This is a genomic window from Rhizobium sp. 01N424 (assembly GCF_056399485.1).
In genome coordinates, this window is record NZ_JBFTRK010000005.1 from 278,461 (window position 1) to 333,685 (window position 55,225).

The 55,225-nt window shown below is 61.0% G+C and carries 56 protein-coding genes and 3 tRNA genes (2 of these 59 running past the window's edge); 31 read left to right on the plus strand and 28 right to left on the minus strand.

Annotated features, from left to right (window positions below; all coding sequences use genetic code 11):
• The 3 genes from AC1DNK_RS16125 to AC1DNK_RS16135 form a co-directional block, all read right to left on the minus strand.
• Positions 1–297: the 5' portion of a DNA polymerase IV gene (locus tag AC1DNK_RS16125; RefSeq protein WP_477942123.1), read on the minus strand. The gene continues 999 nt to the left of window position 1, outside the view; the window shows 297 of its 1,296 coding nt (coding positions 1–297); its start codon is at positions 295–297; its stop codon lies off the left edge, out of view.
• A gap of 125 nt (positions 298–422) precedes the next feature.
• Positions 423–1,088: a hypothetical protein gene (locus AC1DNK_RS16130; RefSeq protein WP_477942125.1), complete on the minus strand. Its 666-nt coding sequence runs from the start codon at positions 1,086–1,088 to the stop codon at positions 423–425.
• Between the two features lie 2 nt (positions 1,089–1,090).
• Positions 1,091–1,399, minus strand: a complete 309-nt coding sequence (locus AC1DNK_RS16135) for a DUF3572 domain-containing protein (protein ID WP_477942127.1) — start codon at positions 1,397–1,399, stop codon at positions 1,091–1,093.
• Between the two features lie 135 nt (positions 1,400–1,534).
• Here AC1DNK_RS16135 and AC1DNK_RS16140 point away from each other — a divergent pair, with 135 nt between their 5' ends.
• A complete protein-coding gene (locus tag AC1DNK_RS16140; protein ID WP_003547430.1) occupies positions 1,535–1,906 on the plus strand; it encodes a response regulator in 372 nt (123 codons plus the stop codon).
• 18 nt (positions 1,907–1,924) lie between these two features.
• Positions 1,925–3,298, plus strand: coding sequence for a PleD family two-component system response regulator (locus AC1DNK_RS16145; RefSeq protein ID WP_112516946.1), 1,374 nt, complete (start codon positions 1,925–1,927; stop codon positions 3,296–3,298).
• 761 nt (positions 3,299–4,059) lie between these two features.
• Here the strand turns inward: AC1DNK_RS16145 and rpmG are convergent.
• The 5 genes from rpmG to topA form a co-directional block, all read right to left on the minus strand.
• Positions 4,060–4,227 carry a 50S ribosomal protein L33 gene (gene rpmG, locus AC1DNK_RS16150; RefSeq protein WP_003587245.1) on the minus strand — a complete coding sequence of 56 codons (168 nt, stop codon included), beginning with the start codon at positions 4,225–4,227 and terminating at the stop codon, positions 4,060–4,062.
• Positions 4,228–4,320: 93 nt separating this feature from the next.
• A complete protein-coding gene (locus AC1DNK_RS16155) occupies positions 4,321–5,505 on the minus strand; it encodes an MFS transporter (protein ID WP_112517328.1) in 1,185 nt (394 codons plus the stop codon).
• A 273-nt stretch (positions 5,506–5,778) separates the two neighbouring features.
• Positions 5,779–6,237 carry a DUF983 domain-containing protein gene (locus tag AC1DNK_RS16160; protein ID WP_112389698.1) on the minus strand — a complete coding sequence of 153 codons (459 nt, stop codon included), beginning with the start codon at positions 6,235–6,237 and terminating at the stop codon, positions 5,779–5,781.
• A gap of 18 nt (positions 6,238–6,255) precedes the next feature.
• Positions 6,256–8,625, minus strand: coding sequence for a ribonuclease R (rnr, locus tag AC1DNK_RS16165; protein ID WP_477942130.1), 2,370 nt, complete (start codon positions 8,623–8,625; stop codon positions 6,256–6,258).
• Positions 8,626–8,627: 2 nt separating this feature from the next.
• Positions 8,628–11,315, minus strand: coding sequence for a type I DNA topoisomerase (gene topA, locus AC1DNK_RS16170; protein ID WP_477942132.1), 2,688 nt, complete (start codon positions 11,313–11,315; stop codon positions 8,628–8,630).
• Positions 11,316–11,566: 251 nt separating this feature from the next.
• On the opposite strand from topA, the gene AC1DNK_RS16175 reads away from it, so the two are divergent.
• Complete coding sequence (locus AC1DNK_RS16175) at positions 11,567–11,746, plus strand: hypothetical protein (protein ID WP_112389701.1); 180 nt, start codon at positions 11,567–11,569, stop codon at positions 11,744–11,746.
• Positions 11,747–11,751: 5 nt separating this feature from the next.
• On the opposite strand, the gene dprA is transcribed toward AC1DNK_RS16175, so the two are convergent.
• The 5 genes from dprA to AC1DNK_RS16200 are packed head-to-tail and all read right to left on the minus strand — an operon-like array spanning position 11,752 to position 15,988.
• A complete protein-coding gene (dprA, locus tag AC1DNK_RS16180) occupies positions 11,752–12,897 on the minus strand; it encodes a DNA-processing protein DprA (RefSeq protein WP_477942134.1) in 1,146 nt (381 codons plus the stop codon).
• Position 12,898: 1 nt separating this feature from the next.
• Complete coding sequence (plsY, locus tag AC1DNK_RS16185) at positions 12,899–13,519, minus strand: glycerol-3-phosphate 1-O-acyltransferase PlsY (protein ID WP_477942135.1); 621 nt, start codon at positions 13,517–13,519, stop codon at positions 12,899–12,901.
• A gap of 46 nt (positions 13,520–13,565) precedes the next feature.
• Complete coding sequence (locus AC1DNK_RS16190; RefSeq protein WP_477942136.1) at positions 13,566–13,733, minus strand: hypothetical protein; 168 nt, start codon at positions 13,731–13,733, stop codon at positions 13,566–13,568.
• Positions 13,734–13,745: 12 nt separating this feature from the next.
• Positions 13,746–15,035, minus strand: coding sequence for a dihydroorotase (locus tag AC1DNK_RS16195; protein WP_477942138.1), 1,290 nt, complete (start codon positions 15,033–15,035; stop codon positions 13,746–13,748).
• Positions 15,032–15,988 (minus strand): aspartate carbamoyltransferase catalytic subunit, encoded by a 957-nt coding sequence (locus tag AC1DNK_RS16200; RefSeq protein WP_112389705.1) that lies wholly within the window; start codon positions 15,986–15,988, stop codon positions 15,032–15,034. Before AC1DNK_RS16200 ends, AC1DNK_RS16195 begins: the two co-directional genes overlap by 4 nt.
• Positions 15,989–16,165: 177 nt before the next feature.
• Between AC1DNK_RS16200 and AC1DNK_RS16205 the strand changes: the two genes are divergently transcribed.
• Both AC1DNK_RS16205 and AC1DNK_RS16210 read left to right on the plus strand, forming a co-directional pair.
• The gene (locus AC1DNK_RS16205; protein ID WP_112516938.1) at positions 16,166–17,815 is read left to right on the plus strand and encodes an acyl-CoA dehydrogenase family protein; all 1,650 of its coding nucleotides are present in this window, start codon (positions 16,166–16,168) and stop codon (positions 17,813–17,815) included.
• Between the two features lie 3 nt (positions 17,816–17,818).
• Complete coding sequence (locus AC1DNK_RS16210; RefSeq protein ID WP_477942141.1) at positions 17,819–18,436, plus strand: GNAT family N-acetyltransferase; 618 nt, start codon at positions 17,819–17,821, stop codon at positions 18,434–18,436.
• 25 nt (positions 18,437–18,461) lie between these two features.
• Here the strand turns inward: AC1DNK_RS16210 and AC1DNK_RS16215 are convergent, their stop codons facing one another.
• Positions 18,462–19,118, minus strand: a complete 657-nt coding sequence (locus AC1DNK_RS16215) for a TetR/AcrR family transcriptional regulator (RefSeq protein WP_477942142.1) — start codon at positions 19,116–19,118, stop codon at positions 18,462–18,464.
• A 111-nt stretch (positions 19,119–19,229) separates the two neighbouring features.
• On the opposite strand from AC1DNK_RS16215, the gene AC1DNK_RS16220 reads away from it, so the two are divergent.
• The 4 genes from AC1DNK_RS16220 to AC1DNK_RS16235 all read left to right on the plus strand — a co-directional run bounded on the left by AC1DNK_RS16220 (position 19,230) and on the right by AC1DNK_RS16235 (position 21,845).
• Entirely contained in the window at positions 19,230–20,423 is a 1,194-nt protein-coding gene (locus tag AC1DNK_RS16220) for a TCR/Tet family MFS transporter (RefSeq protein ID WP_477942145.1), read from the plus strand.
• 150 nt (positions 20,424–20,573) lie between these two features.
• The gene (locus tag AC1DNK_RS16225; protein ID WP_112537391.1) at positions 20,574–21,224 is read left to right on the plus strand and encodes a TetR/AcrR family transcriptional regulator; all 651 of its coding nucleotides are present in this window, start codon (positions 20,574–20,576) and stop codon (positions 21,222–21,224) included.
• A gap of 121 nt (positions 21,225–21,345) precedes the next feature.
• On the plus strand, positions 21,346–21,522 hold the full coding sequence (locus AC1DNK_RS16230) for a hypothetical protein (protein WP_477942201.1): 177 nt from the start codon (positions 21,346–21,348) through the stop codon (positions 21,520–21,522).
• On the plus strand, positions 21,519–21,845 hold the full coding sequence (locus AC1DNK_RS16235; protein ID WP_477942147.1) for a DUF6105 family protein: 327 nt from the start codon (positions 21,519–21,521) through the stop codon (positions 21,843–21,845). The genes AC1DNK_RS16230 and AC1DNK_RS16235 overlap by 4 nt, the downstream gene beginning before the upstream one ends.
• Here AC1DNK_RS16235 and ruvX read toward each other — a convergent pair.
• Positions 21,788–22,276 carry a Holliday junction resolvase RuvX gene (gene ruvX, locus AC1DNK_RS16240; RefSeq protein ID WP_477942149.1) on the minus strand — a complete coding sequence of 163 codons (489 nt, stop codon included), beginning with the start codon at positions 22,274–22,276 and terminating at the stop codon, positions 21,788–21,790. The genes AC1DNK_RS16235 and ruvX overlap by 58 nt on opposite strands.
• Before the next feature lie 120 nt (positions 22,277–22,396).
• Between ruvX and AC1DNK_RS16245 the strand changes: the two genes are divergently transcribed.
• From AC1DNK_RS16245 to AC1DNK_RS16275, 7 genes are all read left to right on the plus strand, one after another.
• Entirely contained in the window at positions 22,397–23,101 is a 705-nt protein-coding gene (locus AC1DNK_RS16245) for a metal-dependent hydrolase (protein ID WP_477942151.1), read from the plus strand.
• A 52-nt stretch (positions 23,102–23,153) separates the two neighbouring features.
• On the plus strand, positions 23,154–23,669 hold the full coding sequence (locus AC1DNK_RS16250) for a hypothetical protein (protein ID WP_477942153.1): 516 nt from the start codon (positions 23,154–23,156) through the stop codon (positions 23,667–23,669).
• Between the two features lie 64 nt (positions 23,670–23,733).
• Positions 23,734–24,021: an Asp-tRNA(Asn)/Glu-tRNA(Gln) amidotransferase subunit GatC gene (gene gatC, locus AC1DNK_RS16255; RefSeq protein ID WP_112389713.1), complete on the plus strand. Its 288-nt coding sequence runs from the start codon at positions 23,734–23,736 to the stop codon at positions 24,019–24,021.
• Positions 24,022–24,075: 54 nt separating this feature from the next.
• Positions 24,076–25,557, plus strand: coding sequence for an Asp-tRNA(Asn)/Glu-tRNA(Gln) amidotransferase subunit GatA (gatA, locus tag AC1DNK_RS16260; protein ID WP_477942154.1), 1,482 nt, complete (start codon positions 24,076–24,078; stop codon positions 25,555–25,557).
• Positions 25,558–25,658: 101 nt separating this feature from the next.
• Positions 25,659–26,354: a glycosyltransferase gene (locus tag AC1DNK_RS16265; protein WP_477942156.1), complete on the plus strand. Its 696-nt coding sequence runs from the start codon at positions 25,659–25,661 to the stop codon at positions 26,352–26,354.
• Positions 26,351–26,764: a GtrA family protein gene (locus tag AC1DNK_RS16270; protein WP_477942158.1), complete on the plus strand. Its 414-nt coding sequence runs from the start codon at positions 26,351–26,353 to the stop codon at positions 26,762–26,764. The genes AC1DNK_RS16265 and AC1DNK_RS16270 overlap by 4 nt, the downstream gene beginning before the upstream one ends.
• Positions 26,725–28,257: an ArnT family glycosyltransferase gene (locus tag AC1DNK_RS16275; protein WP_477942160.1), complete on the plus strand. Its 1,533-nt coding sequence runs from the start codon at positions 26,725–26,727 to the stop codon at positions 28,255–28,257. Before AC1DNK_RS16270 ends, AC1DNK_RS16275 begins: the two co-directional genes overlap by 40 nt.
• A gap of 78 nt (positions 28,258–28,335) precedes the next feature.
• On the opposite strand, the gene AC1DNK_RS16280 is transcribed toward AC1DNK_RS16275, so the two are convergent.
• Entirely contained in the window at positions 28,336–28,593 is a 258-nt protein-coding gene (locus AC1DNK_RS16280; protein WP_112389716.1) for a YjhX family toxin, read from the minus strand.
• 289 nt (positions 28,594–28,882) lie between these two features.
• Here AC1DNK_RS16280 and AC1DNK_RS16285 point away from each other — a divergent pair, with 289 nt between their 5' ends.
• A complete protein-coding gene (locus AC1DNK_RS16285; protein WP_477942162.1) occupies positions 28,883–29,392 on the plus strand; it encodes an N-acetyltransferase family protein in 510 nt (169 codons plus the stop codon).
• On the opposite strand, the gene AC1DNK_RS16290 is transcribed toward AC1DNK_RS16285, so the two are convergent.
• On the minus strand, positions 29,389–29,694 hold the full coding sequence (locus AC1DNK_RS16290) for a DUF1294 domain-containing protein (protein ID WP_477942164.1): 306 nt from the start codon (positions 29,692–29,694) through the stop codon (positions 29,389–29,391). The two genes, AC1DNK_RS16285 and AC1DNK_RS16290, sit on opposite strands and share 4 nt — an antisense overlap.
• Before the next feature lie 134 nt (positions 29,695–29,828).
• Between AC1DNK_RS16290 and gatB the strand changes: the two genes are divergently transcribed.
• The 5 genes from gatB (at position 29,829) to AC1DNK_RS16315 (ending at position 33,426) form a co-directional block, all read left to right on the plus strand.
• On the plus strand, positions 29,829–31,334 hold the full coding sequence (gatB, locus tag AC1DNK_RS16295) for an Asp-tRNA(Asn)/Glu-tRNA(Gln) amidotransferase subunit GatB (protein ID WP_112537382.1): 1,506 nt from the start codon (positions 29,829–29,831) through the stop codon (positions 31,332–31,334).
• Between the two features lie 60 nt (positions 31,335–31,394).
• Positions 31,395–31,898, plus strand: coding sequence for an N-acetyltransferase family protein (locus tag AC1DNK_RS16300; protein ID WP_477942199.1), 504 nt, complete (start codon positions 31,395–31,397; stop codon positions 31,896–31,898).
• Between the two features lie 7 nt (positions 31,899–31,905).
• On the plus strand, positions 31,906–32,370 hold the full coding sequence (locus AC1DNK_RS16305; RefSeq protein WP_477942166.1) for a GNAT family N-acetyltransferase: 465 nt from the start codon (positions 31,906–31,908) through the stop codon (positions 32,368–32,370).
• 104 nt (positions 32,371–32,474) lie between these two features.
• Complete coding sequence (locus tag AC1DNK_RS16310) at positions 32,475–32,870, plus strand: NADH:ubiquinone oxidoreductase subunit NDUFA12 (protein WP_112389721.1); 396 nt, start codon at positions 32,475–32,477, stop codon at positions 32,868–32,870.
• A gap of 118 nt (positions 32,871–32,988) precedes the next feature.
• Positions 32,989–33,426 carry a DUF2155 domain-containing protein gene (locus AC1DNK_RS16315; RefSeq protein WP_477942168.1) on the plus strand — a complete coding sequence of 146 codons (438 nt, stop codon included), beginning with the start codon at positions 32,989–32,991 and terminating at the stop codon, positions 33,424–33,426.
• Positions 33,427–33,717: 291 nt separating this feature from the next.
• Here the strand turns inward: AC1DNK_RS16315 and aat are convergent, their stop codons facing one another.
• The 5 genes from aat to AC1DNK_RS16340 all read right to left on the minus strand — a co-directional run bounded on the left by aat (position 33,718) and on the right by AC1DNK_RS16340 (position 37,539).
• On the minus strand, positions 33,718–34,332 hold the full coding sequence (gene aat / locus AC1DNK_RS16320) for a leucyl/phenylalanyl-tRNA--protein transferase (RefSeq protein WP_477942171.1): 615 nt from the start codon (positions 34,330–34,332) through the stop codon (positions 33,718–33,720).
• A 6-nt stretch (positions 34,333–34,338) separates the two neighbouring features.
• The gene (gene accC, locus AC1DNK_RS16325; RefSeq protein ID WP_112389724.1) at positions 34,339–35,688 is read right to left on the minus strand and encodes an acetyl-CoA carboxylase biotin carboxylase subunit; all 1,350 of its coding nucleotides are present in this window, start codon (positions 35,686–35,688) and stop codon (positions 34,339–34,341) included.
• A gap of 10 nt (positions 35,689–35,698) precedes the next feature.
• Complete coding sequence (accB, locus tag AC1DNK_RS16330; RefSeq protein WP_112516921.1) at positions 35,699–36,175, minus strand: acetyl-CoA carboxylase biotin carboxyl carrier protein; 477 nt, start codon at positions 36,173–36,175, stop codon at positions 35,699–35,701.
• 22 nt (positions 36,176–36,197) lie between these two features.
• Positions 36,198–36,635, minus strand: a complete 438-nt coding sequence (aroQ, locus tag AC1DNK_RS16335; protein WP_112389726.1) for a type II 3-dehydroquinate dehydratase — start codon at positions 36,633–36,635, stop codon at positions 36,198–36,200.
• A 145-nt stretch (positions 36,636–36,780) separates the two neighbouring features.
• A complete protein-coding gene (locus AC1DNK_RS16340; RefSeq protein WP_112389727.1) occupies positions 36,781–37,539 on the minus strand; it encodes a DsbA family protein in 759 nt (252 codons plus the stop codon).
• A 203-nt stretch (positions 37,540–37,742) separates the two neighbouring features.
• Between AC1DNK_RS16340 and AC1DNK_RS16345 the strand changes: the two genes are divergently transcribed.
• Positions 37,743–38,900, plus strand: a complete 1,158-nt coding sequence (locus tag AC1DNK_RS16345; protein ID WP_477942172.1) for a pyridoxal phosphate-dependent aminotransferase — start codon at positions 37,743–37,745, stop codon at positions 38,898–38,900.
• A 209-nt stretch (positions 38,901–39,109) separates the two neighbouring features.
• Here AC1DNK_RS16345 and AC1DNK_RS16350 read toward each other — a convergent pair whose 3' ends face one another.
• Positions 39,110–42,025, minus strand: coding sequence for an Rne/Rng family ribonuclease (locus tag AC1DNK_RS16350; RefSeq protein WP_477942174.1), 2,916 nt, complete (start codon positions 42,023–42,025; stop codon positions 39,110–39,112).
• 733 nt (positions 42,026–42,758) lie between these two features.
• Here AC1DNK_RS16350 and AC1DNK_RS16355 point away from each other — a divergent pair.
• The 3 genes from AC1DNK_RS16355 to prfB all read left to right on the plus strand — a co-directional run bounded on the left by AC1DNK_RS16355 (position 42,759) and on the right by prfB (position 47,855).
• A complete protein-coding gene (locus tag AC1DNK_RS16355; RefSeq protein WP_477831529.1) occupies positions 42,759–43,922 on the plus strand; it encodes an N-acetylmuramoyl-L-alanine amidase in 1,164 nt (387 codons plus the stop codon).
• A 241-nt stretch (positions 43,923–44,163) separates the two neighbouring features.
• Positions 44,164–46,623, plus strand: a complete 2,460-nt coding sequence (locus tag AC1DNK_RS16360; protein ID WP_112389731.1) for a penicillin-binding protein 1A — start codon at positions 44,164–44,166, stop codon at positions 46,621–46,623.
• Between the two features lie 100 nt (positions 46,624–46,723).
• A protein-coding gene (gene prfB, locus AC1DNK_RS16365) for a peptide chain release factor 2 (RefSeq protein ID WP_112389732.1) occupies positions 46,724–47,855 on the plus strand; the annotation gives its coding sequence in 2 pieces (ribosomal slippage) (positions 46,724–46,792 and positions 46,794–47,855; 1,131 coding nt in all).
• 54 nt (positions 47,856–47,909) lie between these two features.
• On the opposite strand, the gene AC1DNK_RS16370 is transcribed toward prfB, so the two are convergent.
• The gene (locus AC1DNK_RS16370) at positions 47,910–48,230 is read right to left on the minus strand and encodes a hypothetical protein (protein ID WP_310298653.1); all 321 of its coding nucleotides are present in this window, start codon (positions 48,228–48,230) and stop codon (positions 47,910–47,912) included.
• A 224-nt stretch (positions 48,231–48,454) separates the two neighbouring features.
• Here AC1DNK_RS16370 and AC1DNK_RS16375 point away from each other — a divergent pair, with 224 nt between their 5' ends.
• Entirely contained in the window at positions 48,455–49,291 is an 837-nt protein-coding gene (locus AC1DNK_RS16375; RefSeq protein WP_477942175.1) for a hypothetical protein, read from the plus strand.
• A gap of 118 nt (positions 49,292–49,409) precedes the next feature.
• Here AC1DNK_RS16375 and AC1DNK_RS16380 read toward each other — a convergent pair.
• Positions 49,410–49,485 (minus strand) — tRNA-Thr (locus tag AC1DNK_RS16380).
• 270 nt (positions 49,486–49,755) lie between these two features.
• On the opposite strand from AC1DNK_RS16380, the gene AC1DNK_RS16385 reads away from it, so the two are divergent.
• Together AC1DNK_RS16385 and AC1DNK_RS16390 are read left to right on the plus strand one after the other, a co-directional pair.
• On the plus strand, positions 49,756–50,529 hold the full coding sequence (locus AC1DNK_RS16385; RefSeq protein ID WP_112537373.1) for an NAD kinase: 774 nt from the start codon (positions 49,756–49,758) through the stop codon (positions 50,527–50,529).
• Positions 50,530–50,531: 2 nt separating this feature from the next.
• A complete protein-coding gene (locus tag AC1DNK_RS16390; protein ID WP_477942177.1) occupies positions 50,532–51,056 on the plus strand; it encodes a hypothetical protein in 525 nt (174 codons plus the stop codon).
• 54 nt (positions 51,057–51,110) lie between these two features.
• Here the strand turns inward: AC1DNK_RS16390 and AC1DNK_RS16395 are convergent, their stop codons facing one another.
• Positions 51,111–51,248, minus strand: a complete 138-nt coding sequence (locus tag AC1DNK_RS16395; protein ID WP_310298660.1) for a hypothetical protein — start codon at positions 51,246–51,248, stop codon at positions 51,111–51,113.
• A gap of 573 nt (positions 51,249–51,821) precedes the next feature.
• Entirely contained in the window at positions 51,822–52,712 is an 891-nt protein-coding gene (gene rlmB, locus AC1DNK_RS16400; RefSeq protein ID WP_112389737.1) for a 23S rRNA (guanosine(2251)-2'-O)-methyltransferase RlmB, read from the minus strand.
• Between the two features lie 203 nt (positions 52,713–52,915).
• Here rlmB and AC1DNK_RS16405 point away from each other — a divergent pair.
• Together AC1DNK_RS16405 and AC1DNK_RS16410 are read left to right on the plus strand one after the other, a co-directional pair.
• Positions 52,916–53,000 (plus strand) — tRNA-Tyr (locus AC1DNK_RS16405).
• A gap of 31 nt (positions 53,001–53,031) precedes the next feature.
• Positions 53,032–53,105: transfer RNA gene (locus AC1DNK_RS16410), tRNA-Gly, on the plus strand.
• 30 nt (positions 53,106–53,135) lie between these two features.
• Here AC1DNK_RS16410 and AC1DNK_RS16415 read toward each other — a convergent pair.
• Positions 53,136–55,225 carry the 3' portion of an AAA domain-containing protein gene (locus tag AC1DNK_RS16415; RefSeq protein ID WP_477942178.1) on the minus strand. 1,162 nt of this gene lie beyond the right edge of the window, so 2,090 of the gene's 3,252 nt are visible here — the last part of the coding sequence; its start codon lies off the right edge, out of view — the gene reads right to left on this strand; the stop codon is at positions 53,136–53,138.

The window sequence follows — 55,225 nt, forward strand, 5'->3', positions numbered from 1 at the left end:
CATCGGCATGGCGGAGCGCACGCCATGAATGCGGGCGATATAGCAGGCGGTGGAAACCACGCCGCGCTTGCCGCCGCCGATGATCACCGGCTTGTCGGCGAGTTCGGGATTGTCGCGCTTTTCGACTGCCGCATAGAAGGCGTCGCAGTCGATATGCGCCAGCGTCAGGCCATAGAGCTCCTTGTGCCGGACAAGCCGCGGGCTTCCGCAGCTGACGCAACGGCGCGTCTCCGCCTTCTGCTCGGCAAGGCAGTCGCGACAGAAGCCGGGTGTCTTGTCAGGTGCAGCCAAAGTCATCACGGGAACAAATATTGAACATCGCGACATTACGCTCTAAGTTCTTGAGTCTCAAGACAGAGGAGCGCCGTGGCGTTGGATAACAAACGGCATTTTGGGGCCGTTGGATCGATGAAGACAGCGGATCAGCCGCGGCCATTGCCGCCGGAGGCGCCGAAGTGTTCGCCGATATGAACAGATGCCTCCTCCCAGCCCTTCACCCGGGCAATGCCTTCCATGGCCGAAGGGGCAAAGCGATGAATGTCCGACTCCGGCATCAGGTGCAGCAGCAGGCAATCCTCGACATGGTCATGGACGGAATGAAGGTTGCGCACCATGTCGTCGATGAACACGACAGGCACATCGCGGGTGCCGTGCAGCGCCTTGACGATCGGCCCCTTGGGCTGCAGCGAGGCGAGCAGCGGGTAATGCAGCTCGAAGCGGTCGAGCAACCTGCGGCGCTGGTCGCGATAGACGGGCGGCATGGCCGTCAGGAGCACGATGTCGGCAGTGCCGGAAAGGCGCGCCAGAGTTTCCTCTGCAAGCAGAAGCGGCGCCTGCCACTCTTCCTGCCGCTCGAAAAAGGTTTCGATCAGCCGGCTGACCGTGCCTTCGTCAGCCGCTGTCCCGTCCGGCGTTTCGATGTTTCCGTGCAGCTTGAACGATCGCGGCACCAGCCGGTAGCCCTCGCTCTCAAGAAAGCGTTCGAACGGCACGATGAATTGCAGCACGACGTCATCAACGTCGCAGACGATCAGCGGCCGGTCGGCGAGCCGCACATGCGATGTGTCGAGGTGCTCGATCTCTGCCACGGTCAATACTGCCCCGAATCGAGACCGGGCGACGCGAAATGCTGCCAGGCAGCCGTGAGCGCCTCGGGCGGCGTGCCGCTCGCCTGGCAAAAAGCCAGGGCCGTCGGCTCATGCTGCATGACGAAGTCGAGCATGCCGGAAAGGAAGGCCGTATCGTTGATCGCGTTGCGCACCTGGGCCGGTTCAATGCCGGTCAGCGCAAGAAAACGCGAAAACATGTCGGGTTCATTTGCAAGCCAGCCGAGTACGGCGATCGCCGTTTCATGCGGATCCCTGGCCAGTTGTTTAGAGGTCTTGAAGTTGCTTTGCATTTCGCTGGGTAAGTTACCTTTTTTTCAACCAAATACCGGTAGCTTGCCGCTATCGGTTTCGTCGAGCCGCGCGTTCGCAGGTCGCTTCTTGTCAGGCGGACATTTGCAGGGACGGAACATAGGAACGAGCTTGCCATGCCCAAACAGGTGATGATTGTAGAAGATAATGAGCTCAACATGAAGCTCTTTCGCGACCTGATCGAGGCCTCGGGATATACGACCATCCAGACCCGGAACGGCATGGAAGCGCTTGATCTTGCTCGAAAACACCGTCCGGACCTGATCCTCATGGACATCCAGCTGCCGGAGGTTTCCGGTCTCGAGGTGACCAAGTGGCTGAAAGAGGACGACGAACTGCATGTCATTCCCGTGATCGCGGTCACCGCATTCGCGATGAAGGGCGATGAGGAGCGAATCCGTCAGGGCGGCTGTGAGGCTTATGTGTCCAAGCCGATCTCGGTTCCCAAATTTATCGAAACGATCAAGACGTATCTCGGCGATGCTTAGTGCATCGGAAAGAAGCTCATGACTGCGCGCATTCTGGTTGTTGACGATATTCCGGCGAACGTGAAGCTGCTCGAAGCGCGGCTCGTCGCCGAGTATTTCGACGTGCTGACCGCTGCCGATGGCTATGAGGCGCTGGCGATCTGCGATCGCAACCAGGTTGATATCATTCTTCTCGATGTCATGATGCCGGGTCTCAACGGCTTCGAGGTCTGTGAGCGCCTGAAAGCCAATCCGAAGACCTCGCATATCCCCGTCGTCATGGTCACCGCGCTCGATCAGCCGGCCGACCGCGTGCGCGGGCTGAAGGCTGGCGCCGACGACTTTCTGACCAAGCCGGTCAACGACCTGCAGCTGATCTCGCGGGTCAAGAGCTTGCTGCGCCTGAAGACGCTGAGCGACGAACTGCGTATCCGCGCCGAAACGGCGCAGACCATGGGCATGGACGATCTGCTGCGGGCAGGCGAGGGACGGGCCGAGGACGCAGGCCAGATCCTGCTTGTCGATGGCCGCGCCAATTCGCAGGAACGGATCATCAAGACGCTGAAGCCGATCGCCGATGTCACGGCGATCTCCGATCCGCAGGCGGCTCTCTTCGAAGCGGCGGAAAATGCGTTCGAGCTGGTGATTGTAAACACCAATTTCGACGATTACGATCCGCTTCGGCTCTGCTCGCAGTTCCGTTCGCTGGAGCGCACACGCTTCCTCCCGATCCTGATCATCACCGAGCAGGGCGCCGACGACATGGTCATCCGGGCGCTGGATCTCGGCGTCAACGACTACATCATCCGTCCGCTCGATCCGAACGAGCTTGTTGCCCGCAGCCTGACGCAGATCCGCCGCAAGCGCTTCAACGACCGCCTGCGCGCCAGCGTCAAGCACACGATCGAGCTCGCGGTTACCGACGCACTCACTGGGCTGAATAACCGCCGCTATCTCGACAATCACCTGAACGTGCTCTTCAACCGCTCGATGGCGCGGGGCAAGCCGCTCTCGGTGCTGATCACCGACATCGATCGATTCAAGCAGGTCAACGATACCTACGGCCATGATGCCGGTGACGAAGTCCTGAAGGAATTCGCCAACCGCATCCGCTCGACCGTGCGCGGCGCCGATCTTGCCTGCCGCTATGGCGGCGAGGAATTCGTCGTCGTCATGCCCGATACTTCCCCGGAGGTCGCGGCAGCCGTGGCGGAGCGCCTGCGGGCGTCGATCGAAGACAATGGCTTCACGTTGAAATCGGCAGGTGAGGAGCTGAAGGTCACGGCCTCGTTCGGCATCGCTTCGCGCCAATCGAGCGTGTTGACGCCTGACCAGCTGATGAAGCAGGCCGATCTCGCGCTTTACGAAGCCAAGAACACCGGCCGCAACCGAGTCGTCGCCGCGGCGGCCTGACGATACCGGGCCTGTTTAGCGGGTGGTTTTCCCAGTTTTCCACCGGCAGCGGTGAAAGATTAACAAATTTTAATGATGTCGCTGCCATATCGCATGCTGTTTTTCAACTAAGACCCCAAAAATGGAGAGCCGATACAATCGTCCAATTTGAGGKGGATTTGTGTTCGTTTTCACGAATAGAATCGTTCTCAAAAGTCAGCGTCAAGCATAAATGGTTTTGCGCCAAGAGTTGTGGTGATGTTACTATTCGCGTGAGCGTAAATCGGCTACCTAACGTAACGGAAGTGCGCGATAATTGTACTGATATATATTTCCGGTGTTCTTCGATCGCGTTTTTCTTCATCAAGTAAAGAAACGTGATTCGTTCATTTCGCACCTGCCCCAAAATTGGACTTTTAACCATAGGGACAAGCTCACAAATCTAATCATTAAGAATTTGTTGATTTTCTTTCATTTTCGGGCAAATTATCGAGCCATAAGAAAAGCGCTCCCGAACATGGGATGCCGAGATACCCCATGATGCTCAGGTCCGCCGCATCTCCTGGGTCGTGGGGTCGGTCGGCTAGTTCGCAACTTTAAGCGGTTCCTCGTGCCGCGTTGCTTGCTGGCCGACCCCCTTTCGTAAAAACACCGCCCTTGCCGATAAACCGGTAGGGCGGTGTTTTTGTTTGCGCTAACATTTATCGTGACGGTAGACCGGAAAACGAAAAAGGCGCGCAGCCGTTGGGCGCGCGCCTTTTTCAAAACCCAGGGATCAGGAATTACTTGATCTTGGTTTCCTTGAACTCGACATGCTTCTTAGCAATCGGGTCGTACTTGGTCTTGGTCATCTTGTCCGTCATCGTACGGCTGTTCTTCGTCGTGACGTAGAAGAAGCCGGTGTCGGCCGTCGACAGCAGCTTGATCTTGATTGTGGTAGCCTTAGCCATGGTCTTCCTGCCTTTAATAAAATGAATGCCGTGGCAAGCCGGATGGGCTCCACGGCAAATTCTGGCGCGAAAATACGAATCTCGCCCGAAATGTCAACCTCGCTTTCGAATGAAAAGCAGTCTTATGCCTGAAAGCAGGGCATAAATGCCGAAGAAGCCGGCGATTGCCCAGGCAAATCCGTTATTGCCGGCAACGTCGATCGCCGCGCCGATCACCTGCGGACCGGCAACGGTGCCAACGGCGTAACAGAAGACGAAGGCGGCGTTGGCGGCGGCGAGGTCGGAGCCCGTCAGCCGCGAGCCGAGATGGTTGAGCCCGACCGTGTACAGGCCGGCCACACAGCCGCCCCAGAAGAGAAGGACGCCTGCCATGAGTACCCAGCTATGCACGAGCAGCGGCAGCATCAGCGAGCCGATACAGCCCATGAAAGCCATAGCCGCGAGCAGGGGGCGCTTGTCCTTCATCTTGTCGGACAGTAGGCCGACGGGAATCTGGAAGATCACGTTGCCGATGCCCATCACCGTCAGCAGCAGGGCGGCCTGCGATTCGGTAAAGGCGGCACGGGTGGCGTAGATCGGAAACAGCGAGAGGCCGCCGGCTTCCACCGCCCCGAAGATGAAGACGGCGGCGGTCGCCGTCGGCACCAGGAAGACGTAGCGCATGAAATGCAGTTCCGGCTTCTCTTCCAGCACCGGGCTTTCGTAGCGCGCGATGAAGATCGGGATCGCGGCAAGCAGGATGGCGACAGCGCCGACGGCAAAGGGAAGCACGCCGTCGCTGCCGAGGATCGAGAAGAGCAGGGGGCCGGCGGCAAAGCCAAGCGACAGCACTGTCGCGTAGATGCCGAGCACGAAGCCGCGTTTCGATCGCGGTGATGCGGCGTTGATCCAGAACTCGGACAGGATGAAGAGCGTTGTCGTCGCGCCATGAAAGGCGAAGCGCAACGGGAACCACATCCAGAAGTCCTGGGCGTAATAGAAGCCGATGGCGCTGAGTGCCGAGATCACCACGGCCCACAGCATGGTGGAGGCAACGCCGTATTTATGCGCCAGCTTCGTCGTGATCGGCGCGGCAGCCATGGCGGCAACGCCGGCCATCGCGGTGTTCAGTCCGATCAGCGTCGACGAAATACCGCGCTTCTCGAGGATGATGCTGAGCAGCGGAAGGCCAAGGCCGATCGCTATGCCGACGGCAGAGATCGACGAGACGGCGGCAACGAGCGACGGCCAATGGATTTCTTCAACATCGCCCGGCGTGCCGTTTCTCGGCTGAGACATATATCCATCCTTGAATGACTGAAACGAATCACCCGTCTCGTGCCACACAGAAGGGCACAGACATGCCAAATCCAGGTGACGGGCAGAGCTTTAAGGGAAGTCCGGCGCTGATGGCAAGAGATCGAATAGTCGAACATCAGATCAGTCAAGAAAACGCGCACCACTTTATTCGCCGGACAAAGACACAGGCAGGCAAAAAGCCCGCCACGCGCATGAGCGTTGCCCAATACAAGCGAATTATGTCTGGATGGTGAAGGTGCCTCGAAACGCGCCCTAGGGCTTGTCCCTGCCGGGAATCTCATAGACGTCGTGGTCGTCGCTATGACCGCCGAACCCGTGCAGCCGCAGCGCCCATTGCAGGCCGATGACGCCGCCCTTGATCGGCTGGATGATGAGGAGCGCCGAGAGCAGCGTCGCCGGCGCCCAGATGGCGAAGGTCAGCCACATCGGCAGCGGCCAGACGAGATCGGTCAGCATGTAGCCGCCGAGAATGACGTGGCCGATGACGAAGATCGTCAGATAGGGCGGCAGGTCGTCGGAACGGTGATGATGCATCGCCTCGCCGCAGGCGGCACAATTGTCCACCGGCTTCAGAAACGCCCGGAACAGCTTGCCGCTGCCGCAGTTCGGGCATTTGTTCAGCATGCCGCGGATGATCGAGCGCGTCAGCGGACGTTCGGCCGCGTCTGTGCCGCCGAATTGGACCGGGTGATCGGGTGCAGGCGTCGTCATCGCAGTCTTCCTCTGGCGTTAGCGCCGCCCGCGCGGCGGTCTCGTGCCTGCCTTCTTGCGGGCCTGCATGTTATCGCGGCGGCCGGACTTGTGGAACGAGCGCACCGCCGTCGGCATTGCCCGTCCTTCGCTGACCATCTCGAAGCGCAACGCGCCGGCCAGCGGAATGGCCTCGGCAAGCTTGACCGTGACGGTGTCGCCGAGACGGTAGCCGAGCCCGGTCCGCTCTCCCGACAGCGCCTGATGCGCTTCGTCGTAGATGAAATAGTCGCTGCCCAGTGTAGATATAGGGATGAAGCCGTCAGCTCCATACTCCGGCAGGGCGACAAATAGTCCTGACTTGGTCACGCCCGAAACCCGTCCCTCGAACTCCTCGCCGACGCGGCCGGCAAGATGGTGGGCGATCAGGCGGTCGACGGTCTCGCGTTCGGCAGCCATCGCCCGGCGCTCGAAGGTCGAGATTTCGGCGGCGATATCGTCGAGCGCGGCCTCTTCCTCGGGCGTGATCCCGCCCTCGCCGAAGCCCAGCGAGCCGACCAGGGCGCGATGGACGATCAAGTCGGCGTAGCGCCGGATCGGCGAGGTGAAATGTGCGTATTTCATCAGGTTCAGGCCGAAATGCCCGATATTCTCGGGGCTGTAGATCGCCTGGCTCTGCGAGCGCAGGACCATTTCGTTGACCATCGTCTGATGCGGCGTCCCATCGGCCTTCGCAAGGATACCGTTGAAATTGTTGGCGCGCATGTTGCCGCCCTTGGCGAGCGAGATGCCGAGCGTCGCCAGGAACTCGCGCAGGATCTCCTGCTTGGCAAGCGTCGGGCCGTCATGCACGCGATAGATCAGAACCTGCTTCTTCTTCTCCAGCGTCTCGGCAGCCGAAACGTTGGCCTGGATCATCATCTCTTCGATGAGCTTGTGTGCGTCGAGCCGCGGCGGGACGAAGACACGATCGACGGTGCCGTCATTCTTCAGCAGGATCTTGCGCTCGGGCATGTCGAGTTCGAGCGGCTGGCGCCGCTCGCGGCCGCGTGTCATCACCGCATAGGCGTTCCACAGCGGCTTCAGGATCGGCTCCAGCATCGGGCCGGTCTTGTCGTCAGGTTTGCCGTCGATGGCAGCCTGCGCCTGCTGGTAGGAGAGCTTCGCCGCGCTCTTCATCATGATCCGGTGGAAGGTATGGCCGATCTTGCGGCCTTCCTTCGAAAATACCATGCGCACGGCCAGCGCCGGCCGGTCGACGCCTTCGCGCAGCGAGCAAAGATCGTTGGAAATGCGCTCCGGCAGCATCGGCACGACGCGATCCGGGAAATAGACCGAATTGCCGCGTTTCAGCGCCTCGCGGTCGAGCTGCGATTTCGGCCGGACATAATAGGAGACGTCGGCGATCGCCACGGTAACGATGACGCCATCGGCATTGTCAGGCGAGGGGTCGGTCTCGGCATAAACGGCGTCGTCGTGATCCTTGGCATCGGCGGGGTCTATGGTGATCAGCGGAACGTCGCGCCAGTCCTCGCGATGCGACATCGAGGCAGGCTTGGCAGCCTCCGCCTCATCGATGACGGCCTGCGGGAAGAGATGCGGAATGCCCTGGGCGTGGATGGCGATCATCGAGATCGCCTTTTCCGACCCGACGGAACCAACGACCGAGAGCACCTTGGCGCGCGGCAGGCCGAAGCGGCCGAGCCTTGCGATCTCGACCTCGACCAGGTCGCCGTCCTTGGCGCCGCCGGTATATTCGGGGTCGATCACCATTTCCTCGCCGCGCCGCTCGATCGGCAGCAGGCGTCCGGCACCGCCGGGAGCGGTGCGGAACACGCCCATGCTGGCGCCGCGGCGCTTGTCGAGAACCTTGATGATGCGGGCGGTATAGGAGGGGCCGCCGCGATCGGCAGCCGGAAAGATTTTCGCGAGAACCCGGTCGCCCATGCCGGCAACGGGCGCTTTGCCCTTGCCCTGGCGTCCCGCAGGTGAGGACTGGCGGATGGCAACGGCAGGCGCGACGCCCTGATCATCGGGCCATTCTGCCGGGCGGCCTATCAGCTCGCCATCCTTGTCGCGCGTGGTGATGTCGAGAACGGTCACCGGCGGCAATGCGCCCGGGCGGATCAGCGACTTGCGGGTCTTCTGCAGCATTCCCTCTTGCTCGAGGTCACGCAGCAAGTGCTTGAGTTCGACGCGCGTATCGCCTTTCAGGCCGAACGCCTTGGCGATCTCGCGCTTCGATGCCTTCTGCGGATGGTCGGCGATGAAGCGCAGTATCACTTCGCGCGACGGCATGGCGCCGTGGGTGATATCCAATGCTGCAGGCGGGGCTTCGCTGCCCGCACGGCCAACCTTGCCCGGACGCTTGCCCGGGCCTCTTGTCTTCTCGCGCGGTATCTTGCTCACACTCAGCTCTTCTTCGCTTTGGCAGGCGCCTTGGTCTTCGCCGCTTTCGGTTTCGCGGCAGCCTTTGGTTTGGCTGCGGCCTTCGGCTTGGCGGCAGTCTTGGTTGCCTTGCCTTCGGCAGCGGCTGCCTTCGGCTTGGCCTTGCCCTTCGGAGCCGGCGCCTTGCCGGCCTTGGCGGTGATCAGCTCGACGGCTTCCTCGACGGTGATCGCCTGCGGATCCTTGCCCTTCGGCAGCGTCGCGTTGACCTTGCCCCAATTGACATAGGGGCCGTACTTGCCGTCGCGCACGGTGATCGCACCGCCGCCATCTGGATGCTCGCCGAGCTCCTTCAGCGCCGCCGGCGTTCCACGGCCGCGGCCGCCCGGCCCCTTGGCGGCCTTTTCGGCAATCACGGTGACGGCACGGTTGAGGCCGACGGAGAACACGTCCTCGACGGTTTCGAGGTTCGCGTAACCGCCATCATGCAGCAGGAACGGTCCATAGCGGCCGATGCCCGATGAGATCATCTTGCCGGTTTCCGGATGCTTGCCGATATCGCGCGGCAGCGAGATCAGTGCCATGGCCTTCTCGTAGTCGATATCTTCAGGCTTCCAGCCCTTCGGCAGCGAGGAGCGCTTCGCGTCCTTGCCATCGCCGCGTTGGATATAGGGCCCGAAACGGCCCGAGCGCAGCGTCAGCTCTTCGCCGGTCGTCGGGTCCGTGCCGAGGTTCTTCGGCTCGTTCAGCGCCGTGCCTTCGCCTTCCCCGTTGTTCTCCGAGGAGAGCTGGCGGGTGTAGTTGCATTCCGGATAGTTCGAGCAGCCGACGAAGGCGCCGTATTTGCCGAGCTTCAGCGACAGGTTACCGGTGCCGCAGACCTGGCAAATGCGCGGATCGCTGCCGTCCTCGCGCTTCGGAAACACCAGCGGCGCCAGCGATTCATTCAGCGAGTCGAGCACGTTGGTGACGCGCAGTTCCTTGGTGTCTTCGATCTGGGCGAAGAAATCCTTCCAGAAGTCGCGCAGAACCTGCTTCCAGTTCAGCTCACCTGCCGAGATGCGGTCGAGCTTTTCTTCGAGATCGGCCGTGAAATCGTATTCGACATATTTGGTGAAGAAGCTTTCGAGGAAGGCCGTCACCAGCCGTCCCTTCGAATGCGGGATCAGCTTGCGCTTGTCGATCGTCACATATTCGCGGTCGCGAAGCGTGGCGAGCGTCGCGGCATAGGTGGACGGACGGCCGATGCCGAGCTCTTCCATCTTCTTGATCAGCGAGGCTTCGGAATAGCGCGGCGGCGGTTCGGTGAAGTGCTGCGTCGAATTGATCTTCTGCTTCGCGAGGTTCTCGCGGGCATTGATCTCGGGCAGGCGGCCATCTTCGTCGTCGTTGTCGTCGCTCTGCTCGCCGTCTTCCTTCTGGTCCGTATAGGCGGCAATGAAGCCGTCGAAACGGATCACCGAGCCGACGGCGCGAAGACCGGCCTTTTCGCCGCCCTTGTCGGCGGTGATCTCCGCGGTCGTCCGCTCGATCTCGGCCGAGGCCATCTGGCTGGCGATGCCGCGCTTCCAGATCAGGTCGTAAAGACGGATCTGGTCGGCATCCAGGTACTTGCGCACCTCGTCAGGCGTGCGGTTGAAATCGGTGGGGCGGATTGCTTCGTGAGCTTCCTGGGCGTTCTTCGCCTTGGTGGAATAGAGGCGGGCCTTCTCGGGAACGTAACGGCTGCCGAACTGATCGACGATGGCGCTGCGCGCCGCATCGATCGCTTCAGGCGCCATCTGCACGCCGTCGGTACGCATATAGGTAATGAGACCGACGGTCTCGCCGCCGATGTCGACGCCTTCATAGAGCTTCTGCGCTACCTGCATGGTGCGCGATGCCGAGAAGCCGAGCTTCGAGGAGGCAGCCTGCTGCAGCGTCGACGTCGTGAACGGCGGCGACGGGTTGCGCTTGACGGGCTTCGCCTCGACGCTGTCGACGACATACGAAGCGCCGTCGAGCAATGCCTTCAGCTTTCCGGCTTCCTCGCCGTTGCCGATGGCGCGCGGCTGCAACCGCTTGCCATTGGCCGCAACCAGCTTGGCTTCGAACTCATCGCCGCGTAGCGTCTTCAAGAGCGCCGAGATGTTCCAGTATTCTTCCGAAATGAAGCGCTCAATCTCGGATTCACGGTCGCAGACGAGGCGCAAAGCCACCGACTGCACGCGTCCGGCCGAACGGGCGCCCGGCAGCTTGCGCCACAGAACCGGCGACAGGTTGAAGCCGACGAGATAATCGAGAGCACGGCGCGCCAGATAGGCGTCGACCAGCGGCACGTCGATATCGCGCGGATCGGCCATCGCGTCGAGCACGGCCTTCTTGGTGATGGCGTTGAAGACCACGCGCTTGACGGTCTTGCCGCCGAGCACCTTCTTCTTGTTGAGCATGTCGAGGACATGCCAGGAAATCGCTTCGCCTTCGCGATCAGGGTCGGTTGCCAGGAACAGGCCGTCGGAGGATTTCACCGCATCGGCAATATCCTTCATACGCTTGGCCGAGGCCCCATCGACCTCCCAAAGCATTTCGAAGTCCTGATCGGGCAGAACCGATCCGTCCTTTGCAGGCAGATCGCGAACGTGACCGAAGGAGGCGAGCACCTTGTATCCAGGACCCAGATACTTGTTGATCGTCTTTGCCTTCGCAGGCGATTCTACCACGACTACATTCATGATGATTCTCTAAAAACTGCCGCGTCCGGCGGGAGGATGAGCGCAATACTTGCCGCTTGCAGATTGCCGGTTCTCCGACATGGACAGGGAAATCGCTTCGGTCAAGGGGTTTGCTTCAATTTTACGTTTTGCAACGCGATGCAACCTGAGAGGGATTATAAACGTATTGCAATTTAAGATAATTGCGTTATCGTTTTTCAGGTGTGGTCAAGGCCCCTCCCAAGCCGCCGTCCGTCATTCAGAGACTGTCCATGTCGCCCAAGGGTTTCAACAAGAGAACCGACAAATCGGCTTCGCGCGAAAACATCGCCTTTGTCAGGCAGATGCTGGCGGAGTTGCGTCAGGTTGCCGAAAAGGAAGACGCCAGCATGCTCTGCTATCTGATCGAGATGGCCTATGTTGAGGCCGGCGAACTTCACAACCGCATGTAGTGCGCTCAATCTCCCATCGCAAGGGAGACCATGCCGCCGGGATGCCGGTGCAGCCGCCCGGCAATATCCAGCTCCAGCAGAACCAGATAGACCGAAGGCGCCGGAAGTCCGGTGTGGCGGATGATGTCGTCAACCTCGACCGGCGCCGGACCGAGCGCATCGGTGATCCGCGCCCGCTCGGAATCGTCGGGCGGCGATAGGCCGGGGCCGTTACTGGCAGGTTCCTCCGCCATCGGTGCCGAAAACAGGTCGAGCTGCGAGAGCGGCGCCAGCGCCTCGATGACGTCGCTGGGCGAAGTGACAATCATCGCTCCGTCTTTCAAGAGGCCGTTGGTGCCCTGGCAGCGCGGATCGAGCGGCGAGCCGGGCACGGCAAAGACCAGGCGCCCGAATTCACCGGCCAGACGTGCCGTGATCAGCGATCCTGATCGCGTGGCCGCCTCGACGACGACGAGCCCAAGCGCGATGCCGGCAATCAGCCGGTTGCGGCGCGGGAAGTCACGGGCGCGGGGTTCCCAGCCGAACGGCATTTCGCTGATCGCCAGTCCGTTGCCGCTGCAGATCTCATCGAGCAGCGGCACATTCTCCGGCGGGTAGGGCTGGTCGAGACCACCAGCGAGAGCAGCTATGGTGCCGGCATCGAGACTGGCGCGGTGGGCGGCGGTATCGATGCCGCGGGCAAGGCCGGATACGACGGCATATCCCGCGCGGCCGCAATCCCTGGCGATCATCGCTGCAAACTTGGCGCCGCTGATCGAGGCATTGCGCGAGCCGACGATGCCAGTTGCCGGACGATGCAGAACGGAGAGGTCGCCCTTGACGGCAATCAGCGGCGGGGCGCCATCGATCTGGCGAAGGGCTTGCGGATAGTCGGGTTCGCCGATGCCGATGAAGCGGGCGCCGAAACGGCGGGCGGTTTCCAGTTCGCGATGCGCCTCTGCCTCGGTGGCGATCCTGATCGCCCGCGTGGCGCCGCCGCGGGCCGAAAGCTCGGGCAGCGCGGCGAGCGCCGCCTCGGCGGAACCGAAATGATTGATTAGGCCACGAAAGGTGGCGGGCCCGACATTGTCGGAGCGGATCAGCCGAAGCCAGGCGATCCGTTGCCGGTCCGAAAGCGCAATTCCCTTTGGCCTTGCGCTTTCGACGTCCATCCTACCCCTTCGCCCCGATCTTGCTTTCCGTCCCGCCGATGAGCCGGGAGATGTTGGCCTTGTGTTTGTAATAGGAGATGACCGACATGATTGCCATGACGGCTGCAACCTTTTCGTATCCAAATATCCACAATGCAACCGGAATGACAAGCATCGCCGTGAGCGCCGCCAGCGACGAGTAGCGGAAGACGAAGGCCATGGTCAGCCAGACGGCGGCGAAGACCAGAACGAAGAGCGGCGCAACGCCGAGAAGCGTGCCGATATAGGTGGCGACACCCTTGCCGCCCTTGAAGCCCAGCCAGACCGGGAAGAGGTGGCCGAGGAAGGCAAAGAGGCCGGCAATGGCGCCAGCTTCGGGCCCTGCGACATAGGCCATGATCCAGGCTGCGACTGTCGCCTTCAGCGCGTCGAGCAGCAGGGTTGCCGCAGCAAGCTTCTTGTTGCCGGTGCGCAGCACGTTGGTGGCGCCGATATTGCCCGAACCGATATTGCGGACGTCACCGAGACCGGCTGCCCGCGTCAGGATCAGGCCGAATGGAATGGAGCCGAGCAGATAGCCGGCAACGGCTGCAGCAAGCGCCATGGGCAGAGTGATCTGCCAGTTGGTGAGTTCCGAAATCATGTCCCCTCCACCTTATATTCTACGGCCTTGTCCCGAAGCCGCTGTCTTAACCGTTCTCGAAGACCCAGATTTCCGCGCCACCGAGCAGCAGCGCGGCCAGCGTGCAGAGCGTCACGAATACGGTGCTCAGCACGATGGTCGACGAATAGTGCTTTGAGCCTCGCTTCTTCGGGATCGGGGCGGCATGATGACTGTCGTTCTCGTTCTCATTCATGCCGCTACCTCTTCAGTCCAGCGAATGAACCTTGACCCCGCCCACATAGGTCGCCACTGCCCGGCCCGAGAAACGGGCGTCCTCGAAAGGCGTGTTCTTCGAGCGCGACAGAAGCATGTCTTTCGAAACGAGCCAAGGCTCTTCGAGATCGATCAGCGTGATGTCCGCCTTGGCGCCGGGCTTCAGCGTTCCGGCATCGAGGCCGAAGATCTGTGCGGGGCGGGTGGACATCGCATCGATCAGCCGCATCAGGCTGACGCGGCCGCTGTGATGCAGGCGAAGGGCCGCTGCCAGCATGGTTTCGAGCCCGACGGCGCCATCTGCGGCTTCGCCGAAGGGAAGGCGCTTGGTATCGACATCCTGCGGATCATGTGAGGAAACGATGATATCGATCTCGCCCTTTGCCAGCGCATCGACCATCGCCACGCGATCGTCTTCGGTGCGCAGCGGCGGGTAGAGCTTGAAGAAGGTGCGGTACTCGCCGATGTCGTTCTCGTTGAGCGCCAGATTGTTGATCGAGATGCCGCAGGTGACTTTCGCGCCGCGGCGCTTGGCAAGCTGGATCGCCTCGACCGACTCAGGCACCGAGATCATCGCCGCATGATAATTGCCGCGGGTCAGCTGGGCGATGCGCAGGTCGCGCTCGAGCGGGATCAGCTCGGCTTCCTTCGGAATGCCCCCGAGACCGAGCCAGCTGGCAAACAGGCCTTCGTTCATGACGCCTGTCGCGCCGAGATATTTGTCGCGGGTCTCGCAGGAGATGACGGCGCCGAACTCGCGGGCATAGGTCATCACCCGGCGCAGCACCTGCGTATCGTGAATGCTGGAGCGGCCATCGGTAAACGCGACGGCGCCGGCTTCCATGAGAAGGCCGATTTCGGTCATTTCCTCACCGGCCAGATGCTTGGTGATCGCCGCTGCCGGATAGACATTGACGAGCGCCTTGTCCTTGGCGGTCTTCTTGACGAATTCGACCAGCGCGATGTCGTCTATCACCGGATCGGTATCCGGCATCATGATGATCGAGGTGACGCCACCGGCCGCGGCGGCCCGGCTGGCGGAAGCAATCGTCTCGCGATGCTCGGCACCCGGCTCGCCGATATGGACGCGGGCATCGACGAGGCCGGGTACGGCAACGAGACCGTTGCAGTCGCGGACTTCGGCGCCATCAGGCACGCCTTGGTTCAGCGCATCCTTGCCGGCGGCAACGATCACGCCGTTCTTGACGACGATGGTGCCTGTTTCATCGAGATTGCGCGAGGGATCGATGATGCGGACATTGGTGAGGACGAGATTGCTCATGCGCCCACTCCTTCAGTCCGGGGTCCCTGATTTTGAGAAACAAGCAGAGTCTCCATCACCGCCATGCGCACCGCGACACCCATCTCGACCTGTTCGGCGATCACGCTTTGCGGGCCGTCGGCGACCTCGGAAGCGATCTCGACGCCACGGTTCATCGGTCCCGGATGCATGACGAGCGCGTCTTCCTTTGCCGATTTCAGCGTTTCGGCATCGAGGCCGTAGAAATGGTAATATTCGCGCACCGACGGCACGAAGGCGCCGGACATGCGCTCGCGCTGCAGGCGCAGCATCATCACCACGTCTGCGTCCTTCAGCCCTTCCTTCATCGAATGGAAAACTTCGACGCCCATGTCGGCGATGCCGGCGGGAAGCAACGTTGCCGGAGCGACGACGCGCACCCGGGCGCCCATGGCGTTCAAAAGCAGGATGTTGGAGCGGGCAACGCGAGAATGCAGCACGTCGCCGCAGATCGCGACGATGATGCGCGACAGCTTGCCCTTGGCACGGCGGATCGTCAGCGCGTCCAGCAGTGCCTGGGTCGGATGCTCATGCTGTCCGTCACCGGCATTGACGACCGAGCAGGAGACTTTTTGTGCGAGGAGGGCGGCTGCACCCGCGCTCGAATGGCGGATCACCAGCACATCGGGTCGCATCGCGTTCAGCGTCATCGCCGTATCGATCAGCGTTTCGCCCTTCTTCACCGACGAGTTGCCGACCGACATGTTCATGACGTCGGCGCCAAGGCGTTTGCCGGCCAGCTCGAAGGAGGCCTGCGTGCGGGTCGACGCTTCGAAGAAGAGGTTGATCTGCGTCAGACCTCTCAGCGTCGACGTCTTCTTTTCTCTCTGTCGGCTGATCTTGACGGCCTCGTCGGCCTTGTCGAGGAGAAGGGTGATATCCTGCTCGGTGAGACCTTTGATACCGATGAGGTGGCGGTGGGGGAAAAAGACCATGAACCTGCCTCTTGCTGTGTCGCTGGGTCTATAATGAGTGCCGTCCGCGGCTGCAAGCTTGTGCTGTGGGCAAAGCTCTGTGTCCCCATGCAATTTTGCCGCAAATCCGCTAGAGCTGGAGTTGAAATCGTCAAGTTCCGGTTTCCATTTATCTGGCTCATGCAATAGAAGCGACTCATGACTCCCGCTGAAGAAAAACTCGCCGAGCTGAACCAGCCAAGCCTCTGGTCCGGTATCAATGCCTACCGCTCCGATCCGCTGATCGTCGACCTGACGGCAACGCTGCCGCGCGGCACGCGTGAAGACCTGGAAAACATGGGCCGCTATGTCACCTCACCGGAGGCGCAGGAACTCGCGCGCATGGCGAACGAGGGCGTGCCGAAGCTGCGCACACACGGCCCGCGCGGCGAGCGTCTCGATGTCGTCGAGTTTCATCCGGCCTGGCACGCGCTGATGCGCCGCTCGATGTCCGTCGGGCTGCATTCTTCCGTCTGGGATCCGCAGGCCGATGCCGACGCCAAGGACCAGTCGCACAAGATCCGTGCTGCCCGCTTCTATCTGACGGCGCAGCTGGAATCCGGCCATCTCTGCCCGCTGACGATGACCAGCGCCTCCGTGGCCGCGCTCTCGGCTTCGCCTGCCGTCCAGAAGGACTGGGCGCCGAAGATCCTGTCGCGCAAATACGATTCCTCGAACAAGCCCGCCATGCAGAAGTCTGCCGTGACCATCGGCATGGGCATGACCGAGAAACAGGGCGGCACCGACGTCCGTTCCAACAAGACGACCGCCGAAAAGGTCAGCGAAGGCATCTATCGTCTCTCGGGCCACAAGTGGTTCATGTCGGCGCCGATGAGCGACGCCTTCATCATGCTGGCGCAGACCAAGGACGGCATGGGCTGCTTCCTGGTGCCGCGTCTGCTGGAGGACGGCTCGGCCAACGGCCTGCAGTTCCAGCGCCTGAAGGACAAGGTCGGCAATCGCTCGAACGCCTCCTCGGAAGTCGAGTTCAACGATACGTTCGGTTTCCTGCTCGGCGGTCCCGATGCCGGCATCCGCACCATCCTCGACATGGTGACGCTGACGCGGCTCGATTGCGCGCTGGCATCCTCGGGGATCATGCGCGCTTCGCTGGCCGAAGCCGTGCACCACACCCGCGGTCGCAGCGTCTTCGGCAAGATGCTCGTCCACCAGCCGATCATGACCCGCGTTCTCGCCGACATGGCGCTCGACGTGGCGGCGGCGACGGCGCTTTCCTTCCGCTTAGCCGATGCCTTCGACAAGGCACGCAACAATGCGGAAGAGGCAGCCTACGCCCGCGTCATGACGCCGGTTGCCAAATACTGGTGCTGCAAGATTGCCCCGGCGCTGATCTATGAAGCGATGGAATGCATCGGCGGCAGCGGCTACATCGAAGAGCGCCCGATCGCCCGGCATTACCGCGAAGCCCCGGTCAACGCGATCTGGGAAGGCTCGGGCAACGTCATGGCGCTCGATCTTCTCAGGGTTCTCTCGCGTGGCAAGGATCTGTTCGAGACTGTCTTCGCCGGTCTCGCCCGCGATCTCGGCCCGGCCGGCAAGAAGACCATCGACGTGCTGCGCGCCGCCATGGCGCTTTGCGAGCGCGACGAGGGGGCTGCCCGCCTGCTGATCGAGCAGCTGGCGCTCGCCGCCGCTGCCGCCGAACTCTATCGCCTCGGTGCAGGCCGCATCGCCGATGCCTTTATCGAGACACGTCTGGCAGGCGGCTGGCGCGCCACCTACGGCATGCTCGATGCCCGCTTCGACGCGAGCTATATCGTCGATTTGCTATATCCGCCGGCAAGCTGAGCGATGGCAACGATCCGCAACGCACGCCCCGATGACCTCGAGGCGATCTACGAGATTTCATTGCTGACGGGAGAGGCCGGGCAGGATGCCTCGGCGCTCTATCACGATCGCAAGATGATCGGTCACATCTATTCGGCGCCTTACGTGATGCTGAGCCCGGACACGTCCTTCGTCGTCGAGGATGCAGATGGTGTTGCCGGTTATGTCGTCGGCCCTTACGATACGCCTGCTTTCGAAGACCGTCTTGAAAGCGAATGGTGGCCCGCCTTGCGCGACCGCTATCCGGCGCCGCAAGGCGATCCGGAAGGCTGGAATGCCGACCAGCGCCGCAGTTTCACCATCCACAATCCGCAGCGCGCTTTCGCGGCGCGCGCCGCCGAGTTCCCGGCCCATGTCCATATGAACATGCTGCCGCGGCTGCAGGGGCAGGGGCTTGGCACCAGGCTTCTCGATCGCTGGATGACGTCGGCCCACCAGGCCGGGGTCAAAGGTGTTCATCTCGGCACCAATGCGGGCAATATCGGCGGGCAGCGCTTCTGGGCCTCGCGCGGCTTCGAACGCCTCGCCAAGCCCTTCGTCGATCCCACGGATCGCTCGATCTGGTTCGGCCAATATCTCTGATGTCTCCGGATGGAGACTTGCGCCGTCAGGCGTAGGGCGTTTCCGCCATAGCCGCTTTCACGCCGGTGCTTCCCCGATCGATCATGGCAAGGAAGAGGGCGGTCGCCTTCTCTGAATTCCCGTCCTGCCGGAATGCCCGATGCGCCTGGAGGAAGGCGACGCTCCAGGTTGCCAGCAGCAGGTTGGCGGCGAGATCGGCATCCGGATCGGACAGGTCGCGTCCCACAGTCTCCGCCAGTCCAGCGGCGACCGTCTGCGCCAGCTCGTCGCGGATCGCCCGGGCACGCGCTTTCAGCGTCTCGCTGCGCTCGACCGTTGCAATGAAGTTCTGGCTGCGGTTGGAAAATTCCACATAGGGCCGCTGTTCGGCCACCAGCTGGTGGGCAAGCAGGCGCAAGGCCTCGACCGGCGGGACGGACGGATCCCGGTTTTGCAACGCATGGCGCAACGTCTCCCGCCCTTCCTCGTCGCGATCGAAGAACATGTCCTCCTTGCGCGGGAAGTGATTGAAGACCGTCATCCGCCCGACATCGGCCGCAGCCGCGATGTCATCGACCGTCACATGATCGAAGCCCCGCTCGAGAAACAGCCGGTCGGCGGCAAGAGAGATGGCCCGCCGGGTGGCGAGGCGTTTGCGGGATCGCCTGTCGTCGGGCTGATTGGAATCGAAAGTCGCGTTCATGTCCGCATCGTAGCGCAGTTTGTATACTGAGTACATATTTGCATTGACAGTCTGTGGTCAAGGGATTTATGTACTGAGTACATTTTAAAACTCGGTATAGCGGAGCCTGCCATGAACAAGGCACTCGTCGTCATCTTCACCACCATCGGCCTCGACGCGGTCGGGATCGGTCTGATCTTCCCCATTCTTCCGCGGCTGATCGCGGAAGTGACGCATGCAGGCAATGTCGCCGCCTATATCGGCATCATGACCTCGCTCTATGCGGCGATGCAGTTCATCTGTGCGCCGGTGCTCGGCGCTCTCAGCGACAGGCTCGGGCGGCGGCCGGTGCTGCTGATCTCGATGACAGGCGCTGCCGTCAACTATCTGATCCTGGCCTTCGCGCCTCATCTGTGGATGCTGCTGATTGGCCGTGCCGTCGCCGGGCTGACAAGCGCCAACATCTCGGTCGCCAGCGCCTACATCACCGATATTTCCGCGGAGGAGACACGCGCCCGCCGCTTCGGATTGTTCAACGCCACCTTCGGCATCGGCTTTATCGTCGGCCCGGTTCTCGGCGGCATCCTTGGCGATTACTGGCTGAGGCTGCCGTTCATAGCTGCCGCAGTTCTCAACGCCGGCAATCTGCTCCTGGCGCTGCTGGTGCTTCCGGAGTCGCGCAAACCGAGCCGTGAGCGGATCGATCTCGCCGCCCTCAACCCGCTTCGGCCGTTCCGCTGGCTGATCTCGATGCGCGGCTTGCTGCCTATTATCACTGTCTTCTTCATTTTCAGCGGCGTCGGCGAGGTCTATGGCACCTGCTGGGCTCTGTGGGGACATGACGTGTTCGGCTGGAACGGCCTGTGGATCGGCCTCTCACTCGGCACCTATGGCGCCTGCCAGGCTCTGGCGCAGATGTTCCTGCCGGGGCCTGCCGTGAAGCTGCTCGGCGAGCGCGCCACCATCCTGACTGGCCTTGCCGGCACCTCGCTGGGCCTTGCTGTCATGGCCTTCACCACGCAGCCGTGGATGATCTTTGCCGTCATGCCGGTGTTCGTGTTGGGCGGCATCGGCGTGCCGTCGCTGCAGTCCATGGCGACACGCATGGTGAGCGGCGAACAGCAGGGGCAGTTCCAGGGCCTGCTCGCCTCGGTCGTCAGCCTCTCGTCGATCGTCGCGCCGCTTGGCTTCTCCAGCTTCTATTTCGTCGTGCAGCAGCAATGGCCGGGCGCAATCTGGCTGTCGGCGATCGCCGTTTACGCGATCACCGTACCGATCGTCCTCGGCTTCAGCATTCCCCGAATGCGGACGGCCGAGGCCGCCTGAGGGAAGAGAGGCCGTGACCGTTGCATCACGGTCTCACCAATCTCCTGAAAACCATGGGATTATCCACAATCTATCAAGGCCTTGTCCGTTGCCGGGGCAGGGTGCCGTTGTTACTCACCTTGTAGTGACAAGAACGGAATCGGCTTCGATATGCTTGACGACACCATGGTTTTGGCACCCGTTGCCGCCGAACCCGAGAAGCGCATCCGCGACCGCGGCGCGACCGAAAAGACAATTCTGAAGGCCGCCAAGGCTCTGCTGGCCGAAGAGGGCTTTCAGAATTTCGGCATCAACGCCGTCGCCCGCCGCGCCGGCTGCGACAAGCAGCTGATCTATCGCTACTATGGCGGCCTCAACGGACTGGTCGAGGCAATCGGCGCCGATCTCGGCACCTGGGTCAAGGACCGCATCCCCGAAGATACTGGCGGCATGTTCCTGCTGACCTATGGCGATCTGATGGAGCGGCTGTCGCTGCTCTTCCTCGAAGCGCTACGCGACGACCCGCTCGTCCGCCGCATAGTCGCCTGGGAAGTTTCGGAAAATACCGAGCAGGTGAGGCGCCTCTCGGAGGCGCGTTCCAAGGCGCTGGCGCAGTGGCTGGAGCGCATGCGCGGTTCGCTGACCCCGCCAAAGGGCGTCGATCCCGTCGCCACCAACGCGATTCTCTTCGCCGCGATCCAGCACCTCGTCCTTTCTGCCTCGGCTGGCGGACAGTGCGCCGGGCTGGCGCTGAAGACCGCCAAGGACTGGGACAAGGCGGCGACGGCGCTGAAGCGCATCGTTCGCGGCGTCTACGGCTGACGGGCGGCCGGCTCATCCACAGGCACCCGCCCCGCTGTTAACCTTAACAAATGGTTTACGTTGCGCCCTCAGCGTTAAGGCGACAGGGTACGGGCAGTTAAATTCTTAGCTGTCAGGACCCATGATGGGAACCAGAGCCGCCAAAGCTGCGTTGCTTGTTGCCGCGATGATGTTTTTCGCGGTGCTCGCCCTTGATATCACCGTTCCCGCGGTCGTCCTGAGCGTGATGGCATTGTCGACCTGGGTTGTCGGTCTCGAAAGTCCGACTGCCTGGCGTCACCGAGGGGAGGCCGCATGAAGTGGTTCCTGATCTTCTGGTTGGGCCCGATCGTTTTCCTGAGCGGCTGGTACTGGCTTTCCTATTACGACATGAATTTCGGCATCTTCATGCTGAGCCGTCAGGTCCATGACCTGACCTTCGAAGTCTACGGCCAGGTTCTGGGCGTGCCGCCGGAAACCATTCCGCCGCTCGTTGCCCGCGCCATTGCCGTCGATAGCCTCGTGGTTCTGGCGATCATCGCGTTCCGCAAGCGCAAGAAGATTTTGGCCTGGTGGGCCGCCCGTCAGGCGTCGAAATCGGCCGCTCTCGAAAGCGCCGACAGCCTGTCCAGGGCGCCCTGAAGAATGAAGCTCGCCGCAGCGGAATCGATCCGCTCGGCCCGCTTGGCGCGCGACACGTCCATCTCCAGCAAAGCGCGTTCGGCAGCGACCGTCGATAGCCGCTCATCCCAATAGACGAAGGGAAGGGCGGTCTTCTGCTCCATGTTGCGCACGAAGGCGCGCGTTGCCTGCACGCGCGGACCCGCGGACCCGTCCATGTTCATCGGCAGGCCGATGACGAATCCGGCAACCTTTTCTTTTTCGGAGAAAGCCAGCAGCACCTCGGCGTCGATGGTGAATTTCTCGCGGCGGATGACGGGACGTGGCGTCGAGAAGCGCCGTCCGAGATCCGACATCGAAAGGCCGATCGTCTTGGTACCGAGATCGAGCCCGGCGATCGCCTGTCCGGGCTGCAGGAATGCAGCCATCTCTTCGATCGTCATCACTGTCATTGCCGTTTCATCCCGTCAAAACAAATTGAAGCCTGTGGCGGCTTTTCTTTGCAGCCATATCGGCTATGTCCATAACAATCGAGACCCGCTTTTGCATCACATAATCAAGGGACGCTTTTCATGAAGATCACCTGGCTCGGCCACTCCGCCTTCCGCATCGAAACCGGCAAGGCAAAAATCCTCCTCGACCCCTTCCTGACCTACAATGCCTCCTTCGAGGGCCAGGACATCAAGGATGTGTCGGCAGGCATCACCCATATTCTGTTGACCCACGGCCACGGCGACCATGTCGGCGACACCATCGCGCTCGCCAAGGAAACCGGCGCCACGGTTCTTGCCAATGCCGATCTCGCCTCCTGGCTTGCCGCCAAGGGCGTCTCGAAGATCGAAATGGGCAATACCGGCGGCACGATTGCGCTCGGCGGCTTCTCGGCGACCTTCACCAATGCGCTGCATTCCTCGGCGCAGGTCACCGAAGACGGCATTGCCCATGCGCTCGGCAACGCCAACGGCCTGATGCTGCATTTCGACGACGAAGCCTCGATCTTCGCCATGGGCGATACCGACATCTTTTCCGACATGGCGCTGATCAACGAGCTGCACCAGCCGGATATCGGTCTCGTTCCTGTTGGTGACCGCTTCACCATGGGCGGCGCGGTGGCGGCACTTGCCTGCCAGCGCTATTTCAACTTCAAGACCGCCATCCCCTGCCATTACGGCACCTTCCCGATCATCGACCAGACCGCCGACAAGTTCGTCTCCGGCATGGAAGGTTCGAAGACGGAAGTGAAGGCGATCAAGCCAGGAGAAACGTTGTCGCTTTGACAGTTGGCTGACAATGAATTTATCTGCCTCATGGGAAATGTGGGGCAGATACTTGGACGACAGAGATAAGCACTCGCTGCATTCGACGTTACGCGAGAACATCATCGAGCATCTCTTCATTGGGGCTCTGCTTCAACGTCTTTGGCAACGAAATGTTGTCGACGCAGAGGTATTGAAAAGCGAGTTCGATGCCGGTGGGTATGATCTTGTTCTAACCTTTCGCGAGATTACGCGCCACGTTCAGCTAAAAGTGACACGTTCTGGCGGTGCCAGAAGCGACGTCAATGTCAGCCTGAGACTCGCCGATAAACCAAGTGGATGTGTGGTCTGGATAATCGTTGATGATGGTCTGGGATTTGTCGAATTTCGATGGTTCGGAGCCGTGCCCGGCGAGCCTCTCCCTGATATTCAGACGATGAAAATCACCAAACACAACAAGGGTAACGCCCAAGGCATAAAGAATGAGAGGCCGGGCCATCGTCAAATTCGCCATTCAAGCTTTCGGCGAGTAGAAGGCATTGATGGTCTATTGGAGTGTTTGCTAGGCGACACCGGTTTGAGCACATAGAGCCGTTGCATAGGGCTCGGTTGGTCTTTATAGCGAGTGGGAAATTTCCCTTTCGGAGTATGCCATGTCCGTCGATCTTGCCACCGTTAAGCGCGTTGCGCGCCTTGCCCGTATTGCCGTCTCCGAAGACGAGGCAAATCGGATGGTCGGCGAGCTGAATGGCATTCTCGGCTTCGTCGAACAGCTGTCCGAAGTGAATGTCGAAGGCGTCGAGGCCATGACCTCGGTCACGCCGATGGCGATGAAGAAGCGGACCGACCAGGTGACCGATGGCAACAAGGCCGACGACGTCGTCGCCAACGCTCCCGTCACCGACCACAATTTCTTCCTGGTACCGAAAGTCGTCGAATAAGCGCTGCCGCTTTTTCCGATCCACGCTGCCATTAAAACGATCCGAGTAGACACCATGAGCGAACTCACTAGCCTGACCATTGCCGAAGCCCGCGAGAAGCTGCGCGGCAAGGAGATCACCGCCACCGAACTGACCGAAGCCTATATCTCGGCGATCGATGCGGCGAACGGCGCGCTGAACGCCTATATCAAGACCACGCCCGATCTCGCCCGCGTCATGGCAAAGAAGTCCGATGAGCGCATCGCGGCCGGCCAGGCAGGTGATCTCGAAGGCATCCCGCTCGGCATCAAGGATCTGTTCGCCACCGTCGGCGTCCACACCCAGGCCTGCAGCCATATCCTAGACGGCTTCGAGCCGCGCTACGAATCGACAGTCACCCAGAACCTCTGGGACGACGGCGCCGTCATGCTCGGCAAGCTGAACATGGATGAGTTTGCCATGGGCTCGTCGAACGAAACCTCGCATTATGGCGCGGTCATCAACCCCTGGCGCGCGTCCGGCTCCAACCAGCAGCTCGTTCCCGGCGGCTCTTCGGGCGGTTCGGCCGCTGCCGTTGCCGCCCATCTCTGCGCCGGCGCGACCGCAACCGATACCGGCGGCTCGATCCGCCAGCCGGCAGCCTTCACCGGCACCGTCGGCATCAAGCCGACTTACGGCCGCTGCTCGCGCTGGGGTACAGTTGCCTTCGCATCCTCGCTCGATCAGGCCGGCCCGATCGCCCGTGACGTCCGCGACGCCGCAATCCTCCTGAAGTCGATGGCCTCCGTCGATACCAAGGACACGACCTCGGTCGATCTGCCGGTTCCGGATTACGAAGCCGCGCTCGGCAAGTCGCTGAAGGGCATGAAGATCGGTATCCCGAACGAATACCGCGTCGATGGCATGCCGGAGGAAATTGAAACCCTCTGGCAGCAGGGCATTGCCTGGCTGAAGGATGCTGGTGCCGAGATCGTCAACATTTCGCTGCCGCACACCAAATATGCGCTTCCGGCATATTACATCGTCGCGCCCGCCGAGGCCTCCTCGAACCTCGCCCGCTACGACGGCGTCCGCTACGGCCTGCGCGTCGACGGCAAGGACATCGCCGACATGTACGAGAAGACCCGCGCTGCGGGCTTCGGCAAGGAAGTCAAGCGCCGCATCATGATCGGCACCTACGTGCTGTCGGCCGGCTACTACGACGCCTATTACATCAAGGCCCAGAAGGTCCGCACGCTGATCAAGCGCGACTTCGAGATCGTCTTCGACGCCGGTGTCGATGCGATCCTGACCCCGGCCACGCCATCGTCCGCCTTCGGTGTTGCCGACGAAAACCTCGCCGCCGATCCGGTCGCGATGTATCTGAACGACATCTTCACGGTCACCGTCAACATGGCGGGCCTGCCGGGCATCGCCGTTCCCGCCGGTCTCGACCACAAGGGGCTACCGCTCGGCCTGCAGCTGATCGGCAAGCCCTTCGACGAGGAAACCCTCTTCAAGACCGCCCATGTCATCGAACAGGCAGCCGGCAAGTTCTCCCCTGCCAAGTGGTGGTAAGATTGAGGCGCTCCGCTTGAGGCAAGCGGGGCGCTCTGCCGGTGGTTGTATGCAAATCGCTATTTGGGGTAGATTTCGCTTGGCTGCCCTGCTAGGCGGAGGTGAATTTCGATCAGGTTCAACCCGTGCCGCAAAAACGTCTATCGATCATCGCCCCAACTTACAATGAAATCGGAAATGTGATTCCGTTTGCCGAGCGTGTAAAATCCACGCTAGCTGGCATCGACTGGGAAATACTGTTCGTTGATGACAATTCCGCGGACGGAACTGCGCGGAAGGCGTTCGAATACGCCGCAGACGATGCCCGTATTCGAACTATCATCAGATTGGATGATCGTGGCCTTGCCAGGTCCAGCATTCAGGGCATGTTGTCAGCGCGTGGCGATTTGCTGTGCGTGATGGACGTTGACGGTCAGCACGATCCGGCAGTCTTGGTTGACATGATCGCGCGCCTTGAAAGCGATAATCTCGACATCGTCAGTGCTGCTCGCCGCCTCGAGGCCGATCGCGCCCTGGAGGGACTTTCGCCGCTTCGCCAGAGGCTGTCCACATTTGGCAATTGGCTGAGCAGCTTGGTTCTTGGACGAAAGCTGTCCGATCCGCTGACCGGCTTCTTTGTAATGCGTCGCAGCAGCTTCCTCGATGTGGCACCAAGACTCGGAGATCCCGGCTTCAAGCTGCTTCTCGACATATGTATTCCAACAAGAAGCTTCGCCATGGTGAGGTTCCATTCGACTTCGGCGTGCGAATTCACGGCGAATCGAAGCTCGACATCTATGTCGTATGGAAATTCGTGACATTCTTGCTGAGCAAGATGACCGGCGGCTTTCTGCCGGTCAGCCTCATTTCCTTCTTGTTCGTTGGTGGCTCGGGCATTTTCGTTCATTTTGCCGTGCTCTATTCGGTCTTGGCATTTGCGCTGCCTTTCATCGCAGCACAGACGGTCGCGACGCTGGTCGCTGCCACTAGCAATTTTCTGCTCAACAACCTTCTGACCTTTCAGGACAAACGGCTGTACGGATGGAAAAAAACCTTGGGTTACGTGAAATTTCTGGCTGTTTCCGCCGTCGGAATTGTTGCCAACGTTTCCGCGGCCACATTGGCTTATGAGCGGCTCGTGCATGTCGTGTTTCTTGCCACGCTTGCTGGTATCGCGATCGATACGGTGTGGAAATTCGTAATCGCGAACAGGTTTATCTGGAAATGACTATTTCGGCTTCCGGCCCCTCTGGGCCTCAGACTCCATCCCGCAAGGTGGTGACGTCGCTTTGGATTTTGCTTGCTGCCTCCGTATGCTCGTTGCTGCTTGTCAAACTTGTTCAGCTTTCTTTCTACTTTGACGGCGGCATCTACGCTGGAGTCGCCAGAAATATGGCCGAAGGGGTCGGTTCGGCCTGGAGCCCGTATTTCTCACAGACACTCTTCCCGGTCTTCGCAGAACACCCCCCTTTCATGATGTGGGTTGAATCCTTGGGGTTCATGGTCTTCGGTGACACGATTGCAGTCGAAAAGAGTTTCTCGCTGCTGACTTTTGCAGTCGCAGGCGTCCTCCTGTTCAAAATGTGGATGCGGTTGCACGACGGCGATGTTGTCATGCAGCGCGCGGCGCCGATTGCCCTGTTCATGGTACTGATCGCCGGCCGCATGAAATGGGGTTTTGCCAATGGTATGTTGGAAAATCAGCTAATTATCTTCACGTTGAGCGCCGTCTTACTGATCGTAACGGCCTACGACCGGCGCTTGGGTGTTTCCAGTTTATCGCGTGTTTCGCTCATCGCATGCGCCGGGCTGGCGATTTCGCTCGCCGTTTTTACGAAGGGCCCGGTGGGCTTGTTTCCATTGGCCACGCCGGCGATTTACTGGTTTTGTTTTCGGCGCCCGTCTTTCGCCGCCGTGGTGCTCGATAGCCTGATACTTGTCGCCATTGTCGTGCTTCTGTTTCTCGTGCTCTGGTCTTTCGACGCTTCGCGCGAAGCGACACAGCGCTATTTGGCTGCTCAGCTGTTGCCCAGTCTGGCAGGAGATCGCGGAAACTTCGGCGGCGGTCTCTCGGCCGTTCGCAATCTCATTGGCGTCAACGGCTATTCGTTCGCGATCACCGCGCTTGTTCTCGTTGTTTTCCGCCGGTGGAACATGGCGGTACCGGACGCGGTTTTGCGGAAGAAACGAATGCAGAGTGCAGCATTCTTGTTGCTTGTCGGGTGTTCGGCCTCATTTCCAATTCTCGCCAGTCCGCGTGTCACGAACTTTTACTTCAATCCTTCGTTGCCGTATTTTTCGACGGGATTCTGCGTGTTGTGTGCGCCTGTTCTGCTAGGTGGTCTCAGCCGCCTGGGAGAGCGGTGGCAGAATCGCTTGTGGATCGCGTCGAGCGTTTTTCTTGCCGCATCCGTGGTGATTGTTGGTTTGAATTTTGGCCGTATGGGCGGCGACAAGCGGGTTATTGAAAACGCATCTGCAATTGCCGAGGCCGTTTGCGGTGCCAGCAAGACCGCGTGCCGCCAGACGGTTAGCGCCTGTGGCAAGGTTTGGGAGGATTGGCCGCTTCATACGTATTTGCAGCGCTACTACAAGGTGAGTATGGCGCCGGAGCCCTCCGCTGCGATCAAGTACTTAGTGGCCGACGAAAGCTGCCAGTTGGACTCTACCTACGCTGCTACAGGCGTGAAACTCTTCCCATACCGTTTGCTGCAACATTGAGTGTGCGGTTCGATCGTGGGCTTGGTTCGATAGGATGTTGAAGGACCGGCTCTCCTATGAGAGCCGGTCCTTCTGCCTTCATCGATTATCCTGCTCCGCCCTCACCAGCACCAGTCCCCGCTCGGTAATCCGGTAGGGCTTGCCGCCCTGCGAGCGGATGGCCCGTTTCTGCTTGAGCTTGCGGAAGGTGAGGATGTCGATGCCGGAGAAGACCCAGCCTTCTCTGGTGAAAAGTTGAAGCTTCTCGATGACGCGGTCTTCGCCGCGGGTGAGTTCGATCCGGCCGCCTTGGGCGAGCAGGTGCAGGATGCGCTGTTCGGCGCGTGAAATGTCCATTGTTGTGTTGATCCGGTCTGGCGCTCGAAAGCGCACAAAAAAACGATCCGGCGTTCAAGGCGAACGGCGGGGTTTCGTTTTTTTCTGGCCCATGCGCGCAAGCAGCTTGCGGGCAGGGCCCTTAGCGGGTCTCAGACGAATTCAACATAAGATTTGCCTAACCCACGCACAGGTTGCCGTCAAGCGCGCCAGATTCGCAACGCGCCTGCAAAAACGGTGCGTAAGCCGCGCAAACCGATAGAAAAACAGGCGATTCGGTGTTCTACTTTGATCATTGAACGGGGGTTCCATGATCCACATTCGCAATGCCCGCGAGGGCGAGGCGGACCTTCTGAGTGAGATCGGCCTCAGAGCCTGGCAAAAGGCGATGGTGGCCATGGGCGAGACGGACGCGCTGCTCGATGCGGCGCGGAGTGCCTTTACGAACTTTGCACGCAACAGCTGGCTGACGATTACGGTGGCCGAACTCAACGGCCAGATTGTCGGCTGGGGCGCCCGGGAGAAATTCGACGAAACGATCTCGGATTTCTGGATCGACCCGGCCTTCACTCGCCAGGGTGTCGGCGCCGCGCTGCTGGCGCAGATCGAGACGGATATCGCCGACCAGGGTTTCTCCAGCGCCGGCATGCAGACGCATTCGGGTAATAACGAGGCTATCAACTTCTTCCAGAAGCACGGCTATAGCATCCACTGGCTGTCGATCGTCTACAACCCGAAGCTTGATCGCGACGTACCCTCCGTCGGTTTGACCAAGCCGCTCGAGAGCGGGGGCGACGGCACTTACGGGCCGGACTTCTAAGTAAGCCCCAATCGTCCGGCTGCGACGAAGACGGCAAGCCCACCGCATACCACGGCATGAAGCAGCGCAATTCCCATAAGAAGCGTGCGAAACGGCTCCTTCTGCGTCTTGTGCCGCAGCAGACGCTGCGTGGTGATCGCGCCCGGGCTGCCGCCGAACAATGCCAGCATCAGCAAGGTCCGCTCGCTGACGCGCCGGTGTCCCAGACGGGCGGCGCGCTTGTCGATAAAATAAGTGGCGAAGACGAAGAGATTGTAGGGGTGAAGCAGGGCACCGAGTTGAAGCGCGTGGGAGGAGATCATACATCCATGCTAGCGCGCCGCTGTTAACAGCGCGAAAACGTGAGCCGCGCGCCACGCGTGCCGAAAGCCTTGCACCGGCAGGCCATTTCCGTTACCTCACCAGATGAAAAGAACAGCCTCCCGAAGAGTATCACATGACCCTTGTCGACGTTCGCACGCCTGATCCGAAACGCTTCATTCCCGGCGCCACCGGCGATTGGGAAGTCATCATCGGCATGGAAGTCCATGCGCAGGTGCTGTCGAATTCGAAGCTCTTCTCCGGCGCCTCGACGGAATTCGGCAAGCCGCAGAACTCGAATGTCTCCCTCGTTGACGCCGCCATGCCCGGCATGCTGCCCGTCATCAACGAGGAATGCGTCCGCCAGGCGGTGCGCACCGGTCTCGGCCTGAAGGCGCAGATCAACAAGCGCTCGCTGTTCGACCGCAAGAACTATTTCTATCCCGACCTGCCGCAGGGCTATCAGATCTCGCAGTTCAAGGATCCGATTGTCGGCGAAGGCCAGATCGTCATCTCGCTCGGTCCGGATCGTCAGGGCCAGTTCGAAGACATCGAGATCGGCATCGAGCGTCTGCATCTGGAACAGGACGCCGGCAAGTCGCTGCATGACCAGCACGCTACCATGTCCTATGTCGACTTGAACCGTTCTGGCGTCGCGCTGATGGAGATCGTCTCCAAGCCCGACATGCGCTCGTCCGATGAGGCCAAGGCCTACATGACGAAGCTGCGCTCGATCGTCCGTTACCTCGGCACCTGCGACGGCAACATGGACGAAGGCTCGATGCGCGCCGACGTCAACGTTTCCGTGCGCCGTCCGGGCGAGGGCTTTGGCACGCGCTGCGAGATCAAGAACGTCAACTCCATCCGCTTCATCGGCCAGGCGATCGAATACGAAGCCCGCCGCCAGATCGGCATTCTGGAGGACGGCGGCTCGATCGACCAGGAAACCCGTCTCTTTGACCCGAACAAGGGCGAGACCCGCTCGATGCGCTCCAAGGAAGACGCGCATGACTACCGCTACTTCCCGGATCCGGACCTGTTGCCGCTCGAGTTCGACGATGCTTTCGTCAGTGCGCTGGCAAAGGATCTGCCGGAGCTGCCTGATGACAAGAAGGACCGCTTCGTCCGTGAGCTCGGCCTGTCGATCTATGACGCGTCGGTACTCGTGTCCGAAAAGGCGATTGCCGATTATTTCGAAGCCGTTGCCGAAGGCCGCGATGGCAAGACGGCTGCCAACTGGGTCATCAACGACTTGCTTGGCGCCTTGAACAAACTCGGAAAAGATATTGAATCGACTCCGGTTTCCCCGGCCCAGCTCGGCGGCATCATCGACCTGATCAAGGCCGAGACGATTTCCGGCAAGATCGCCAAGGACGTCTTCGAGATCATCCTCAACGAGGGTGGCGATCCCGCTGAAATCGTCGAAAGCCGCGGCATGAAGCAGGTGACCGACACCGGCGCCATCGAAAAGGCGGTCGATGAGATCATCGCCGCCAACCCCGATCAGGTGGCCAAGGTTCTCGCCAAACCGACGCTGGCTGGCTGGTTCGTCGGCCAGGTCATGAAGTCGACCGGCGGCAAGGCCAACCCGCAGGCCGTCCAGGCGCTGGTCAAGGCCAAGCTCGGCATCGTCGAGGAATAACTGCGTTAGCCGAAAAGCGTGAGCGGCCTCGGATCCCGGCGCCGCCAGGAGAAAGCCTTGGTGTATTTTGTCCGCACCGCCGGTGAGCGCGATCTGGAGAAGATCCGCGCCGTGCTGGTGGAAAGCTTTCATGCGACCTACGACCGCTTCTATGGCGTGCCGAAGGTCGATGAACTGATCGCCCACCTGTTTTCGCCGGCGGCGCTGAAAACGCGGCTGGCAAAAAAGAATGCCGAATTCGTTGTCGCCGACAGCGGCAAGGATATCGGCGCAGTCGGCTATGCGGCAATGTCCGCCGATTTGGCAAAGACGGCGATCCTGCATCTTCTCTACGTGCGTCCGGCGCTGCAGCGTCAGGGCATCGGCCGCGACATGTTTGCCGAGCTGGAAACCTGCTTTCCGGATGCGGAGATCATGCGTCTCGAAGTCGAGCCGAAGAACGAGGATGCGATCGGCTTCTACAGTAAGCTCGGTTTCATCGAGGCGGGCCGCAACGAGAATGTCGGCCCCGGCCAGTCGGGTATTGCGACGCTGGTGCTTGAAAAACATCTTCCCGCCCATTGAGACCATCATGACCGGCAAGCTCATTATCCGCGAGGCCCGGCAGGACGATCTTGCCGCGTTGATAGCGCTCTTTGCCGCCGATGATATCGGCGGACACGGCGATACGACCGAGGACAGCGCTTACGCCGATTACCTCAAGGCCTTCTCAGCGATCGCCGCAGCGCCGGACCAGACGCTCTATGTCGGCGAACTGTCTGGCGAAGTCGCCGGCACGTTTCAGATTTCGATCGCGACGACGCTGACCGGCCGCGGCGCGTCCTTCATGATCATCGAGGCGGTGCAGACGCGCGGCGACTTGCGCGGGCAGGGCATCGGCGGGCAGATGATCGAGTTCTGCATCGCAGAGGCAAAAAGCCGCGGCCTTGCCCGCGTCCAGCTGATCTCGAACGGCAAGCGCAAGGATGCCCACCGGTTCTACGAGCGCCTGGGCTTCGCGCCATCGCATCTCGGCTTCAAGATGGCCTTGAAATGAACCGTTGCAAATCTGGAATCACTGGACAATCCGGTCATCCGGCGGCATAAGCGAGTGAACGAATTCCAGTCCCGCTTGACCTCTGGCAAGCACAAGGAACAGACATGAAGAACTTCCTGCTGCACATTTTCACCTGGTGGAACCACTACACGCTGGGAACACGGTTTGCGCTTCGCGGTTTCAAGCGTGTTGGCGAAGATGAGCTCGGCAATGTCTACTACGAAGGCGGCCTGTCTTCCTATGGCCTGCCGAAGCGCTGGGTGATCTACAGCGGCTATGCCGAAGCCTCGGCCATCCCTCCGGGCTGGCACGGCTGGATGCATCACCGCACCGACACCCCGCCGTCGAAGGAAAACTACGCCGCCAAGGAATGGGAAAAGGCGCACCGCGCCAATCCGACCGGTTCTCCGCAGGCCTACCGTCCGCCGGGTTCGCTGTCGGCCACCGGCGAGCGTCCGCGTGTTACCGGCGATTACGACGCCTGGACGCCTGGCAACTGAGTTCGCCGACCGCAAAGCGGGCCGTCCGGCCCGGCTTTTGGCCACAATTGACCTTTACCCGCAGGTTGGCCGCAGAAGCTGCGGCCATTATCATGAGATGCGGTGGAGACGGGTAGATATGCAGCTTTTCACGCGGAACCAGGTCCTGCGTGCCGCCGGGATCGCCCTGGCGCTTGGCTCGCCGCTGTTGCCGCAGATTGCTTCTGCCGCGCGCATCGAAAACCCTGTCGCCGTCTTCTCCGGCCTCGACAAGATCACCGGCCGCATCACCACCTTCGACGTCTATGTCAACGAAACGGTCCAGTTCGGCGCGCTGCAGGTGACGCCGAAAGCCTGTTATTCGCGCGACCAGTCGGAGGCGCAGAAGATCGACGGTTTCGTCGAAGTCGACGAAATCACCCTCGACCGCAAGATCCGCCGCATCTTCACCGGCTGGATGTTCGCCGACAGCCCGGGTCTGAACGCCGTCGAGCACCCGATCTATGACGTCTGGCTGAAGGACTGCAAGGCGCAGTCGGACGTGCCGGCGCCGGATGGCACGGCGAAGGCTAAGTAAGTTTTCCTGTTTACCGGTTTGGGCCATTGGCCGGCCCTCGTCCTTCGAGGCCCTTCGGGCACCTCAGGTCAGGATGAGGGGCGGAGTGGCTGTTGGCGCTGGAAGTGCCCGTCGCTGGTTTTCATTCTGGCTCCGCGCCGAAGCGTCCAAGAGAGCCCTCATCCTGAGGCGGGAGCGAAGCGACCCTCGAAGGACGGGGGCGGGCACACCTATCCCGCAGCAAGCCAGCTTCACGAGAGCCCTTATCCTGAGGTGCCCGAAGGACCTCGAAGGACGAGGGTGGGCGCTCCCCTAAAACTCCAGATGCGGCGAATCCATCGCGGCATCCAGCATCACGGCATATTCATCCTTCGGCACGTCGATCGCCCCGAAGGTCTTCAGATGCTCCGTCGTGAACTGCGTATCCAGCAGCCTGAACTCTTTTTCCCGGAGGCGCTCGACCAGATGCACCAGGCAGATCTTCGAGGCGTCGGTGCGCCGCGAGAACATGCTCTCGCCGAAGAACGCGGCACCCAGCGAGACGCCGTAGAGCCCGCCGACAAGCTCGTCGCCCTCCCATGCCTCGACGGAATGCGCATGGCCGATGCGGTGGAGGGTCGAATAGAGCTGCCTGATGGTGCCGTTGATCCAGGTGCTCGGGCGCCCGGAGGTTTCCGCCGCGCAAGCCGAGATCACCGCATCGAAATCATGATTGAACCGGATGTCGAACGGTTTGCGGCGAATGGTTTTCGCGAGGCTTTTGGAAATGTGGAAATCGTCGAGCGGGATCACCCCGCGAAGTTCGGGCTCGACCCAGAAGATCTCCGGGTCATCGGCCGATTCGGCCATCGGGAAGAGGCCGATGGAGTAGGCGCGCAGGAGGATCTCCGGGGTAATTCCTGGGGACTTCCTGCGCGACCCTGCCATTCGTGATCAGGCCGGCTTGGTGCTGGCGAGATACTGTTCCAGCCAGTGGATGTCGTAGTCGCCGTTCGCGATGTCCTGGTTCGAAACCAGGTCCTGGAACAGCGGCAGCGTGGTCTTGATGCCATCGACGACGAACTCGTCCAGCGCGCGGCGCAGGCGCATCATGCATTCGACGCGGGTGCGCCCGTGAACTATGAGCTTGCCGATCAGGCTGTCGTAGTAAGGCGGGATCTTGTAGCCCTGGTAGGCGCCGCTGTCGATGCGGACGCCGAGGCCGCCCGGTGCGTGGAAATGCGTGATCGTGCCGGGCGAGGGCACGAAGGTGCGCGCGTCTTCGGCGTTGATGCGGCATTCGATGGCGTGGCCCTCGAAGTTCACTTCCGCCTGCGTCACCGACAGACCGCCGCCCGAGGCGACGCGGATCTGTTCGTGCACGAGGTCAATGCCCGTAATGGCTTCGGTGACCGGATGCTCCACCTGCAGACGGGTGTTCATTTCGATGAAATAGAACTCGCCGTTTTCATAGAGGAATTCGATCGTGCCGGCGCCGCGATATTTCAGCTTCTTCATGGCGTCGGCGCAGACCTGGCCGATCTTCATGCGCTGCTCGACGTTGAGCGCCGGGGAATTGGCTTCTTCCCAGACCTTCTGGTGGCGGCGCTGCAGCGAGCAGTCGCGTTCGCCGAGATGGATCGCATTGCCTTCGCCGTCGCCGAAAACCTGAACTTCGATGTGGCGCGGCTTGCCGAGGTACTTTTCCATGTAGACGGCTTCGTTGCCGAAGGCGGCAGCCGCTTCGGTGCGGGCCGTCGACCAGGCTTCGATCACGTCGGCTTCGGATTTCGCGACCTTCATGCCGCGTCCGCCGCCGCCGGCGGTTGCCTTGATCAGAACGGGATAGCCGATTTCGGCGGCCGTCTTAATGGCGTCTTCTTCGGTCTTCACTTCGCCGTCGGAGCCCGGAACGACGGGGATGCCGAGTTCCTGCGCCGTCGTCTTGGCGGTGATCTTGTCGCCCATGATGCGGATGTGATCCGCGGTCGGGCCGATGAAGGTGATGCCGTGGGCCTCGAGAATATCCGCAAACTTGGCGTTTTCGGACAGGAAGCCGTAGCCGGGATGCACGGCATCGGCACCGGTGATTTCGCAGGCTGCGACGATCTGGTGGATGTTCAGATAGCTGTCACGCGACGGCGGAGGGCCGATGCAGACGCTTTCGTCGGCAAGGCGCACATGCATGGCGTCGGCATCGGCGGTGGAGTGAACCACGACGCAGGGAATGCCGAGCTCCTTGCAGGCGCGCAGGACGCGCAGCGCGATTTCGCCGCGGTTTGCAATGAGGATTTTCGAGACCATGATGCCCGCCTTATTCGATGACGACGAGGGCCTGGCCGTATTCGACGGGGCTGCCGTCTTCGACGAGGATTTCCGTAACCTTGCCTGACTTCGGCGACGGGATCTGGTTCATGGTCTTCATCGCTTCGATGATGAGCAGCGTCTGGCCTTCCTTCACGGTCGAGCCGACTTCGATGAAGGCGCGTGCACCCGGAGCCGGTGCCATGTAGACGGTGCCGACCATGGGGGCGCTGACCGTGTTGGCCGGGTTGCGGGCCGGGGCAGCGGCTACTGCCGGAGCGGCCGCAGGTGCGGCGGCTGCAGGCGCAGGCGCATAGGCCGGAGCACCGCCGATCGGCGCCTGGACATATTGAACATTGCCGCCGCGCGAGACGCGGATGCGCAGATCTTCCTGCTCGACTTCGATTTCCGTCAGGTCCGTGTCGTTCAAGATGTTCGCGAGGTCACGGATCAGTGCCTGGTCGATACCCGATTTCTTTTCAGCCATGAGTGTTTGCCCTGTCTTCTTCTTATGCCGTAAGGTTCTTCAGCGCGTGAAGCGCCAGAATGTAGCTGTGAGGCCCGAAGCCGGCGATCACACCCTTGCAAGCAGGGGCAATCATCGACTTGTGGCGGAATTCTTCGCGTGCATGCACGTTGGAGATATGGAGCTCGATTACCGGAATGGAAATGGCCTTGATCGCATCATGCAGTGCAATGGATGTATGCGTGTAGGCTCCGGCATTGATCGCAACGCCTGCAGCCTTGTCGTTTGCTTCATGAAACCAATCGACGAGCGCACCTTCGTGGTTGCTCTGGCGGAAATCGATATCGAGACCGAGTTCCTGGCCCGCAGCCCTGCAATCCGCTTCGATGTCCTTGAGCGTCTTGCCGCCATAGATGCCGGGTTCTCTTTTGCCCAGCATGTTCAGGTTGGGCCCGTTCAGGACGAAAATGGTTTGCGTCATCGAGTGTTCCATTAAATGCACGAGGGCAACCTATAGACTCCCCATGCCCTTAATGAAAGCCCTTTGGGGTAGGCAGCCGGAATCGTGCCATATTTGTCCACATGGCTGAAACGCTTAGATTTTGGCGATTTGATGAGCGTCGCTCTCAGCAGCTGGTCTTGCCGCAGGTGCGCATGTTCTTGACCTTGGCTTCCAGGTCGTCGAAACCGACCGCGCCCTGCACCAGCTCGTTGCCGATGACGTAGGAGGGCGTTCCGGTGATGCCGAGCTTCTGGGCAAGGTCATAGGCATTCTGCACCGAAGACGTGTCGGGGCTCTTTTCCATCTCGGCGCGGATCTGCTTTTCGTTGACGCCGAGCGAGGAGGCCACTTCGATGGCGCTGTCTTCGTCGGCGCGGCCTTCGCTGCCGAGCAGAGCCATGTGGAACTTCTCGTATTTTTCAGGCGCCAGCTTGCGGAAAGCGTCGGAAACCTTGTGCGCGGCAACCGATTCCGGGCCGAGGATCGGGAATTCCTTGAGCACAAAGCGGACGTTCTGGTCCTTCTTCAGCATCGTCTGCATGTCCGTCAGCGCGTGACGGCAGTAGCCGCAATTGTAATCGAAGAACTCGACGATGGTGACATCGCCCTTCGGGTTGCCGATCGAGATATCGTCCTTGGCCTCGAAAATGCTCTTGCTGTTTTCGCCGATCACCTGGTTGGCTTTGACGAGGCGGGCCTCTTCCTGCTTCTTCTGCAGGGCGTCCTGAACGTCGAGCATGATCTCGGGATTCTGGATCAGGTATTCCTTGATGAACTCGCCGAATTCCTTCTTCTGCGCATCGTCGAGAGCAGCAGCGGGAAGGGGCATCGCAAAGCTGGCAGCGAGCGCAAGGGCGGTGAAGGTTTTCGGAAAGAGAGCCATTGTGTCCTCGTCGGCTGATCGAATGCGATGCCGCTTCATAACATCGCCCGGTTAATGGGCTGAAACGTTCGGCAATCAAATTACGGTGTGCGGCCCGGCCATCAAACAGGATTTTTCTGGATCGCGGCGCAATCGCGGGATTGTGATGCACCTGATAATGCGGCAATTGTCTGGCCGCAATTGAATATCCGGAGTTTTGGCCCTTGTTTTCCGTATCGAAGCGCAGCGAAGTCGAGCCTTTCCACGCCATGGACGTTCTGGCTGAGGCGACCAAACGGCGTGCCGCCGGTCACCCGGTCATTTCGATGGCGGTCGGCCAGCCGTCGCATCCGGCACCGAAGGCGGCCCTCGACGCGGCCCGTTCGGCTCTGACGGAAGGCAAGATCGGCTATACCGATGCGCTGGGGACCGCGCGGCTGAAACACGCGCTCGCCTGGCATTATCGCGACCGCCATGGCCTGGAGATCGATCCGGCGCGGATCGCCATCACGACGGGTTCCTCGGCCGGTTTCAATCTCGCCTTCCTCTCGCTCTTCGATGCTGGCGATGCCGTGGCGATCGCCAGGCCCGGCTATCCGGCCTACCGCAATATTCTCGGCGCACTCGGGCTGAAGGTGATCGAGGTCGCCGTGACGGCCGAGACGCATTTCACGCTGACGCCCGAAAGCCTTGAAGCGGCGCAGCGCGAGAGCGGCGGCAAGCTCAAGGGTATTCTGCTTGCCAGTCCGGCAAACCCGACCGGGACGGTCACCGGCAGGGCGGCGCTGAAGGCGCTTGCCGATTATTGCGCCGCTCAATCGATCGCCTTCATCTCCGACGAAATATATCACGGCCTGACTTTTGCGGGCGAGGAGACCAGCGCGCTGGAACTGACCGACGAGGCAATCGTCATCAATTCCTTCTCGAAATACTATTGCATGACCGGCTGGCGGATCGGCTGGATGGTGCTGCCGGAACGGCTGGTTCGCCCGATCGAGCGCGTTGCCCAGAGCCTCTATATCTCGCCGCCGGAACTGTCGCAGATCGCCGCGACGGCGGCGCTTGGAGCCGCTGCCGAGCTCGATGTCTACAAGGCGAGTTACGCCGCCAATCGCGATTTCCTGCTCCGCCGCTTGCCCGAAATCGGCCTGCCGGTGGCATCCCCGATGGACGGTGCCTTCTATGCCTATGTCGACGTGACGCGGTTCAGCAACGACAGCATGGCCTTTGCCAAGCGCATGCTTGCGGAGATCAATGTCGCCGCGACGCCGGGCCTCGATTTCGATCCGCTCGAAGGCAACAGGACGATGCGCATGTCTTACGCCGGCTCGCAAACTGAGATCGTCGAAGCCGTCGAGCGCATGGCCCTCTGGCTGAAATAGAGTCCGCGCTCAAGCGCTTAGACGAATTTCCTGACTCATTTTGTCAGACAGATGAATCAAGATCTGAAGAGGCTTGCTGCCGTGAGGCAAAGCCGGATTGGCCTTCTCGACTTATCTCGGATGCCCCTTTCCAATCTCTCCCGGATACGGAATCAAAAAAGCCGGCTGTGTCGCCACAGCCGGCTTTTCATTGATCAATCAGCGGGCTCTCAGAAGAAGCCGCGGCGCTGCCACCAGCCGGCCTTCTTCGGCTTGCCGTCGCCCTCGGGCTCGGCAGCTTCGCTGCGCGTCGATTTGACGGTCGGCGAAGAGGAGGAGACGTTCGAGCCGCGATTGGCGCGGGCCGACTTCGCTTCTTCCGTTGCCGGAGCGTCGAGATCGGCAGAGGCTTCCACCGTTTCGGCTTCGGGTGCAGGTTCGGCAGTTGCTGCGGCAGCCGGAGTTTCCTCGGCAACGACAGGCTCTTCCACCGGCGAAACCTCGGCAGCCTTCTTGCGGCCACGGCCGCGGCCCTTGGCGGGCTTGACGTCCTCGGTGACGAAGGCGCCGGTTTCGACGGCTGCCATGGCGGTCTGGCCTTCGGCGGCATCTTCGGAAACGGCCTCGATCACTTCAGCCTGCGTCTCGGCTGCCGCGCTTTCGGCAGCGTCACCTTCGCCGGCTTCGCCATCAGCGTCCGTCTCGCTGTCGGTGCCTTCGGCACTCAGTTCGCCGTTTTCGTCACGGTTGCGGCGTCCGCCACGCTTGCCGCGGCGGCGGCGCTTGCGGCGCTGTTCGCTCTCGCTGTCGGTTTCGGCGCGGGCTTCCGCGGTGCCGGCAGCGGCTTCGTCGCCCTCTGCGCCTGCATCATCCTCGTCGCCTTCACCGTCGTCGCTCTCGTCACCGGAGGCGTCGTTGGCCGACTGCTGTTCGTTTCCGCCACGTCCGCCACGGCGGCGGCGGCGCCGCTTGCGCTTGCGGTTGCCGGCTTCGCCATCGCTCTCGGCGCGTGCCTGCTGGGCAGGACGCTCGCTTGCGGCTAGCTTTTCTTCCAGTTCTTCGTCTTCTTCTTCGTCCACCTCGATCACGACATCGTCGTCGTCATCTTCAGGGATGGCCGCGAAGTTGAACAGGGTTTCGATCTTCACCGGATTTTCGACCGGCTCGCCGCGATCAATCGCAAAGTGCTGCGATCCGACGCTGTTGTCGGCGCCGATGATGATCGCCACGCCGAAGCGGGTCTCGTAATCGACGATCGACTGGCGCTTGTGGTTCAGAAGATAGAGCGCGATGTCGGGCGTGGTGCGCACCGTGATGTCGTGCGTCGTGTTCTTCAGCAGATATTCTTCGATACCGCGCAGCACATGCAGGGCGACCGAAGACTGCGAACGGACGTGACCGGTACCGCCGCAATGCGAGCAGACCTGGGTCGTCGATTCCAGAACCGAGGCACGGATACGCTGGCGCGACATTTCGAGAAGGCCGAAATGCGAGATACGGCCGACCTGGATACGGGCGCGGTCGTTCTTCAGGCATTCCTTCAGACGCTTCTCGACAGCGCGGTTGTTGCGCTTTTCTTCCATGTCGATGAAGTCGATGACGATCAGGCCTGCAAGGTCGCGAAGGCGAAGCTGGCGCGCGACTTCGTCGGCGGCTTCGAGGTTCGTCTGCAGAGCCGTGTCTTCGATCGAATGTTCGCGCGTTGAACGGCCGGAGTTGACGTCGATCGAAACCAGCGCTTCCGTCTGGTTCATGATCAGGTAGCCGCCCGACTTCAGCGTCACCTGCGGCTGCAGCATGCGGTCGAGCTGCGCCTCGATGCCAGAGCGCGAGAAGATCGGGTGGATGTCGCGGTAAGGCTGAACCACCTTGGCGTGGCTCGGCATCAGCATCTTCATGAAGTCTTTCGCTTCACGATAGCCTTCTTCGCCGGCAACGATGACTTCGCCGATATCCTTGTTGTAGAGGTCGCGGATCGAACGCTTGATCAGCGATCCCTCTTCATAGACGAGGCAGGGGGCCGTCGACGCCAGCGTCAGCGTGCGGACGTTTTCCCAGAGACGCATCAGATATTCGAAATCGCGCTTGACCTCGACCTTGGTGCGGTTGGCACCGGCCGTGCGCAGGATGACGCCCATGCCCTGCGGCACTTCGAGCATCCGGGCGATTTCCTTCAGGCGCTTGCGGTCCTGCGGATTGGTGATCTTCCGGGAGATGCCGCCGCCACGCGCCGTGTTCGGCATCAGCACCGAGTAACGGCCTGCGAGCGAGAGGTAGGTGGTAAGAGCTGCACCCTTGTTACCGCGCTCTTCCTTGGCGACCTGCACGAGCAGGATCTGGCGGCGCTTGATGACTTCCTGGATGCGGTACTGCTTGCGCGGCTTGCGCTGAACGCGATCGGGAACTTCTTCCATCGCGTCTTCCGCGCCGACCGATTCGATCACTTCTTCTTCGTGGTCATGATCGTCGTCGTCATCGTCGTCATTGCCGCGGCGGCGGGAATCGACGTCTTCGGAAATCGAGTCGGTCTCGACCATGGCAGCCATCGAGCTGCCGTTCGAGTCGTCGTCGCTATCGACGGAAGCAACCGGCGCTTCGACATCGGTCGGGACGGCATCTTCGGTCGCGGTGGTCTCGACAACCTTCTTGCGGCTGCGGCGCGGCTTTGCAGCCTTCTTTACCGGAGCTGCGTCTTCAGCGGCCGGCGCAGCTTCCGCTTCGATCGCGGCAGGGGCTTCGGCCGTAGCGTCTGCTGCCGGCTCGTCCTTGGCGATGATGCCGATGTCGGGCTGGTCCTGGTTGGCCGGATCGTTCATCGGCGCGGTTTCGACGTGCTCGACGTCGTCGTCGCGGCGATGCTCTTCGGCTTCCGCGCGCAGCAGCGCCTGGCGATCGGCCAGCGGGATCTGGTAGTAATCAGGGTGGATTTCGGCAAAGGCCAGGAAGCCGTGCCGGTTGCCGCCGTAATCAACGAAGGCGGCCTGTAGCGAGGGTTCTACCCGCGTTACCTTTGCAAGATAGATGTTGCCGCGAATTTGCTTCTTGTGCTGCGACTCGAAGTCAAATTCTTCTATGCGGTTCCCGCGAACGACAACGACGCGCGTCTCTTCCTCGTGAGACGCGTCGATAAGCATTTTGTCTGCCATGTAAGCTGTGCTCCTCGGCGCAGCCTCATACGCGCATCCCCGCCAGTGTCTGAGACAGGCGGGTTGCGGTCAGGAGGGGTTGCGCCGGATAATGAAAGTCGCGCTTGGTTCGGGAGGGCAGGCAACAGCCAGGCAACAGCGGGGAAGATATTCTCCCGGGGCCTGTAGACTTTGGATAAAACCTGCTGCGACACCATTATGACCAAGCGAGATCGACAATACTAAGACCCGTAGGTCCGATGAGTTTGCTCCTCGGAGCGGTTGGTGGCTATCCACCGATGAAGTTTCCGCATACGCCGGAAAAATCAGAATCCAGTTCACTCGGAAAGAAACACGTATGACGGCGGACGATTGCCGGTTGCGGCGCCAGGTCCTCTCAGGGGTTGGCAGCCTTCGCGGCGACTCTATCCCGTCAGCACTTCTAACCTGAAATCGTTGTATGGTTTCTCTGTCACAATAGCAAGGGAAAAGCCAAATGTGCCATAATATTGATGGATTTCGGCACGCATAGAAAATCGGGGATCCGCGGTCCCGATTCGATGCGCTATGCTCGGCGCCGGGCATCGGGCAGGCGCCGCCGGGCGGCGGGGATCATGTGCCCCGGGGACATATGCAATGACAAATAGGGTGTGGCGGTCGATTGTTTAAGAGGGAGCGGCCCGTAGCGGGGCAATCCGGCAACCGGAAGAATGTTTTTGCGGCGGCGCTCGCTGCCGCGGCGCTGTGTCTCGGGATGGCGACCGCCATCGCAGCCGACGGCGCCAAGCCCGAGCCGCTGCTGGCCTACGGTGCCCGGATTATCGGCGATGACGCCCGCACCCGCATCGTCATCGATTTCGACCAGGCCCCCAGCTTCTCCATCCATTATATTGCCAATCCCGAGCGCATCGTCGTCGATCTCCCGGCGACCGCCTTCGGTTTCGATACCAAGCAGCTGGAAGCGCGCGGTCTCTTCAAGGATATCCGCTACGGCGCGATGGGCGAGGGCAGCGCGCGAATCGTGCTCACCGCCATCAAGCCGGTGAAGCTGGCGATTGCCAAGGTCCAGCAGGACGAGGACGGCAAAGGCCACCGCCTGGTGCTCGATGCCGAGATGACGTCGAAGGAAGCCTTCGCGGCGCTCGTCAAGGCTCAGACCTGGAACGGCGCCGATGACCAGCAGGTGACTAGCGCCATTCCGGCGGCAGAGGCCGCCAAGCCCGGCGATTTCGTCATCGCCGTCGATGCCGGTCACGGCGGCATCGATACCGGCGCGATCGGCGTAGATACGAAAACCGAAGAAAAGCAGGTGACACTGGCCTTCGCCAAGGCGCTGGCCGACCGGCTGAACCGCGAGCCAGGCATCAAGGCGTTTCTGACCCGCGACAACGACGAGTTCCTCTCGCTTTCCGAGCGCGTGCAAATTGCCCGCCAGAACCATGCCGGCCTTTTCATCTCGCTGCATGCCGATACGCTGAAGCAGAAGGATATCCGCGGGGCGACCGTCTATACGATCTCCGACAAGGCATCCGACAAGCTCGCCGCCGATCTCGCCGAACGTGAAAACCTCTCGGATCAGATTGCCGGCAAGGAAACCGTCGCCGAGCCGCCCGAAGTGGCCGATATCCTGCTCGACCTGACGCGGCGCGAGACGCAGGCGTTTTCGATCTCGCTGGCCGAAAGCGTCCTGAACTCCTTCAAGGACCAGATCGGCACCATCAACAATCCGCACCGCCATGCAGGTTTCCAGGTTCTGCGGGCGCCCGACGTGCCATCGATCCTCGTCGAACTCGGCTTCCTCTCGAATGTCGAAGACGAGAAGCTGCTGCTCGACGAGACCTGGCGCGGCAAGATGGCGGACCTGATGACCGATGCGGTCAAGCGTTACCGCTCGTCGGTTGTCGCCAATGGCGGCTGACGCCGTGGCGAACATGTAACAGCGTGGACGAAAGCCGGGGACGGGACTGGAATGGGGCAGGGGAGCCCTATTTTGCTCACATTCAGGCCGTTACTCGCCGCTATGTTTCTTACCCGAGAGGCGGATTCGGCTTGTCGCAGTGCCGCTCATGGAGTAAGCCGCGCGCAATGTGTAGATTGCGCGCTCCGATGCGATGATATCGCCTGTGCCGATTGAAGATTTGGAATACCGGTAGCCCAATATGATCAGACTTCTTGGATATTTCTTCGGCATTGCTTGCGTCATGTTTCTTGGCGCCGCAGCTGTCGTTGCCGTCTATTTGGCAAACGTCGCGAAGGATCTCCCCGATTACGCCGTGCTGAACAGCTATGCGCCGCCGGTTACTACCCGCGTTCACGCCGGCAACGGCGCGCTGATGGCCGAATATGCCAAGGAAAAGCGCCTGTTCCTGCCGATCCAGGCAATCCCGGACCGCGTCAAGGCGGCGTTTCTTTCGGCCGAAGACAAGAATTTCTACAATCACCCGGGCGTCGATCTGACCGGCCTTGGCCGCGCCATCCTCGTCAACCTGCAGAATTTCGGTTCCGGCCGCCGCCCGGTCGGCGCTTCGACGATCACCCAGCAGGTCGCCAAGAACTTCCTTCTGACATCCGACCAGACCATCGACCGCAAGATCAAGGAAGCGATCCTCTCCTTCCGGATCGAGCAGGCCTATTCGAAGGACAAGATTCTTGAGCTTTATCTCAACGAGATCTTCTTCGGCCTGAACTCTTACGGCATTGCCGGCGCGTCACTCACCTATTTCAACAAGTCGGTCACTGAACTGACAATCGCCGAAGCCGCCTATCTGGCGTCGCTGCCGAAAGGCCCCGCGAATTACCATCCGTTCCGCCACCCTGAAGCTGCTCTCGAGCGCCGTAACTGGGTTGTCGACCGTATGGTCGAGAACGGCTATGTCAGCAAGGAAGACGGCGAAGAGGCGAAGAAGCAGCCGCTCGGCGTCACTGCCCGCAGCACCGGCCCGTCGCTCTTCGCATCCGATTATTTTGCCGAAGCCGTCCGCCGCCAGCTGATCGACCAGTATGGCGAAAAGACGCTGTATGAAGGCGGTCTTTCCGTCCGCACCTCGCTCGATCCGCAGATGCAGCTTGCCGCCCGCAAGGCGCTGCAAGACGGCCTGACCACCTATGACGAACGCCGCGGCTTCCACGGCGCGCTGAAGACCATCGACACGACGTCGGATTGGGGCAAGGCGCTGGCCGATATCCCGGCTCTCTCCGATGTCCCCGAATGGCGCCTGGCTGTCGTTCTGGCGGTTTCCGACGATGGCGCGGACATCGGCCTGCAGCCGCCGAAGGATGGTAGCGGCAAGATCGGTGCCGAGCGCGAGCGCGGCACGATCACCGCCAAGAACATGCAGTGGGCCTACCGTTCCTCGACGGGCGACCGCAAGACCGCCAAGTCGCCGGAAGGCGTGCTGTCTCCAGGTGATGTGGTTTACGTCGCGCGTCAGGGCGACGAGACCTCGACATCCTACCGCCTGCAGCAGCCGCCGAAGGTTCAGGGCGGCTTGGTCGCGATGGACCCGAAAACCGGCCGCGTGCTCGCCATGGCCGGCGGGTTCTCCTATGGCCAGTCTGAATTCAACCGCGCGACGCAGGCAATGCGTCAGCCGGGCTCGTCCTTCAAGCCTTTCGTCTACGCTGCCGCCATGGACAACGGCTATACGCCGGCCTCCGTGATCATGGACGCGCCGATCGAGATCGTTTCCGGCGGCCAGGTCTGGAAGCCTGAGAACTACGGCGGCGAAGTCGGCGGCCCCTCGACGCTGCGCTCCGGTATCGAGCATTCGCGCAACCTGATGACGGTGCGCCTTGCCAATGACCTCGGCATGAACATCGTCGCCGAATATGCCGAGCGCTTCGGCATTTACGACAAGATGCCGCCGCTGCTCGCCATGTCGCTGGGTTCCGGCGAAACCACGGTGCTGCGCATGGTCTCGGCCTATTCGGTTCTTGCCAATGGTGGCAAGCAGATCAAGCCGACCCTGATCGACCGCATCCAGGACCGTTACGGCAAGACCATCTTCAAGCATGAAGAGCGCGTCTGCGACGGCTGCAATGCCGGCGACTGGCAGAACCAGGAAGAGCCCAATATCGTCGACAACCGCGAACAGGTTCTCGATCCGATGACCGCCTACCAGATCACCTCGATGATGCAGGGCGTCATCACCCGCGGTACCGCCGCAGGCAAGGTCGATCTCGGCGGCCGCGACGTTGCCGGCAAGACCGGTACGACCAACGACGAGAAGGACGCCTGGTTCGTCGGCTTCACGCCGGATCTCGTCGCCGGTCTCTATATGGGCTTCGATACGCCGGCTCCGCTTGGCCGCGGCGGCACGGGTGGCGGCCTCTCTGCGCCGATCTTCAACGAATTCATGCAGGCCGCCGTCAAGGACATGCCGCCGTCGAAATTCGTCATCCCGCAGGGCATGAACCTCGTCGCCATCGACCGCAAGACCGGCATGGCGGCGCAGGAAGGCGATCCGAACACAATCATCGAAGCCTTCAAGCCCGGCACCGGCCCGGCCGACAGCTTCTCGGTCATCGGCATGGACGGTACCATGGCGCCGGAAGAAATCCTCAAGACTTCGCCACAAGCCAATCAGGCGGTGCAGTCTGGCGCCGGCGGCCTCTATTAACATCATCCGCAGAGACGGTGCGGCGGCCGCGGGGGTTTMAAMCGCGGCCGCCGCAACTATTTGACGGGCCAGCTCAAGACCAACGCAAAGAAGCAGGACAATGCGCGCCGAGATCATAAACGTAGTCGATGAAACCAAGCAGGCTATCACCCTGCTGAGGAGGCATCTTTGACTGGGACCAGGCGATAAGACGGCTGGACTGGTTGAACAACAAGGCAGAGGACCCGAACCTCTGGAACGATGCCCAGGAAGCCCAGAAGCTGATGCGCGAGCGCCAGCAGCTGGATGACGGCATCAATGGCGTGAAGCAGCTCGAACAGCAGCTGAACGACAATATCGAGCTCATCGAAATGGGCGAGGAAGAAGGCGACGAAGGCGTCGTCAAAGACGCCGAGGATGCGCTGAAGGGCCTGAAGGCCGAAGCTGCGCGCCGCCAGGTGGAGGCAATGCTCTCTGGCGAGGCCGATGGCAACGACGCCTATCTGGAAGTCCATTCCGGCGCCGGCGGCACCGAGAGCCAGGACTGGGCCAACATTCTGCTGCGCATGTACACGCGCTGGGCCGAACGTTCGAAGTTCAAGGTCGAGCTTCTGGAAGTTCACGACGGTGAAGAAGCGGGCATCAAGTCGGCGACGCTGCTCGTCAAGGGCCACAATGCCTATGGCTGGCTGAAGACCGAATCGGGCGTTCACCGCCTGGTGCGTATTTCGCCTTACGACAGCAACGCGCGCCGCCACACGTCCTTCTCGTCCATCTGGGTCTATCCCGTGATCGACGACTCGATCCAGATCGACATCAACGAAGGCGATTGCCGCATCGACACCTACCGCTCGTCGGGTGCCGGCGGCCAGCACGTCAACACCACCGACTCGGCCGTGCGTATCACGCATATGCCGTCGGGCATCGTCGTGCAGTGCCAGCAGGAACGTTCGCAGCACAAGAACCGCGCCAAGGCGTGGGACATGCTGCGCGCCCGTCTTTACGAAGCCGAACTGAAGAAGCGCGAAGACGCGGCCAACGCCGAAGCCGCCTCGAAGTCGGATATCGGCTGGGGCCACCAGATCCGCTCCTACGTGCTGCAGCCCTACCAGCTGGTCAAGGACCTGCGCACAGGTGTTGCCAGCACCGCTCCGGGCGACGTGCTCGACGGCGAACTCAACGAGTTCATGGAAGCAGCACTCGCGCACCGCATCAGCGGCAAGCCGGATGCCGTCGTCGACGACATCGACTGAGCCGCGTAGGCTGGACAATAAAAAAAGCCCCGGACATCCGGGGCTTTTTTCGTTCTAAAGGTTCAGGCGGAAATAGACGCCGTTCCGATGCGGCCGGTAGTAGCGGTCGCGATACCGCCAATCGCGATCACCCCGCCAGCGCCGCTCGGCCCGCCAATCCCGGTGGTGACGGCGGTCATAGCGCCAGCTGTCGCGATAACGCGGGCGATGATCCCGGTAGTAGCGGCGATCCCGGTGCCGGACCTGAACCACATCGCTCTTCTCGACGGCAGCGACCGGCGCCTGAGACCGCGGCATCGCCGCCGCAGGCTCGACAGCAACGAAGGCCGAACCGATGGAAAGAACAGCAGCAACCGCCAAATGGACGATTTTCATAGCGCATCTCCTTGCTATTTCATGACCCAAGGTGACCCCGCGGGCCTGAACTCGCTCTGAAGACGGGCTTCATGTCCGGTTCATCGAAGAGGACAAGAGATAGAGCGGCTTGAGCAACGAGAGATGCGACGGCGCACAGATAGCATCAGCGTCGTCGTGGCTTGCCTGTTCGATCGCAAGCCCGGCAAAAGCCTTCTATCGTTTAACAGTGCTTGGCCTATTCGATGGAGACGGACATGGATGAACCATTTCCCGCTATGTTCGAGCAATATGTGCTCCTGCTGACCGCAAAGCGCACGATGCTGAGAGCCGAGGCGGCAAGTGTCACCACGCTCGTTGCCGGTTCGTCGCATGGCGATTTCGGCTTCGATCCGGCGTATCTGCCCGGATCTTTCAACCTGTGCTGCCGATCACAGGATCTGAAATACTCCTACTTTCTCTACAAGACCCTTTCGGAGCAGCTCGAGTCGCTCCGCACCATCGTTGTCTTCTATTCGGTTTTCTCACCGGGATGGGTGCTCGATCGCTCGCGATCCGAAGGCATGATCTCGGTGGCTATCAATGAGCTGTTCAATCTCGGATTGGACTACGAGGATCCGTCGCTTACCAGCCTCTACGAAACCGTGGTGGGCAAACTTGGGGATTTGTCCGTGGACGTTTCGGGGCGCTCCGGGTTTCTGCCCGACTATAACAAGAGCTTCATGCCTCCGCGCATGACGACGGAACAGCGCGTCGCAGATCACATGAAGTTCAATCGTCGGGAAAACGCACTTCCTTATCTCGAAATGTTGATCAGCTTGTCGGCGCAAAACCGCCACAGGCTGCTTGTCGTCGTTCCCCCAGTCCGAAGCGATTTCCGGATTCGCGCCCCAGGTGCCGAATTGTTTCGCGGTCTGAAGCAGCGAACCGATGGGCATGCTCACGTCCAGGTGCTTGATCTCTATGACCACGATGATTTTGAAGACGGCTTTTTCGGAGATATGGATCATCTCAAGCCGTTGGGTCCAGGCACGGCGCTGCTGTCGCGTCTGGTTGACGAGGCCTTGAGCCGCGGGTCATGAGCGGGGCGCAATCGCGCCGTGCGCCATGTTTTGGGAGCGCAGCGTCAAATTCTGGAACAGGCACCCGCCTGCAGAGCAGGCGCCATCCGGCTACGCTTCTGATTTCGCTATGAGTGAGTGGTGCCCCCGGCAGGGTTCGAACCCGCGACCCCCTGATTACAAATCAGGTGCTCTACCAACTGAGCTACAAGGGCAATGCGTGCCAACTACCAGATTCTGAATTCGTGTAAAGGCAAAATCCGGCATCGGCGCGAATTCGTGAACGGTTTCGGCTGCAGAATCGCGGAAATCGTGCTGGGCGACAACAGCGGTTAGCGGAAACTATCGCGCCCCGCCGGAGCCGTTTCGCGGAAATGCCGGATGCTCACGCTTTGTCGCGTTTCCGCACTTTGTATTGATGTCAAAACACCTTGTCGCACAAGCCCTTTATCCTTTAGCTAGGCGAGCATAACAAAGGGCATTGAATGGGCCGGTCATTTCAGACGCTTGGTTTTCTGGCTTCCTCCACGACTGAAGCGCTTGCTGCGCGCGAGGAGCTGATTCGGATCTACGGCGACGTGCCGGCCGAAGAGGCGGATGTGATCGTCGCGCTCGGCGGCGATGGCTTCATGCTGCAGACGCTGCATGGAATTATGAACAGCGGCAAGCTGGTCTATGGCATGAACCGCGGCTCCGTCGGCTTCCTGATGAACGATTACCGCACCGAGGATCTGCAGGAGCGCATCTGTGCTGCTGTCGAAAACGTCTTCCGTCCCCTGCAGATGACGACGGCCAATGCCGATGGCACGAATTCCGAGGCGCTCGCCATCAACGAGGTGTCGCTGTTTCGCCAGTCCTATCAGGCGGCCAAGCTTCGCGTCGAGGTGGACGGCCATGTCAGGCTGCCGGAGTTGATCTGCGACGGTGTGATGGTGGCGACACCGGCGGGCTCCACCGCCTACAATCTTTCCGCACACGGCCCGATCCTGCCGCTGGAAGCGCCGCTTCTGGCGTTGACGCCGGTCAGCGCCTTCAGGCCGCGGCGCTGGCGTGGCGCGCTGCTGCCGAACAAGGTGACGGTCGATATCCATATTCTGGAAGCGGAGAAGCGGCCCGTGAACGCCGTTGCCGATAATTCCGAGGTCAAGTCGGTGCTGCATGTGCGCATCGCCCAGTCCGAGCACATGACGGCGCGCATCCTCTCCGATCCCGATCGTTCGTGGTCGGACCGCATTCTGGCAGAACAGTTCGAGGACTAACGATGAGGGCAGGGACTTTTCTATTGGCGGCCACACTCCTGACGGGCGCAGGGATTGCCGAGGCGGCTCCAGGCATAGAGACGATCCTGCCGTCCGCTGTCACCTTCGCCACCAGCACGGGATATTGGGAAGAAAGCAAGGCTGACATCGCCATCGAGCGCACGCCCGACGCGTCAGGCAAACCCGTATCTGCCGATCAAACGGCGGCAAAACCCGGAGAGTCGCGTCATGGCTATTACAAGCTCTTCTCCGTCCGCCAGGATGACCGCACATCGAAGGTCTATCTGCAGCAGGTGGCGCAAACCGATGGCGGGCCGCAGATCGTCTCTACTGTGGAACTGCACGAATTCACCGATCTCAAACCCTATGTCACCGATATCCGTCCGGAGAACTCGACTGGGATCATCAAACAGCCCGGACTGTTCGCCACCGTCTATCTGAAGACCGATCCGGACGCCGAGCCGGATGGATGGACCGTGCTGATCGACGAGTTCGGCGAGATTTCCGTCGAAAAGGCGACCAACTGACAAAAAAGCCCCAGCGATACCGGGGTTTTTCTTTTACTCGGCCGGGCGGCCGGCCTACTGCTGCACAGGCTCGTTGATGCTTGCCTCGATCTTGGCGCCGTTGCCGGTCTGTCCGGTGCCGGATGGCGCCATCATCACGATGCTCAGCACCGAGCCGACCATTAGAACTACGACGGCGATCATGATTCGCATGCGTTCTTCCTTGCATTAACCTGCGGGACAAACGCGCGGAGATGTTTGAGGTTCCGGAAGCCCTATTGCACAGGAGCTGGGGCAGAGGGCCCGGGGGCCGCGGGGGCCAGCGGATCGGGCTGGCGCACCGGATGGGAGGGATCGACCCAGACGAGGCTGAGAATGATGCCGACGAAGACTGCGACGAACAGAATACCAAACAGGAGGGGCCGGATTGCCATGCCGGATCGTTTCCTTCTCTCTTGCTGTTTTCGGTTCGCCGCCATCTAGAGCGTTTCCTGGTTATATTGAAGCATTCTGCCGGAGCAGGTTTTCGACGGGGCAAAGGCGATTGGCGAAGGGCATACCCCAGGTACGTCCGAGCCGATCGCCTTTGATCCTGGCGGAAAGATGCCCGGCCCCTGCGGGGTTGGCTGAAACGGGCCGCCTGATCGACCGGCTGGCTTGGCCGTAAATCTGGCTACGACGCGCGCCAGCCGGTCGACCATCCGACTCCGTTTGAGCCAACAGAATGCTTCAATATACCCAGGAAACGCTCTAGCCCCGGCATGCGTTCATTTTGAGACCCGGGTCCTATTTCGCGAGATATTGCCGCGCCGCATACATGGCGATGGCCGCCGCGTTCGAAACGTTCAGCGACTTGATGGCGCCGGGCATATCGAGCCGGGCGAGCGCATTGACCGTCTCGCGGGTCTTCTGCCTCAGGCCCTTGCCTTCAGAGCCGAGAACGAGCGCCACCTTGTCACCTGTGAACGTTCCCTCAAGCGGAGCCGGCCCTTCCGAATCGAGGCCGATCGTCACAAAACCGAGCTTGTGCAGCTCGCCGACGGCGTCGGCCAGATTGGTGATCTGGATATAAGGAATCAGTTCCAGCGCCCCGGAGGCCGATTTCGCCATCACACCTGATTCTGTCGGGCTATGTCTCTGGGTGGTGATAACCGCACCGGCATTGAATGCCACTGCCGAGCGCATGATGGCGCCGACATTATGCGGATCGGTCACCTGGTCGAGAACCAGAAGCAACGGGCTGTCCTTCAAGGCTTCCAGCCGGCGGACGGGCAGGGGCCGCGTCTCCAGCATTACGCCCTGGTGGATCGCATCGGGGCCGAGCATCTTGTCGATATCCTGCGGCGAGACCATCTCGACCGGGATCTTCATGTTCTCGGGATTGATCTCGAGGCGCGCCAGCGCATTCTGCGTCACGGACAGCTTGATGTTCTTGCGCTCGGGATTTTCGAGCGCCGCGCGAACCGTGTGCAGGCCATAGAGATAGACCTGCTCAGGCGCCAGAACCGGCGGCTTCCAGTCATCGCCGCCGCGCTTGCGCTTCTGCGGGCCGGGGGTCGGTATGTCGCCGCGCTCGCGCTTTGCATCGCGGTGCTGGCGGCGCAAGGTCGCATAATGCGTATCCTTGGCGGTTTTGTCGGTGTCGGGCTTGCCGGTGAATTTGTTGTCTTTGCTCATGCGGCTTTTATAACGGCGGCAACTCTCCGCGCATAGGACTTCTTTCACAGAGGGCCTTTCAACAGGCGATGAAATTTTTCACATTTTTTCCGCAGTCATCGTGTTGACATGAGGAAATCGTCCGGTCATATACGCGGCGCAGACCGAGGGGCGGCAACGCCAGACGGTCGCAAGCTTGGTCTTCCGATCCAGACGAAACGAATGGAGAGATGCCCGAGTGGTTAAAGGGGACGGACTGTAAATCCGTTGGCTCAGCCTACGTTGGTTCAAATCCAACTCTCTCCACCATTCGTTCTCTGGTCGGGCCAAGACCAATCCCGCGGGTATAGCTCAATGGTAGAGCAGCAGCCTTCCAAGCTGAATACGCGGGTTCGATTCCCGCTACCCGCTCCAGTTTATCCCTTGATCGTTTTCTCTGATCGTTCAGCCGCGTGCCATATCCGGCATGATGCGAAATGATTCGGCCTCCTGCCAGGCGTTGCTCACATGGGCCGGGGCATCCTTGCCGCGGTAGAGGAAAGATACCTCGTGCCGCTGATAGTCGCTATCGCGGTTGCGCAGCGCCGACAGCCAGTTGAACGACCCCTCGACAATCCAGCTGTCATCCACGGCTATGGTCTCGTTATGCACACCGTTCAAGGCCCAGATCTCGGCGCCGGCGTTCTGAAGCAGAGCAATTGCCGCTGCCGCGCCTGATTGCATAATTCCGCTACGGCCCGAATTCAAAAACCGGTCATAGGCGACAACCACCCGCACATTGTCCCTGCGTGCGTGGATCAGCGAGCCGAGATCGTCGGCCTCTATGGCTTTGTGCGACAGGTAAGGTGAGACGATCAGTACGCGGCTCTGCGCCTCGGCGATTGCGCTGCGCAGCACATGGCGATGTGCATCGAGGCTCGCCAGCCGCTCGAGATCGTCGGTGACGCGCAGCGTAAGAGGGCTGATCGAATCGATATCGGTAATTTCGTTCTCCGGCGAGGAGAAGAGATAAGAGGCGAGCAGGCCGGATGGCAGCGATGGTTGTTCGGGCCGGAATAGCCTGACGTCGCCGAACACCAGGAAACTCTCCCGCGCCCGGGATACCGCGACGTTCAGCATCGAGACGCCGCGGTCAAAAAACATGCCGGTAGATTGGCCCGCACCATAGACCGCCGAGAATAGGACAACAGGCTTCTCGGCCCCTTGCAGCGTGTGCACGGTGCCGACGGTGATCTCTTCCTGATCAAGACTAGCGCTCTGCAGCGCTGCGTTCAGGACCGGAATTTGGGCGCGGAACGGTGTAACGACGGCGAGCACGTCTCCGAGCTTACTGGCGCGGTGGTGCTCGATCAGTTGCGTCCGGCGGTGTGCGAGCCACCGCGCAAGCACTGCGGCCTCGTCGGCATTGGTCCAGCTCAGTCCATTCCGCATTGCCCGGCCGGGAACGTGGGCGTAGCCGAGCGGCGGCAGCGGATGTTCGCTGTCTCTACGCATCGGCTTCAGCGCGCCGCGATAGGCCAGCTCGTTGCAGTAGGCGATCACCGAAGGCCGGCACCGCCAATGCTCTTCGAGGAACAGTCCCCGGTGAGGCGGCAGGGTGAAGGCAGTGGCCGCCTGAGCCATCGCCATAACAGAACCTTCCGATGCCATCAGCCCGTTACGCTCTATAAGCGATCGCTCACCGCTCATCTCCAGGAATTCAAGGTTGCCGATATCGGTATCCGCGTCGATCCCCCAGACGGGCTCAAGCTGTTGCGTGTCGCCGACGACCAGCGCCTTGCGGGCGAAGGCGAATAAGGCGGCGCCGGCTTGCGGCGGCACTTGCCCTGCCTCGTCGATGATCAGCAGATCGACGAATTCAGTCAGTGGCTGAGACCGGCCGTTGAAATAGTCGCGCAGGCGCGGTGCGGTATAGGCGGTCGAGACGAGGCAGGGCGATAGCTTCGCGAAGCGCCGCCACCGCTTCTCGCAGGTCTCCCGGTCGCGGCCAGTAAACCTCTTGGTATTGCTGACGAGTGCCTCTGCAACTTCGATAAGCCATCGGCCCTCCCAATAGCGTCCCGCAAGGTGAAACAACTCCGGGCGCACCAGCATGTCCAATATGAGATCGGTCTTGCCGGGTTCTTGAGCAACAGTTTGCAGGGATTGAGAGGGGAGTAGCGAACGGAGCGACGCGATCCAAGCGTCCCATCCAGCGATGATCTTCTCGTTGGACGCAAGCTCTGTCTCGATATCTCCGACATGGGCACCAAGAAAGCGGCGTAGTTCCCCCGCGTCCAATGCGGTTTCCCATCCCCAGCGCGGGTCGGCGACGCCGTTGGCCGCCAGAAACGCATGAGTTCGAGCCCATAGCCGGCGGCGAACGGCGGGCAGCCAGGACAGCAGCGACTCGATCAGCGATCCATGCATCAACTGCAATGCCTGATGCACGATCGTCCGTGACCCATCAAGCCGGCGCTTTTGATCCATGGCGACAGACCTCAGGCGGTCGATATCCGTCCGGTTTGGACCGTGGCCCTCCGGCAAAAGTGCCA

Bases quoted from the DNA above. Each gene is read 5' to 3' on its own strand.
- AC1DNK_RS16135 (WP_477942127.1), bottom strand. From the start codon at position 1,399: ATGCAAAGCAACTTCAAGACCTCTAAACAACTGGCCAGGGATCCGCAT.
- AC1DNK_RS16140 (WP_003547430.1), top strand. From the start codon at position 1,535: ATGCCCAAACAGGTGATGATTGTAGAAGATAATGAGCTCAACATGAAG.
- AC1DNK_RS16145 (WP_112516946.1), top strand. From the start codon at position 1,925: ATGACTGCGCGCATTCTGGTTGTTGACGATATTCCGGCGAACGTGAAG.
- rpmG (WP_003587245.1), bottom strand. From the start codon at position 4,227: ATGGCTAAGGCTACCACAATCAAGATCAAGCTGCTGTCGACGGCCGAC.
- AC1DNK_RS16155 (WP_112517328.1), bottom strand. From the start codon at position 5,505: ATGTCTCAGCCGAGAAACGGCACGCCGGGCGATGTTGAAGAAATCCAT.
- AC1DNK_RS16160 (WP_112389698.1), bottom strand. From the start codon at position 6,237: ATGACGACGCCTGCACCCGATCACCCGGTCCAATTCGGCGGCACAGAC.
- topA (WP_477942132.1), bottom strand. From the start codon at position 11,315: ATGAATGTAGTCGTGGTAGAATCGCCTGCGAAGGCAAAGACGATCAAC.
- AC1DNK_RS16175 (WP_112389701.1), top strand. From the start codon at position 11,567: ATGTCGCCCAAGGGTTTCAACAAGAGAACCGACAAATCGGCTTCGCGC.
- dprA (WP_477942134.1), bottom strand. From the start codon at position 12,897: ATGGACGTCGAAAGCGCAAGGCCAAAGGGAATTGCGCTTTCGGACCGG.
- plsY (WP_477942135.1), bottom strand. From the start codon at position 13,519: ATGATTTCGGAACTCACCAACTGGCAGATCACTCTGCCCATGGCGCTT.
- AC1DNK_RS16190 (WP_477942136.1), bottom strand. From the start codon at position 13,733: ATGAATGAGAACGAGAACGACAGTCATCATGCCGCCCCGATCCCGAAG.
- AC1DNK_RS16195 (WP_477942138.1), bottom strand. From the start codon at position 15,035: ATGAGCAATCTCGTCCTCACCAATGTCCGCATCATCGATCCCTCGCGC.
- AC1DNK_RS16200 (WP_112389705.1), bottom strand. From the start codon at position 15,988: ATGGTCTTTTTCCCCCACCGCCACCTCATCGGTATCAAAGGTCTCACC.
- AC1DNK_RS16205 (WP_112516938.1), top strand. From the start codon at position 16,166: ATGACTCCCGCTGAAGAAAAACTCGCCGAGCTGAACCAGCCAAGCCTC.
- AC1DNK_RS16210 (WP_477942141.1), top strand. From the start codon at position 17,819: ATGGCAACGATCCGCAACGCACGCCCCGATGACCTCGAGGCGATCTAC.
- AC1DNK_RS16215 (WP_477942142.1), bottom strand. From the start codon at position 19,118: ATGAACGCGACTTTCGATTCCAATCAGCCCGACGACAGGCGATCCCGC.
- AC1DNK_RS16220 (WP_477942145.1), top strand. From the start codon at position 19,230: ATGAACAAGGCACTCGTCGTCATCTTCACCACCATCGGCCTCGACGCG.
- AC1DNK_RS16225 (WP_112537391.1), top strand. From the start codon at position 20,574: ATGCTTGACGACACCATGGTTTTGGCACCCGTTGCCGCCGAACCCGAG.
- AC1DNK_RS16230 (WP_477942201.1), top strand. From the start codon at position 21,346: ATGATGGGAACCAGAGCCGCCAAAGCTGCGTTGCTTGTTGCCGCGATG.
- AC1DNK_RS16235 (WP_477942147.1), top strand. From the start codon at position 21,519: ATGAAGTGGTTCCTGATCTTCTGGTTGGGCCCGATCGTTTTCCTGAGC.
- ruvX (WP_477942149.1), bottom strand. From the start codon at position 22,276: ATGACAGTGATGACGATCGAAGAGATGGCTGCATTCCTGCAGCCCGGA.
- AC1DNK_RS16245 (WP_477942151.1), top strand. From the start codon at position 22,397: ATGAAGATCACCTGGCTCGGCCACTCCGCCTTCCGCATCGAAACCGGC.
- gatC (WP_112389713.1), top strand. From the start codon at position 23,734: ATGTCCGTCGATCTTGCCACCGTTAAGCGCGTTGCGCGCCTTGCCCGT.
- gatA (WP_477942154.1), top strand. From the start codon at position 24,076: ATGAGCGAACTCACTAGCCTGACCATTGCCGAAGCCCGCGAGAAGCTG.
- AC1DNK_RS16280 (WP_112389716.1), bottom strand. From the start codon at position 28,593: ATGGACATTTCACGCGCCGAACAGCGCATCCTGCACCTGCTCGCCCAA.
- AC1DNK_RS16285 (WP_477942162.1), top strand. From the start codon at position 28,883: ATGATCCACATTCGCAATGCCCGCGAGGGCGAGGCGGACCTTCTGAGT.
- AC1DNK_RS16290 (WP_477942164.1), bottom strand. From the start codon at position 29,694: ATGATCTCCTCCCACGCGCTTCAACTCGGTGCCCTGCTTCACCCCTAC.
- gatB (WP_112537382.1), top strand. From the start codon at position 29,829: ATGACCCTTGTCGACGTTCGCACGCCTGATCCGAAACGCTTCATTCCC.
- AC1DNK_RS16305 (WP_477942166.1), top strand. From the start codon at position 31,906: ATGACCGGCAAGCTCATTATCCGCGAGGCCCGGCAGGACGATCTTGCC.
- AC1DNK_RS16310 (WP_112389721.1), top strand. From the start codon at position 32,475: ATGAAGAACTTCCTGCTGCACATTTTCACCTGGTGGAACCACTACACG.
- AC1DNK_RS16315 (WP_477942168.1), top strand. From the start codon at position 32,989: ATGCAGCTTTTCACGCGGAACCAGGTCCTGCGTGCCGCCGGGATCGCC.
- aat (WP_477942171.1), bottom strand. From the start codon at position 34,332: ATGGCAGGGTCGCGCAGGAAGTCCCCAGGAATTACCCCGGAGATCCTC.
- accC (WP_112389724.1), bottom strand. From the start codon at position 35,688: ATGGTCTCGAAAATCCTCATTGCAAACCGCGGCGAAATCGCGCTGCGC.
- accB (WP_112516921.1), bottom strand. From the start codon at position 36,175: ATGGCTGAAAAGAAATCGGGTATCGACCAGGCACTGATCCGTGACCTC.
- aroQ (WP_112389726.1), bottom strand. From the start codon at position 36,635: ATGACGCAAACCATTTTCGTCCTGAACGGGCCCAACCTGAACATGCTG.
- AC1DNK_RS16340 (WP_112389727.1), bottom strand. From the start codon at position 37,539: ATGGCTCTCTTTCCGAAAACCTTCACCGCCCTTGCGCTCGCTGCCAGC.
- AC1DNK_RS16350 (WP_477942174.1), bottom strand. From the start codon at position 42,025: ATGGCAGACAAAATGCTTATCGACGCGTCTCACGAGGAAGAGACGCGC.
- AC1DNK_RS16355 (WP_477831529.1), top strand. From the start codon at position 42,759: ATGGCGACCGCCATCGCAGCCGACGGCGCCAAGCCCGAGCCGCTGCTG.
- AC1DNK_RS16360 (WP_112389731.1), top strand. From the start codon at position 44,164: ATGATCAGACTTCTTGGATATTTCTTCGGCATTGCTTGCGTCATGTTT.
- AC1DNK_RS16370 (WP_310298653.1), bottom strand. From the start codon at position 48,230: ATGAAAATCGTCCATTTGGCGGTTGCTGCTGTTCTTTCCATCGGTTCG.
- AC1DNK_RS16375 (WP_477942175.1), top strand. From the start codon at position 48,455: ATGGAGACGGACATGGATGAACCATTTCCCGCTATGTTCGAGCAATAT.
- AC1DNK_RS16385 (WP_112537373.1), top strand. From the start codon at position 49,756: ATGGGCCGGTCATTTCAGACGCTTGGTTTTCTGGCTTCCTCCACGACT.
- AC1DNK_RS16390 (WP_477942177.1), top strand. From the start codon at position 50,532: ATGAGGGCAGGGACTTTTCTATTGGCGGCCACACTCCTGACGGGCGCA.
- AC1DNK_RS16395 (WP_310298660.1), bottom strand. From the start codon at position 51,248: ATGCGAATCATGATCGCCGTCGTAGTTCTAATGGTCGGCTCGGTGCTG.
- rlmB (WP_112389737.1), bottom strand. From the start codon at position 52,712: ATGAGCAAAGACAACAAATTCACCGGCAAGCCCGACACCGACAAAACC.